General features: G+C 72.6%; 52 protein-coding genes (2 of these 52 only partly in view). 30 read left to right on the plus strand and 22 right to left on the minus strand.

The window, feature by feature from the left end:
- Positions 1–313 carry the start of an aspartate aminotransferase family protein gene (locus tag AC1Q49_RS03100; protein WP_492490910.1) on the minus strand. It extends 1055 nt beyond the left edge of the window, so only the first 313 of its 1368 coding nucleotides appear in the window; its start codon is at positions 311–313; its stop codon lies off the left edge, out of view.
- Positions 314–338: 25 nt separating this feature from the next.
- Positions 339–1826, minus strand: a complete 1488-nt coding sequence (locus AC1Q49_RS03105) for a CoA-acylating methylmalonate-semialdehyde dehydrogenase (protein WP_492490911.1) — start codon at positions 1824–1826, stop codon at positions 339–341.
- Positions 1827–1993: 167 nt separating this feature from the next.
- On the opposite strand from AC1Q49_RS03105, the gene AC1Q49_RS03110 reads away from it, so the two are divergent.
- The 8 genes from AC1Q49_RS03110 (at position 1994) to AC1Q49_RS03145 (ending at position 11297) form a co-directional block, all read left to right on the plus strand.
- Positions 1994–3664 carry a PucR family transcriptional regulator gene (locus AC1Q49_RS03110; protein WP_492490912.1) on the plus strand — a complete coding sequence of 557 codons (1671 nt, stop codon included), beginning with the start codon at positions 1994–1996 and terminating at the stop codon, positions 3662–3664.
- A 105-nt stretch (positions 3665–3769) separates the two neighbouring features.
- Positions 3770–4399: a GntR family transcriptional regulator gene (locus AC1Q49_RS03115; protein WP_492490913.1), complete on the plus strand. Its 630-nt coding sequence runs from the start codon at positions 3770–3772 to the stop codon at positions 4397–4399.
- Entirely contained in the window at positions 4396–5922 is a 1527-nt protein-coding gene (locus AC1Q49_RS03120) for an MmgE/PrpD family protein (RefSeq protein WP_492490914.1), read from the plus strand. The genes AC1Q49_RS03115 and AC1Q49_RS03120 overlap by 4 nt, the downstream gene beginning before the upstream one ends.
- Before the next feature lie 67 nt (positions 5923–5989).
- Positions 5990–6892, plus strand: a complete 903-nt coding sequence (gene prpB, locus AC1Q49_RS03125; protein ID WP_060958349.1) for a methylisocitrate lyase — start codon at positions 5990–5992, stop codon at positions 6890–6892.
- Position 6893: 1 nt separating this feature from the next.
- On the plus strand, positions 6894–8084 hold the full coding sequence (locus AC1Q49_RS03130) for a bifunctional 2-methylcitrate synthase/citrate synthase (RefSeq protein ID WP_492490915.1): 1191 nt from the start codon (positions 6894–6896) through the stop codon (positions 8082–8084).
- A gap of 6 nt (positions 8085–8090) precedes the next feature.
- Complete coding sequence (locus AC1Q49_RS03135; RefSeq protein WP_492490916.1) at positions 8091–9260, plus strand: thiolase family protein; 1170 nt, start codon at positions 8091–8093, stop codon at positions 9258–9260.
- 101 nt (positions 9261–9361) lie between these two features.
- A complete protein-coding gene (locus AC1Q49_RS03140; RefSeq protein ID WP_492490917.1) occupies positions 9362–10516 on the plus strand; it encodes an acyl-CoA dehydrogenase family protein in 1155 nt (384 codons plus the stop codon).
- 4 nt (positions 10517–10520) lie between these two features.
- A complete protein-coding gene (locus AC1Q49_RS03145; protein ID WP_492490918.1) occupies positions 10521–11297 on the plus strand; it encodes an enoyl-CoA hydratase-related protein in 777 nt (258 codons plus the stop codon).
- Here AC1Q49_RS03145 and AC1Q49_RS03150 read toward each other — a convergent pair.
- On the minus strand, positions 11284–11802 hold the full coding sequence (locus AC1Q49_RS03150) for a MarR family winged helix-turn-helix transcriptional regulator (RefSeq protein ID WP_240191177.1): 519 nt from the start codon (positions 11800–11802) through the stop codon (positions 11284–11286). The genes AC1Q49_RS03145 and AC1Q49_RS03150 overlap by 14 nt on opposite strands.
- 112 nt (positions 11803–11914) lie before the next feature.
- Here AC1Q49_RS03150 and AC1Q49_RS03155 point away from each other — a divergent pair, with 112 nt between their 5' ends.
- Genes AC1Q49_RS03155 through AC1Q49_RS03165 form a run of 3 tightly spaced genes read left to right on the plus strand, consistent with a single transcriptional unit; the run spans position 11915 to position 15131 of the window.
- Positions 11915–12691, plus strand: coding sequence for an electron transfer flavoprotein subunit beta/FixA family protein (locus AC1Q49_RS03155; RefSeq protein ID WP_492490919.1), 777 nt, complete (start codon positions 11915–11917; stop codon positions 12689–12691).
- A gap of 20 nt (positions 12692–12711) precedes the next feature.
- Complete coding sequence (locus AC1Q49_RS03160; RefSeq protein WP_061782462.1) at positions 12712–13698, plus strand: electron transfer flavoprotein subunit alpha/FixB family protein; 987 nt, start codon at positions 12712–12714, stop codon at positions 13696–13698.
- Complete coding sequence (locus AC1Q49_RS03165) at positions 13698–15131, plus strand: cytochrome b/b6 domain-containing protein (protein ID WP_492490920.1); 1434 nt, start codon at positions 13698–13700, stop codon at positions 15129–15131. The genes AC1Q49_RS03160 and AC1Q49_RS03165 overlap by 1 nt, the downstream gene beginning before the upstream one ends.
- A gap of 20 nt (positions 15132–15151) precedes the next feature.
- Here AC1Q49_RS03165 and AC1Q49_RS03170 read toward each other — a convergent pair whose 3' ends face one another.
- Positions 15152–15670: a GNAT family N-acetyltransferase gene (locus tag AC1Q49_RS03170; RefSeq protein ID WP_060959336.1), complete on the minus strand. Its 519-nt coding sequence runs from the start codon at positions 15668–15670 to the stop codon at positions 15152–15154.
- Between the two features lie 143 nt (positions 15671–15813).
- On the opposite strand from AC1Q49_RS03170, the gene AC1Q49_RS03175 reads away from it, so the two are divergent.
- The gene (locus AC1Q49_RS03175) at positions 15814–16374 is read left to right on the plus strand and encodes an acyl-CoA thioesterase (RefSeq protein WP_060959337.1); all 561 of its coding nucleotides are present in this window, start codon (positions 15814–15816) and stop codon (positions 16372–16374) included.
- A gap of 14 nt (positions 16375–16388) precedes the next feature.
- On the opposite strand, the gene AC1Q49_RS03180 is transcribed toward AC1Q49_RS03175, so the two are convergent.
- Entirely contained in the window at positions 16389–17270 is an 882-nt protein-coding gene (locus AC1Q49_RS03180; protein ID WP_061782463.1) for a LysR family transcriptional regulator, read from the minus strand.
- Positions 17271–17400: 130 nt separating this feature from the next.
- Between AC1Q49_RS03180 and AC1Q49_RS03185 the strand changes: the two genes are divergently transcribed.
- On the plus strand, positions 17401–21075 hold the full coding sequence (locus AC1Q49_RS03185) for a bifunctional proline dehydrogenase/L-glutamate gamma-semialdehyde dehydrogenase (RefSeq protein WP_492490921.1): 3675 nt from the start codon (positions 17401–17403) through the stop codon (positions 21073–21075).
- 184 nt (positions 21076–21259) lie between these two features.
- On the opposite strand, the gene AC1Q49_RS03190 is transcribed toward AC1Q49_RS03185, so the two are convergent.
- On the minus strand, positions 21260–22015 hold the full coding sequence (locus AC1Q49_RS03190) for a hypothetical protein (RefSeq protein WP_492490922.1): 756 nt from the start codon (positions 22013–22015) through the stop codon (positions 21260–21262).
- A 94-nt stretch (positions 22016–22109) separates the two neighbouring features.
- On the opposite strand from AC1Q49_RS03190, the gene ddaH reads away from it, so the two are divergent.
- Both ddaH and rocD read left to right on the plus strand, forming a co-directional pair.
- The gene (gene ddaH / locus AC1Q49_RS03195) at positions 22110–22952 is read left to right on the plus strand and encodes a dimethylargininase (protein WP_492490923.1); all 843 of its coding nucleotides are present in this window, start codon (positions 22110–22112) and stop codon (positions 22950–22952) included.
- Positions 22949–24172, plus strand: a complete 1224-nt coding sequence (rocD, locus tag AC1Q49_RS03200) for an ornithine--oxo-acid transaminase (RefSeq protein ID WP_191009501.1) — start codon at positions 22949–22951, stop codon at positions 24170–24172. The genes ddaH and rocD overlap by 4 nt, the downstream gene beginning before the upstream one ends.
- Before the next feature lie 9 nt (positions 24173–24181).
- Here rocD and AC1Q49_RS03205 read toward each other — a convergent pair whose 3' ends face one another.
- A complete protein-coding gene (locus AC1Q49_RS03205; protein WP_101305466.1) occupies positions 24182–25720 on the minus strand; it encodes a molybdopterin-dependent oxidoreductase in 1539 nt (512 codons plus the stop codon).
- A gap of 95 nt (positions 25721–25815) precedes the next feature.
- Here AC1Q49_RS03205 and AC1Q49_RS03210 point away from each other — a divergent pair, with 95 nt between their 5' ends.
- From AC1Q49_RS03210 to AC1Q49_RS03220, 3 genes are read left to right on the plus strand one after another with little or no spacing between them, the layout of a single operon-like run.
- The gene (locus tag AC1Q49_RS03210) at positions 25816–27510 is read left to right on the plus strand and encodes a circularly permuted type 2 ATP-grasp protein (RefSeq protein WP_101305467.1); all 1695 of its coding nucleotides are present in this window, start codon (positions 25816–25818) and stop codon (positions 27508–27510) included.
- Positions 27504–28436, plus strand: coding sequence for an alpha-E domain-containing protein (locus tag AC1Q49_RS03215; RefSeq protein WP_060959958.1), 933 nt, complete (start codon positions 27504–27506; stop codon positions 28434–28436). Before AC1Q49_RS03210 ends, AC1Q49_RS03215 begins: the two co-directional genes overlap by 7 nt.
- Entirely contained in the window at positions 28433–29278 is an 846-nt protein-coding gene (locus AC1Q49_RS03220; RefSeq protein WP_060959957.1) for a transglutaminase family protein, read from the plus strand. The genes AC1Q49_RS03215 and AC1Q49_RS03220 overlap by 4 nt, the downstream gene beginning before the upstream one ends.
- Positions 29279–29290: 12 nt before the next feature.
- Here AC1Q49_RS03220 and AC1Q49_RS03225 read toward each other — a convergent pair whose 3' ends face one another.
- Complete coding sequence (locus AC1Q49_RS03225; RefSeq protein WP_060959956.1) at positions 29291–30586, minus strand: ABC transporter permease; 1296 nt, start codon at positions 30584–30586, stop codon at positions 29291–29293.
- Positions 30583–31302, minus strand: coding sequence for an ABC transporter ATP-binding protein (locus AC1Q49_RS03230; protein WP_492490924.1), 720 nt, complete (start codon positions 31300–31302; stop codon positions 30583–30585). The genes AC1Q49_RS03225 and AC1Q49_RS03230 overlap by 4 nt, the downstream gene beginning before the upstream one ends.
- A gap of 131 nt (positions 31303–31433) precedes the next feature.
- Here AC1Q49_RS03230 and AC1Q49_RS03235 point away from each other — a divergent pair, with 131 nt between their 5' ends.
- The gene (locus tag AC1Q49_RS03235) at positions 31434–32618 is read left to right on the plus strand and encodes a sensor histidine kinase (RefSeq protein ID WP_492490925.1); all 1185 of its coding nucleotides are present in this window, start codon (positions 31434–31436) and stop codon (positions 32616–32618) included.
- Positions 32615–33274, plus strand: a complete 660-nt coding sequence (locus tag AC1Q49_RS03240) for a response regulator (protein WP_060959952.1) — start codon at positions 32615–32617, stop codon at positions 33272–33274. The genes AC1Q49_RS03235 and AC1Q49_RS03240 overlap by 4 nt, the downstream gene beginning before the upstream one ends.
- On the opposite strand, the gene AC1Q49_RS03245 is transcribed toward AC1Q49_RS03240, so the two are convergent.
- Both AC1Q49_RS03245 and AC1Q49_RS03250 read right to left on the minus strand, forming a co-directional pair.
- The gene (locus tag AC1Q49_RS03245; protein WP_492490926.1) at positions 33241–34908 is read right to left on the minus strand and encodes an MDR family MFS transporter; all 1668 of its coding nucleotides are present in this window, start codon (positions 34906–34908) and stop codon (positions 33241–33243) included. The two genes, AC1Q49_RS03240 and AC1Q49_RS03245, sit on opposite strands and share 34 nt — an antisense overlap.
- Positions 34909–34910: 2 nt before the next feature.
- Positions 34911–35516, minus strand: coding sequence for a TetR/AcrR family transcriptional regulator (locus tag AC1Q49_RS03250; RefSeq protein ID WP_061782471.1), 606 nt, complete (start codon positions 35514–35516; stop codon positions 34911–34913).
- Between the two features lie 179 nt (positions 35517–35695).
- Here AC1Q49_RS03250 and AC1Q49_RS03255 point away from each other — a divergent pair, with 179 nt between their 5' ends.
- Genes AC1Q49_RS03255 through AC1Q49_RS03270 form a run of 4 tightly spaced genes read left to right on the plus strand, consistent with a single transcriptional unit; the run spans position 35696 to position 38340 of the window.
- A complete protein-coding gene (locus AC1Q49_RS03255) occupies positions 35696–36592 on the plus strand; it encodes a VOC family protein (protein ID WP_101305472.1) in 897 nt (298 codons plus the stop codon).
- Positions 36592–37236, plus strand: coding sequence for a GTP cyclohydrolase II (locus AC1Q49_RS03260; protein WP_060959949.1), 645 nt, complete (start codon positions 36592–36594; stop codon positions 37234–37236). Before AC1Q49_RS03255 ends, AC1Q49_RS03260 begins: the two co-directional genes overlap by 1 nt.
- A gap of 26 nt (positions 37237–37262) precedes the next feature.
- Positions 37263–37724 (plus strand): MarR family winged helix-turn-helix transcriptional regulator, encoded by a 462-nt coding sequence (locus tag AC1Q49_RS03265; RefSeq protein ID WP_223848815.1) that lies wholly within the window; start codon positions 37263–37265, stop codon positions 37722–37724.
- 22 nt (positions 37725–37746) lie between these two features.
- Positions 37747–38340 (plus strand): TetR/AcrR family transcriptional regulator, encoded by a 594-nt coding sequence (locus tag AC1Q49_RS03270; RefSeq protein WP_060959947.1) that lies wholly within the window; start codon positions 37747–37749, stop codon positions 38338–38340.
- Between the two features lie 2 nt (positions 38341–38342).
- Here AC1Q49_RS03270 and AC1Q49_RS03275 read toward each other — a convergent pair whose 3' ends face one another.
- Genes AC1Q49_RS03275 through AC1Q49_RS03285 form a run of 3 tightly spaced genes read right to left on the minus strand, consistent with a single transcriptional unit; the run spans position 38343 to position 42479 of the window.
- Positions 38343–38822: a MaoC family dehydratase gene (locus AC1Q49_RS03275; protein WP_191009508.1), complete on the minus strand. Its 480-nt coding sequence runs from the start codon at positions 38820–38822 to the stop codon at positions 38343–38345.
- On the minus strand, positions 38819–40861 hold the full coding sequence (locus tag AC1Q49_RS03280) for an acetyl/propionyl/methylcrotonyl-CoA carboxylase subunit alpha (RefSeq protein WP_492490927.1): 2043 nt from the start codon (positions 40859–40861) through the stop codon (positions 38819–38821). Before AC1Q49_RS03280 ends, AC1Q49_RS03275 begins: the two co-directional genes overlap by 4 nt.
- Positions 40862–40865: 4 nt before the next feature.
- Positions 40866–42479, minus strand: a complete 1614-nt coding sequence (locus AC1Q49_RS03285) for a carboxyl transferase domain-containing protein (protein WP_492490928.1) — start codon at positions 42477–42479, stop codon at positions 40866–40868.
- A 75-nt stretch (positions 42480–42554) separates the two neighbouring features.
- On the opposite strand from AC1Q49_RS03285, the gene AC1Q49_RS03290 reads away from it, so the two are divergent.
- A complete protein-coding gene (locus AC1Q49_RS03290; protein WP_101305475.1) occupies positions 42555–43046 on the plus strand; it encodes a MarR family winged helix-turn-helix transcriptional regulator in 492 nt (163 codons plus the stop codon).
- Here AC1Q49_RS03290 and AC1Q49_RS03295 read toward each other — a convergent pair.
- Positions 43031–43519, minus strand: a complete 489-nt coding sequence (locus tag AC1Q49_RS03295) for a MarR family winged helix-turn-helix transcriptional regulator (protein WP_492490929.1) — start codon at positions 43517–43519, stop codon at positions 43031–43033. The two genes, AC1Q49_RS03290 and AC1Q49_RS03295, sit on opposite strands and share 16 nt — an antisense overlap.
- 188 nt (positions 43520–43707) lie before the next feature.
- On the opposite strand from AC1Q49_RS03295, the gene AC1Q49_RS03300 reads away from it, so the two are divergent.
- Together AC1Q49_RS03300 and AC1Q49_RS03305 are read left to right on the plus strand one after the other, a co-directional pair.
- The gene (locus AC1Q49_RS03300; protein ID WP_061782473.1) at positions 43708–44034 is read left to right on the plus strand and encodes a DUF7882 family protein; all 327 of its coding nucleotides are present in this window, start codon (positions 43708–43710) and stop codon (positions 44032–44034) included.
- Positions 44031–44378 (plus strand): hypothetical protein, encoded by a 348-nt coding sequence (locus tag AC1Q49_RS03305; protein ID WP_061782474.1) that lies wholly within the window; start codon positions 44031–44033, stop codon positions 44376–44378. Before AC1Q49_RS03300 ends, AC1Q49_RS03305 begins: the two co-directional genes overlap by 4 nt.
- A 19-nt stretch (positions 44379–44397) precedes the next feature.
- Here AC1Q49_RS03305 and AC1Q49_RS03310 read toward each other — a convergent pair whose 3' ends face one another.
- Both AC1Q49_RS03310 and AC1Q49_RS03315 read right to left on the minus strand, forming a co-directional pair.
- Positions 44398–44751, minus strand: a complete 354-nt coding sequence (locus AC1Q49_RS03310; RefSeq protein ID WP_191009510.1) for a protein-L-isoaspartate carboxylmethyltransferase — start codon at positions 44749–44751, stop codon at positions 44398–44400.
- A gap of 48 nt (positions 44752–44799) precedes the next feature.
- Positions 44800–45402, minus strand: coding sequence for a TetR/AcrR family transcriptional regulator (locus AC1Q49_RS03315; RefSeq protein WP_191009511.1), 603 nt, complete (start codon positions 45400–45402; stop codon positions 44800–44802).
- 72 nt (positions 45403–45474) lie between these two features.
- Between AC1Q49_RS03315 and AC1Q49_RS03320 the strand changes: the two genes are divergently transcribed.
- Positions 45475–47529 carry a beta-galactosidase gene (locus AC1Q49_RS03320; RefSeq protein ID WP_492490930.1) on the plus strand — a complete coding sequence of 685 codons (2055 nt, stop codon included), beginning with the start codon at positions 45475–45477 and terminating at the stop codon, positions 47527–47529.
- The gene (locus tag AC1Q49_RS03325) at positions 47526–48107 is read left to right on the plus strand and encodes a DUF1349 domain-containing protein (RefSeq protein WP_492490931.1); all 582 of its coding nucleotides are present in this window, start codon (positions 47526–47528) and stop codon (positions 48105–48107) included. Before AC1Q49_RS03320 ends, AC1Q49_RS03325 begins: the two co-directional genes overlap by 4 nt.
- Positions 48108–48122: 15 nt before the next feature.
- Here the strand turns inward: AC1Q49_RS03325 and AC1Q49_RS03330 are convergent, their stop codons facing one another.
- From AC1Q49_RS03330 to rhaI, 3 genes are read right to left on the minus strand one after another with little or no spacing between them, the layout of a single operon-like run.
- A complete protein-coding gene (locus tag AC1Q49_RS03330) occupies positions 48123–49535 on the minus strand; it encodes a rhamnulokinase (RefSeq protein ID WP_492490932.1) in 1413 nt (470 codons plus the stop codon).
- The gene (locus AC1Q49_RS03335) at positions 49532–51568 is read right to left on the minus strand and encodes a bifunctional aldolase/short-chain dehydrogenase (protein ID WP_492490933.1); all 2037 of its coding nucleotides are present in this window, start codon (positions 51566–51568) and stop codon (positions 49532–49534) included. Before AC1Q49_RS03335 ends, AC1Q49_RS03330 begins: the two co-directional genes overlap by 4 nt.
- A gap of 1 nt (position 51569) precedes the next feature.
- A complete protein-coding gene (gene rhaI / locus AC1Q49_RS03340) occupies positions 51570–52736 on the minus strand; it encodes an L-rhamnose isomerase (protein WP_492490934.1) in 1167 nt (388 codons plus the stop codon).
- A 119-nt stretch (positions 52737–52855) separates the two neighbouring features.
- On the opposite strand from rhaI, the gene AC1Q49_RS03345 reads away from it, so the two are divergent.
- Entirely contained in the window at positions 52856–53860 is a 1005-nt protein-coding gene (locus AC1Q49_RS03345; protein ID WP_492490935.1) for a LacI family DNA-binding transcriptional regulator, read from the plus strand.
- Positions 53861–53869: 9 nt separating this feature from the next.
- Here the strand turns inward: AC1Q49_RS03345 and AC1Q49_RS03350 are convergent, their stop codons facing one another.
- Positions 53870–55111, minus strand: coding sequence for a four-carbon acid sugar kinase family protein (locus AC1Q49_RS03350; protein WP_492490936.1), 1242 nt, complete (start codon positions 55109–55111; stop codon positions 53870–53872).
- Positions 55104–55614, minus strand: partial view of a RuBisCO large subunit C-terminal-like domain-containing protein gene (locus AC1Q49_RS03355; RefSeq protein WP_492490937.1) — the end only. It continues 752 nt past the right edge of the window; only the last 511 of its 1263 coding nucleotides appear in the window; its start codon lies off the right edge, out of view; its stop codon occupies positions 55104–55106. Before AC1Q49_RS03355 ends, AC1Q49_RS03350 begins: the two co-directional genes overlap by 8 nt.

A 55614-nucleotide genomic window follows, 5' to 3' on the forward strand; every position in this document is an offset into this window, starting at 1 on the left:
TGATCCGCCGCGCCAGCTCGCCGCGCGTGTCGTTCGCCATCGACGGTTGGATCGTCGCCAGGCGCCCGGCCTGCTCCTGGATGGCCGCGACGAGGTCGGGGTGCTGGTGGCCGAGGTTGAGGTTCACCAGCTGCGACGAGAAGTCGAGGTAGCTGCGTCCGGCGTAGTCCCAGAACGTCGCACCCGCGCCGCCCGCGACCGGCAGCGGGTCGATCAGGGCCTGCGCGCTCCAGGAGTGGAAGACGTGGCGGCGGTCGTCGCCGCGGACGGCCGCGTCGGCGGCGGGGTCGGCGGCGGGGGCGATGGTGCTCATGGTGTCTCCTTCGGATGCCGCGGGGTCAGTGGTTGCTGGGGAAGCCGAGGCTGATCTGGCTCTCGCTGGGGTCGGGCCAGCGGGTCGTCACGACCTTGCTCCGCGTGTAGAAGTGGATCGACTCGGGGCCGTAGATGTGCGAGTCGCCGAACAGCGAGTTGCGCCACCCGCCGAAGGAGAACGCGCCCACCGGCACGGGGATGGGCACGTTGACGCCGACCATCCCCACCTCGATGTCGAACTCGAACTGGCGGGCGGTGCCGCCGTCGCGCGTGAACACCGCGGTGCCGTTCGCGAAGGGGCTCCCGTTGATGAGGGCGACCGCCTCGTCGTAGGTCGCGACGCGTGCGACGGAGAGCACAGGGCCGAAGATCTCCTCGTCGTAGACCTTCATGCCGGGAGCGACCCGGTCGACGAGCGAGACGCCGATGAAGAAGCCGTCGCCCTCGAACTGCTGCGTCGTGCCGTCGACGACCACCGTCGCGCCTTCGGCGGCGGCGCCGGAGACGTACGCGGCGACCTTGTCGCGGTGCTCGCGCGTGATGAGCGGGCCCATCTCGCTCGCCGGGTCGGTGCCCGCGCCGATGGTCAGCCCGGCGATGCGCTCCGCGACCTTCTCGACCAGCGCGTCCGCCACGTCGTCGCCGACGGCGACGAGCACGGAGACGGCCATGCAGCGCTCGCCGGCCGAACCGTAGGCGGCCGACACGGCGGCGTCGGCCGCGGCATCCAGGTCGGCGTCGGGCATGACGACCATGTGGTTCTTGGCGCCGCCGAGGGCCTGCACGCGCTTGCCGTTCGCGGCGGCGCGCTCGTAGATCGAGCGTGCGATCGGCGTCGAGCCGACGAAGCTCACGGCGCGGACGGTGGGGGAGTCGAGGATCGCGTCGACGGCGACCTTGTCGCCGTGCACGACGTTGAGGACACCCGCCGGCAGGCCCGCCTCCTCGTAGAGCCGCGCGAGGAAGAGCGCGGCCGAGGGGTCCTTCTCGCTCGGCTTCAGCACCACGGTGTTGCCGCACGCGATGGCGGATGCCGTCATCCACAGCGGAACCATCACCGGGAAGTTGAACGGGGTGATCGCGCCCACGACGCCCACCGGCTGCTTCACCGAGTGCACGTCCACGCCGCGCGAGACCTGCTCGGCGTGCTCGCCCTTCAGCAGATGGACGAGTCCCGCCGCGAACTCGACGTTCTCGATGCCGCGGCTGATCTCGCCCTTCGCGTCGGAGAGCACCTTGCCGTGCTCGGCGGTGATGATGGCGGCGAGCTCGTCCGCCCGCTCGACGAGGAGGTGGCGCAGGCGGAAGAACACGTCGGCGCGCTTGATGAGGCTCGTCGCCCGCCAGGCCGGCAGCGCGGCGGCGGCCGCCGCGATCGCGGCATCCGTCTCGGCGGTCGAGGCGAACGCGACCTCCGCCTGCACGACGCCGGTCGCCGGGTCGTAGACGGGGCCGGTGCGCTCGGCCGATCCGGTCGATCGGCCGGCGACGTGGTGACGGATGAGATCCATGCGGGGCTCCTGACGGGAGGGGAGACGACGGGCGGGTACGCGGGTCGGACAGATCGACCGGCACGTGCCATGCTTATGCTGACTCAGCGATGGGGGAGGCGCAGGTGTCTGTTCGTCACGATGTAGACGTTTCCCGGACAGAACGTCCGACGACGGTTCTGCCGACCGTGGCGGAGGTGCTCGCCCTGGCGGTGTTCTCCGCCGGAGCGCCCGTCGTGGTCGTCGGCGGCGACGCCCTCGGCGCCGCCGTGCGATGGGTCCACGTCTCCGACAGCGCCGACGTCGCGCGGCTGCTCGAAGGGGGTGAGCTGCTGCTGTCGACGGGCTCCGGCTGGCCGGACGACCCCGCCCTGCTCGCCGGGTTCGTGACGCAGCTGGCCCGGGTCGGCGCGGCGGGCATCGTGCTCGAGCTCGGCTCGCACTACCGCTACGTGCCGGCGGTCCTCGCGGATGCCGCCCGCTCGGCGGGCCTCGCGCTGGTCGCCCTCCACCGCGAGGTCAAGTTCGTCACGATCACCGAGGCCGTGCACCGTCGCATCATCGCCGACCAGACGACGGCGCTGGAGGCGCGCGACGCGGTACGGACCCTGTTCACCGGGCTGGCGCTGCGCGGAGCGCCGGCCGAGTTCATCGTCGAGCAGGTCGGGCTCGCCCTCGCCGCCCCCGTCGTGCTGGAGACCGTCGCGCACGAGGTGGTGGTCGCCCATGTCGGCGGGGCGATCGAGACGCAGACCCTCCGCGGCTGGGGACGCCGGTCGCGTGCGGCCGCGGCGGCCCCCGACCACGAGGGGCGGGCGATCGTCGCCGTCGAAGCCCGCGGCATCCGGTGGGGATGGCTCGTCGCGCTGCCCGGAACACCGCACCCGGCCGGACGGGAGGCCGTCCTCGAGCAGGCGGCCACGGCGCTCGCCCTGGGCCGGCTCGCCGATCCGGGGGGAGAGGAGTGGTCCCGGCTGGGGCGCCGCCGCGTCGTCGACGCGCTCGTCGACGGCCGGTTCACGAGCCTCGGGGCGGCGGCGGCCCGCCTGGACGCGGCCGGCCTGCCCCTCGCCGGCGTCGTCGCGTTCCCGCTCGTCGCGCTGGCCCCGGCCGGTCGCGAGGATGCCGTGGGTGTCGCGACCGCGGCGGACGTCGCCGCCGCCGCGCTGGGTGCGCGTGCCGTGTGCGGTTCGAGCGCGACACTGGAGGACGGGTCGGGCCTCGTCCGCACGCCGGTGCTGCTCACCGTACCCGCCCGCGCCGCGACCGCCGCGGACAATCGCGCCGACGCCTTCGCCGCCGCACTGGAGGAGGCGTTGCGCGTCGCCACCGCCTCCGCCGGCGCCTCTGCGACGACCCTGCCGTCGCGCCCGGCGCGGCCGCGCGTCGTGCTCGGCCCCGGTGTCGCCATCCCCTCCGTCGAGGACGAGCGGGGCATGGGCCTGCTCGTCGGTGCGCTGCGCGAGACGATCGACCTCGTCGCGGCCGACGACGGCATCCGCAGCGCGCGCCGCGACCGCGAGGGCGACGGGCGCCGCACCGTCGAGCGGCCCCTGACCCGGGTCGTCGCCGCGATGCGTGACGATCATCGCCTCGTCGCGCACGCGGACCGGATGCTCGCCCCGGTGCTGGCCGAGGCACGGGGCCGCGGCGGCGACCTGCTCGACGTGCTCGCGGCCCTGCTGGCGCACCCGTCCAACCGCACGGCGGCCGCGGAGGCGGCGCACCTGTCGCGCTCGGTTTTCTACCAGCGCATCGCCCTGCTCGAAGACCTGCTCGGTATCGACTTCGACGACGGCGAGCAGATCGCGGCCCTGCACCTCGCCGTGTTGACCCATCGGCTCCACGTTCCCCACTGAACCGCGGCGCGCACGACCTTCTGTATGCACTAGTAGCAGAGCGGGGCCGATGACTTCCTCTCAGAGCTACTTTTGTATACAGTGATGTCGACGAGAGGAGTTGTCGTGCGTGCGAGCGATCGGGCCTACCGCACTCTCCTCGACGAGATCCAGTCCGGCGTCCTCCGCCCCGGCGCCGTGCTCGCCGAGGTGGAGCAGTCGGTGCGCCTCGGCGTGAGCCGCACGCCGCTGCGCGAGGCGCTCGGCCGGCTCGCCGCGGACGGGCTCGTCGTGCAGGCGTCGCCGCGCATGACCGTCGTCAGCGACCTCGACGCCGACGACATCCGCGAGCTGTTCGAGGTGCGCCGGGCGCTCGAAGAGACCGCCGCGCGCCTGGCGGTCCGCTCCGGGGCCACGCCGCCGTTCGCCGCGCTGGCGACCGAGTTCGCCGCCACGGATGCCGCCGCCGACCCCGACGCCTACTACGCCCTCATCGCGCGCTTCGACGACGCGCTCGATTTCGCCGTCGCCAATGACTACCTGACCGCGGCGCTGAAGACGGTCCGCACGCACCTCGTGCGCGTGCGCCGCCTCGCACGCGACAACCCCGAGCGGCTCGCGGCGTCCGTGGCCGAGCACCGGCTCATCGCGTCGGCCATCGGGGCCGGCGACGCGGAGCTCGCCGCGCACGCCACCCACGTCCACCTGCACAACGCGCTCGCCGCGATCCTCGCCTCGTTGGAAGGAACCCCATGACCGTCACCCACCACGTCCGTGTGCACCGCAGCGAGGAGAACCTCGCGCGCGAGGATCAGCTCGCGTTCGCGATCGCCGAGGTCGCCGCCGACCCGGTGGCCGCCCTGCCCGAGGTCGTCGAGATGATCATCAACCGCGTCATTGACAATGCCGCGGTGGCCGCGGCATCCCTCACCCGGGGCCCCGTGACCGCCGCCCGCGCGCAGGCGCTCGACCACCCCGTGTCGCGCGGCGGACACGGCGCGACCGTGTTCGGCGAGCCCGACGACGTGCGCACCAGCCCGGAGTGGGCGGCGTGGGCCAACGGCGTCGCCGTGCGCGAGCTCGACTACCACGACACCTTCCTCGCCGCGGAGTACTCCCACCCGGGCGACAACATCCCGCCGATCCTCGCCGTCGCCCAGCACGTCGGCGCCGACGGGGCGGCGCTGGTGCGCGGCATCGCGACCGGCTACGAGATCCAGATGGATCTGGTGCGCGCCATCAGCCTGCACCGGCACAAGATCGACCACGTCGCCCACCTCGGCCCGTCCGCGGCCGCCGGAATCGGCACGCTCCTCGGCCTCGAGGCCGGCACCATCGCCCAGGCCGTCGCGCAGGCCCTGCACACGACCACGGCCACCCGTCAGTCGCGCAAGGGCGAGATCTCCACGTGGAAGGCGCACGCCCCCGCGTTCGCGGGCAAGATGGCGGTCGAGGCCGTCGACCGCGCGATGCGCGGGCAGACCTCGCCGTCGCCCATCTACGAGGGCGAGGACGGCGTCATCGCCTGGATGCTGGACGGCAAGGACGCCGCGTACGACGTGCCGCTGCCCGCCCCCGGCGAGCCCAAGCGGGCGATCCTCGACTCCTACACGAAGGAGCACTCGGCCGAGTACCAGGCGCAGGCCTGGATCGACCTGGCCCGAAAGCTCCACGGCACCCATCCCGAGCTCGCCGACCCCGCGAACGTCGAGAGCATCGTGCTGCACACCAGCCACCACACGCATTACGTGATCGGCTCCGGCGCCAACGACCCGCAGAAGTACGACCCGGCGGCCTCCCGCGAGACCCTCGACCACTCGATCCCGTACATCTTCGCCGTCGCCCTGCAGGACGGCGGCTGGCACCACGTCGACTCGTACCTGCCTGAGCGGGCGGCACGCGAGGACACCGTCGCGCTGTGGCACAAGATCACGACCGCCGAGGATGCCGAGTGGACCCGCCGCTACCACTCCGACGACCCCGACGAGAAGGCCTTCGGTGGACGCGTCGAGATCCGTCTCACGGACGGTTCGACGATCGTCGACGAGATCGCGGTCGCCGACGCCCACCCGCTCGGCGCGCGCCCGTTCGCGCGCGCCGACTACATCCGCAAGTTCCGCCTGCTCGCCGAGCCGGTGCTGGAGCCCGCCGAGATCGAGCGGTTCCTCGCCCTCGCCGAGCGACTGCCCGAGCTGACCGCCGATGAGGTGCGGCAGCTCAACATCGTCGCCCGCGACGGCGTGCTGGCCTCGGTTCCGAGCCCGAAGGGGCTGTTCTGATGCTCCGTTTCGACTCGTCGCTCCGCTCCTCGCTCGACGACCGGAGTACCCAGGACGGAGCCGACTGATGCTGTACAGCCAGACCCCGGCATCCGAGAAGCGGCGCCTGCTGCGCGAACGCCTGCGCGCGGGAGAGCTCGTCCGCTTCCCCGGCGCGTTCAACCCGCTGTCGGCGCGGCTGATCGAGCAGAAGGGGTTCGAGGGCGTCTACATCTCCGGCGCCGTCCTGAGCGCCGACCTCGGGCTTCCCGACATCGGGCTCACGACCCTCACGGAGGTCGCCGGTCGCGGGCAGCAGATCGCCCGCATGACCGAGCTCCCGGCGATCATCGACGCCGACACCGGCTTCGGCGAGCCGATGAACGTCGCGCGCACCATCCAGACCCTCGAGGACGCGGGGCTCGCGGGCACGCACATCGAAGACCAGGTCAACCCGAAGCGCTGCGGCCACCTCGACGGCAAGCAGGTCGTCGACACCGGTACCGCGCTGCAGCGCATCCGCGCCGCCGTCGATGCCCGCCGCGACCCGAACTTCCTCGTCATGGCGCGCACCGACATCCGTGCGATAGAGGGCCTGGACGCCGCCGTCGACCGCGCCAAGGCGCTGGTGGATGCCGGGGCCGACGCGATCTTCCCCGAGGCGATGCGCGACCTCTCGGAGTTCGAGGCCGTGTGCGCCGCCGTCGACGTGCCGGTGCTGGCGAACATGACAGAGTTCGGCAAGAGCGACCTGTTCACGGTCGACCAGCTGCGGGATGCGGGCGTGCAGATCGTGATCTGGCCGGTCTCTCTCCTGCGGATCGCGATGGGCGCGGCCTCCCGCGCGCTGGATACCCTGAACGACGAGGGGCGTCTCACGTCCCGTCTCGGCGAGATGCAGCATCGCGCCGAGCTGTACGACCTCATCGACTACGAGGGCTACAACCACTTCGATTCGAGCATCTTCGACTTCCAGATCACGAAGGAGTGACATGAGCGACCAGCAGATCCACAAGGGACTGGCGGGCGTCGTCGCCGACACGACCGCCATCAGCAAGGTCAACCCGGAGACGAACTCCCTGCTCTACCGCGGCTATCCGGTGCACGAGCTGGCCGCGACGCAGCCGGCCGAAGCCGTCGCCTACCTGCTGTGGAACGGCGAGCTGCCGACCGCCGACCAGCTCGCCGAGCTGCGGGCCACCGAGCGCCGGTACCGCGCGCTCGCCGACGACGTCAGGGCGGTGATCGAGCTGACTCCGCTCGACGCGCACCCGATGGACGAGGTGCGCTCCGCCGTCAGCGTGCTCGGCGCCCGCGACCTCGCCGGCACCGGCTCGGTGCTCGACGCGAGCGGGTCGCCCGCCGACAACCTCGCCCGCAGCATCCGCCTGTTCGCGGCCCTGCCCGCGATCGTCGCCTACGGACAGCGCCGGCGCCGCGGCCAGGAGCCCATCGCCCCACGCGACGACCTCGACTACGCGGCCAACTTCCTCTGGATGACCTTCGGCGAGGAGTTCGACCCCGTCGTCGTCGACGCCTTCAACCGCTCGATGATCCTCTACGCGGAGCACTCCTTCAACGCGTCGACGTTCACGGCGCGGGTGATCACCTCGACCCTCAGCGACCTGTACTCGGCGGTCGTGGGGGCGATCGGAGCGCTCAAGGGGCCGCTGCACGGCGGCGCGAACGAGGCCGTCCTGCACATCTTCGACGAGATCGGCGACGCCGACAACGTCGGGCCGTGGCTCGATCGCGCCCTCGCCGAGAAGCGCAAGATCATGGGCTTCGGCCACCGCGTGTACAAGCACGGCGACTCGCGCGTCCCGACGATGAAGGCCGCCCTCGACACGCTCATCGTCCACTACGACCGTCCCGACGTCGAAGCGCTCTACGCGACGCTCGAGCGCGAGTTCGTCGAGCGCAAGGGCATCTACCCCAACCTCGACTACCCGTCGGGCCCCGCGTACAACCTGATGGGCTTCGACACGCTCACCTTCACGCCGCTGTTCGTCGCGGCGCGGGTCGTCGGGTGGACCGCCCACATCAGGGAGCAGGCGGCATCCAACGCGCTCATCCGCCCCCTGTCGGCCTACAGCGGTGTCGACGAGCGGCACGTCGACGGGTTCGTCGACGAGGCCGGCACCTCGTCGATCGCGCTGCGGGCCGCCGAAGCCGAGGGCTGAGCGGACATGCGCACCGCCGTCATCGTCGACGTCGTGCGCACCCCGTCCGGGCGCGGTAAGCCGGGCGGGGCGCTCAGCGGCATCCATCCCGTCGACCTCGCGGCCGAGGTGCTGCGCGCGACGCTGGCGCGCAACGGGCTCGCCTCGACGCAGGTCGACGACGTGCTGCTCGGCTGCGTCAGTCAGGTCGGCGAGCAGACGATGAACGTCGCCCGGCAGGCGGTGCTCGCCGCCGGCTTCGACGAGCGGGTGCCGGCGACGACGATCGACCGGCAGTGCGGATCGAGCCAGCAGGCCGCGCACTTCGCCGCCCAGGGCGTCATCTCCGGCCAGTACGACGTGGTCATCGCGGGAGGCGTCGAGTCGATGAGCCGGGTGCCGCTGGGTGTCGCGGCCTCCGTCGCGGGCTCGCCCTTCTCGCCGGGGCTGCACGCGCGCTACCCCGACGGGCTCGTGAACCAGGGCGTCTCCGCGGAGCTCATCGCCGCGCGCTGGGGGTTCTCGCGCGAAGAGCTCGACGCGTTCGCGGCGGAGTCCCACGAGCGGGCGGCCGAGGCGCAGGCGCAGGGCCGGTTCGCCTCGCAGATGCTCGCGGTCGCCGGGGTCACGGCCGATGAGACGGTGAGACCGGGAACGACCGTCGCCGCCCTGGCCGGGCTGGCGCCCGCCTTCCGGACGGATGCCGCGGCGCAGCGCTTCCCCGAGATCGACTGGCGGATCACCCCCGGCAACTCCTCGCCGTTGACCGACGGCGCCTCCGCGGCGCTGATCATGAGCGAGGAGAAGGCGCTCGAGCTCGGGCTCACACCCCGGGCCCGCTTCCACGCCTTCGCGGTCGTCGGCGACGATCCCCTCCTGATGCTGACGGGGCCGATCCCCGCGACGCGGCGCATCCTCGAGCGGAGCGGGCTGACGATCGACGACCTCGACGCCTACGAGGTGAACGAGGCGTTCGCGTCGGTGCCCCTCGCCTGGGCGGCAGAGCTCGGGGCGGATGCCGCGAAGCTCAACCCGTGGGGAGGGGCGATCGCGCTCGGTCACGCGCTCGGATCCAGCGGCACGCGCCTGCTCGGAACGCTGCTCGCGCACCTCGAGGCCACGGGCGGTCGCTACGGCCTGCAGACGATGTGCGAGGGCGGCGGCATGGCCAACGCGACGATCATCGAACGGCTGTAGGGGGCGGCGTCCCCATTTACTAGGACGTCCATGTAAAATGATCGCTGTGCCCTACCCGGCACGATTCTGGCTGTCGATCTGTTTCACAAGGACGTGACGCGATGAGCATGACTTTCACCCCCTCGCTCTCCGCCGATGAGCGCGGAGCGATCCTCGACGCGGTGCGCGAGTTCGCGCGCACCCGGCTCGAGCCGCACGCTCTGGAGTGGGACCGCGACAAGCACTTCCCCCGCGACGTGCTCGCCGACGCCGGTGAGCTGGGGCTCGGCGGACTGTACGTGCGCGAAGACGTCGGCGGCACCGGGCTCGCGCGCGAGGACGCCGCGCTGATCTTCGAGCACCTGGCGATGGGCGACCCGACGATCGCGGCCTACATCAGCATCCACAACATGGTCGCGTGGATGATCGACACCCACGGCACCGAGGCGCAGCGCCACGAGTGGCTGCCGCGGCTGACGACCCTGCGCGACCTCGGCGCCTACTGCCTCACCGAGCCCGGTGCCGGCTCGGATGCCGCGGCCATCACCACCAGTGCGATCGCCGACGGCGACGCCTACGTGCTCACCGGCGTGAAGCAGTTCATCTCCGGCGCCGGCGACGCGGCGGTCTACGTCGTCATGGCCCGCACCGGCGAGCCCGGGGCGCGCGGGATCAGCGCCTTCCTGGTTCCGGCGGACGCCGTGGGGCTGAATTTCGGCCCCAACGAGCGCAAGATGGGGTGGAACGCGCAGCCCACCCGCCAGGTGATCCTCGACGAGGTGCGGGTCCCGGCATCCGCTCTGCTGGGAAGCGAGGGCGGCGGGTTCCGCATCGCGATGAGCGGTCTCAACGGCGGCCGCGTCAACATCGCGGCCTGCTCCGTCGGCGGTGCCCAGTGGGCGCTCGATCGTGCCGTGCGCTACGTGCACGAGCGCTTCACGTTCGGCGAGGCGCTGGCCGAACGCCAGAGCGTGGTGTTCGCGCTCGCCGACATGGCGACCCAGCTGCAGGCGGCCCGCGCGCTCGTCCGCGACGCCGCCCGCGCGATCGACACCCACGCCGACGACGTCGCGGTGCAGTGCGCGATGGCCAAGCGCTTCGCGACCGATGCCGGCTTCGAGGTCGCCAACCGTGCGCTGCAGCTGCACGGCGGCTACGGCTACCTGCAGGAGTACGGCATCGAGAAGGTGGTGCGCGATCTGCGGGTGCATCAGATCCTGGAGGGCACGAACGAGATCATGCGCGTGATCATCGGCCGCGACGTTCTGGGAGCATGAGCACATGAGCGACTACTCCACCCTCCTCGTCTCCATCCGCGGCCGCGTCGGGTGGATCACCCTGAACCGCCCCGAGGCGCTCAACGCGCTCAACTCCACGCTGCTGGGCGAGCTGGCCGACGCGGCCGTCGCGTTCGACGCCGACGAGCAGATCGGCTGCATCGTCGTGACCGGGTCGGAGCGCGCGTTCGCCGCCGGCGCCGACATCAAGGAGATGGAGGACAAGTCGCCGGTCGAGATGTCGCTGCGCAGCCCCTTCACCGGTCTCGAGGCCTTCTCGCGCGTGCGCACGCCGGTCATCGCCGCCGTCGCGGGGTACGCGCTCGGCGGGGGGTGCGAGCTGGCGATGGCGTGCGACATCATCCTCGCCGCCGACACCGCGCGTTTCGGCCAGCCCGAGATCACGCTCGGGGTCATCCCCGGCCTCGGCGGCACCCAGCGCCTGCCGCGCGCGATCGGCTACTACAAGGCGGCCGAGCTCGTCCTCACGGGCCGCATGATGGATGCCGCGGAGGCCGAGCGCTCCGGCCTCGTCTCGCGCGTCGTCCCCGCCGCCGACCTGCTCGCCGAGGCGGAGGCCATGGCCGAGCAGATCGCGGCGAAGTCGCTGCCGGTGCTCTACGCCGCCAAGGAGTCGCTGCGGGCGTCGCTGGAGACGACCGGTGCGGAGGGGCTGCGGTTTGAGAAGCAGGTGTTCACGTCGCTGTTCGGCCTCGACGACCAGAAGGAGGGCATGGCCGCCTTCCGCGAGAAGCGCGCGCCGAGGTTCACGAATCGCTGACCACGTCGCCGGCGCCGGCGCGCAACCGCGCCACGATCGCGATGAGCCCCTCCACGTCGCCGTCGTCGAGGCCCGGCGCCGCGAACACGCGGGCGTTGAGCGCCGCCGTGGCACGCGCCGCCAGCTCGCGTCCCGCCGGGGTCAGTGCGACGAGCGTCGCGCGCCGATCGCCCGGGTGGGGCTCGCGCGTGACCAGTCCGGCTGCTTCGAGCCGATCGACGGTGTTCGTCACGCTCGTGGGATGCACCTGCAGGCGGCTCGCCGCCGAGGACAGCGGCATCCGCCCCGCGCGGGTGAAGCTCAGCAGGGTCAGCAGCTCGTACCGCGCGAAGGTGAGGGCGAACGGCTTCAGCGCCTCATCGACACGGGCCAGGAGCAGCTGGTGGGCGCGCATGATGCTCGTGACGGCGGTCATGCCGGCCGCGGCATCCGCCCAGCCGTGCTCCACCCACTGCCGGCGCGCCTCGGCGATGGGGTCGCGGCGCGGCGACGGGTCACGGTTCACGGGTCCTCCTCGGGGCGGGTGTGTGCTCTCACGCTAGCGCGTGAGCCTCAGTGTCAACGGATGCGATACTGAGTCGCACCTTCTAGAATGAGTGCGTCGTGAAGGAGAACCGATGAAGATCGTGGTGCTGGTCAAAGAAGTCCCCGACACCTATGGCGACCGGAGGCTCGATCTCGAGACCGGTCTCGCCGACCGCGGCGCCTCTGACCGCGTGCTCGACGAGATCGGAGAGCGGGCGCTCGAGGTGGCGCTGAGCTACGCCGACGCGCACCCCGGCACCGAGGTCACGGTCGTCTCGATGGCCTCCGAGAATGCCGCCGCGACCGTGCGCAAGGGTCTCGCCATGGGGGCGGCGTCCGCGGTGCAGGTCGTCGACCCCGCGCTCTCCGGCGCCGACCTGGGCGTCACCGCCGCCGTGCTGGCCGCCGCCGTCCGACGGGCGGGGTTCGACCTCGTCATCACCGGCAACCTCTCCACCGACGGCACGGGCGGGGTGCTTCCCGCCATGATCGCCGAGCATCTGCAGGTGCCCCAGGCCACCGCCCTCTCGTCGGTCGAGATCGGCGAGAGCGAGGTCGCCGGAACGCGGGCGACCGACTTCGGCACGGCACGCGTGACGGCGCCGCTGCCCGCCGTGATCTCGATCACGGAGGCGCTGCCCGACGCCCGATTCCCGAACTTCAAGGGCATCATGGCGGCGAAGAAGAAGCCGTTCGAGACGGTCTCGCTCGCCGACCTCGACGTCGATGTCGACCCGGCCACCGCGCCGCAGTCGATCATGACCGCCGTCGGACAGAAGCCGCCGCGCGGCGCGGGTGTGAAGATCGTCGATGAGGGGGATGCCGCCGACAAGCTCGCCGCGTTCCTCGTCGAGAACAGACTGGCCTGAGGAACAAGGTGGGAAACGACATGGTGGACTTCGCCGCGGATTCGATCCTCGTCCTGCTGGACGTCACCCCGGCCGGTGAGCTCGCGAGCTCGGCCGCGGGGCTCCTCGGGGCCGCCGCCGGTATCGGTGCGCCCGTCGCGCTGGTCGTCGCCGACGAGTCGCGCCACGCGGCGCTCGTCGAGGCCGCCGGCGCGCTCGGCGCGCCCCTCGTGCTGACCGCCCCGCTCGGCGGTGCGGACAGCGCCCTCACCGTCCCGCTCGTCGACGCGCTCGCCGCGGCATCCGCGCTCGTGCAGCCGGACGCGGTGCTGGTGTCGAACTCGATCGAGGGCCGCGACGTCGCCGGCCGCTTCGCGGCACGCACCCGCTCGGCGCTCGCGGTGGACGCGGTGGGCGTCGCCCGCGACGAGGAGGGCGTGCTGGCGCAGCACTCCGTTTACGGCGGGTCGTACAACGTCACGAGCGCGCCGACGTTCGGGACCCTCGTGGTGACGGTCCGGCAGGGAGCCGTCGACGCGCGCGCCGCGTCGACGGCGGCGCAGGCCGTGCCGCTGGAGGTCGCCGCCTCGGGCGCGCCCGCCGCGCGGATCACCGGCTTCGAGGCGGAGGTCGCCGCGTCGTCGCGGCCCGAGCTGCGCGGCGCCGCGAAGGTCGTCTCGGGCGGGCGCGGACTCGGCTCGGCCGAGAAGTTCGCGCTGGTCGAGCAGCTCGCCGACACCCTCGGCGCCGCGGTGGGTGCCTCGCGGGCGGCCGTGGATGCCGGCTACGTCCCTTACTCGCACCAGGTCGGCCAGACCGGCGTCTCCGTCTCGCCGCAGCTGTACGTCGCGCTCGGCATCTCCGGCGCGATCCAGCACAAGGCGGGCATGCAGACCGCCAAGACGATCGTCGCGATCAATAAAGACGGCGACGCCCCCATCTTCGACATCGCCGACTTCGGCATCGTGGGGGACGTGTTCACGGTCGTCCCGCAGCTCATCGCGGCCCTCGAAGCCAGGAAGGCCTGATGGCGACGGGAGGATCGCCGGTGCGCCGGGGGCTTCCCCGCGTCGCCGGAGGCGAGCCGTGGCCGCCCCTCGACACCGGGAGCGCTGAGGCGGCGGTGGTGGAGACGGTGACGGAGGCGGCCCCCGCTGCGGCCGTCGCGCCCTCTCCGGCCGCGTCCTCGGCGGTGCGGCGCGGACTCCCGCGCACGCCCGGGGGAGAGCCCTGGCCCGAGGTAGCGGAGATTCCTGCCGTCGCGGAGGTCGCCGCCGTCGCGGAGGTCGCCGAGCCCGTGCGCGAGCAGGGCGTCGGGGTGCGCCGCGGGCTGCCGCGCGTGGCCGGGGGAGAGGCCTGGCCGCCGGCAGACACCACGGTGCCGATGGCGGAAGCACCGGCAGAGGTCGTCGCGCCGACCGCTGCACCCGCGGTCCCGGCGGTGCCCGAAGGCCCCCGCGCGCCGCTGACGGTGCCGCGCAGCGCGTGGGCGGGACGCGCGGTGTCCCACCGCCCCATCCCGAAGACCGAGCCGCGACGGGTCGGACCGTTCACCCGCACGCAGTGGGCCGGAGCCGTCGTCGTCGGGGGCCTCGCACTGCTGTTCGCGGCGGGCATGGCCGTGCTCGCGGTGAGGTTCCTGCTGAGCCTGGACGGCATGCGGGACTTCCTCGCGACCTACCCGGGGGAGTACCACCTTCCCGACGGCGCCCCCGTCGGCATCCCCGCCTGGCTGGGCTGGCAGCACTTCTTCAACGTGTTCCTGATGGTGCTGATCATCCGCTCGGGCCTCACCATCCGTCGCGAGAAGCGTCCGACCGTGTTCTGGGCGCCCAAGAACAACCCCAAGGGCAAGACCAGCCTGACGATCTGGTTCCATCAGGCGCTCGACATCCTGTGGCTGGTCAACGGCGCCGTCTTCATCGTCCTGCTGTTCGTCACCGGGCAGTGGATGCGGATCGTGCCGACGAGCTGGGAGGTGTTCCCCAACGCGCTCAGCGCCGCGCTGCAGTACGTGTCGCTGGATTGGCCCACCGAGAACGGCTGGGTCAACTACAACTCGCTGCAGCAGCTCGCGTACTTCTCGACCGTCTTCATCGCGGCCCCGCTCGCGGCGATCACGGGCTACCGCATGAGCGGGATGTGGCCGAAGAAGAACCTCACGCTCAGCGCCGCCTACCCCATCGAGTGGGCGCGGAAGGTGCACTTCCCGGTGATGCTGTTCTTCGTGGTGTTCATCGTGATCCACGTCGTGCTGGTGCTGGCGACGGGGGCGCTGCGCAACCTCAACCACATGTACGCCGCGCAGGGCTCCGTGGATCCGACGGCCTACGCCGACAACTGGACCGGCTTCTGGCTGTTCGTCGTCTCGCTCGTCGTGATCGCCGGAGCCTGGGTGGCGGCGCGGCCGCTCGTGCTGGCGCCCATCGCGCGTCTGTTCGGGACGGTCAGCGGACGCTGACCGTCCCCCGGCGGACGCCGTCAGCGGACGAAACGGACCTCGGTGAGCGTCTCGCCGAGGAAGGGCTCGGTGTGGCTCGCGCCGTCGAGGGCGAAGCCGTTGCGCACGTAGAAGCGGTGCGCGCGAGGGTTGTCCTCGGCGACCCAGAGGTACAGCTCCTCGCCGGGCTCGACGGCGGCATCGAACAGCTGCTGGCCGATGCCGGTGCCGTGGAACTGGTCGAGCAGGTAGATGAAGTACAGCTCGCGGGTGCGCGGGGCGTCGCGGTCGCGCGCGGGGCCCGATCCCACGAAGCCGACGATGTCGCCGTCGACGAGGGCGGCGAACATCTTGAACTCGGGGCCCTGCTGCGCCCAGTGGGTCCACAGCTCGGCGAGGCGCTTCGGCGAGACGTTCTCGAGTGCGGCCTTGCTGATCAGATGGTCGTAGGTCTCGTGCCAGCAGCTGGCGTGGACGCGTCCGAGGGCCTCGGCATCGACGTCGCGAACGGGACGGACGACGGTGTCGGTCTGCGCTGAAAAGTCGGTGGTGGCTGCCATGGCCAGACTCTACGGCGGCCCTCGGAATTCGCGAAATCGGCGCAGCCCGGCCCACAGCACGGCCCGGGACGCGTCGAGCGGACTGTGGGATGCCCACAACGGATTTCCGCGGACCCCTGTCGAACCCGCTAGCATCGCGCTTCGTGAACGTGTGGTGGCGGACCCTGCTGACGATCTGGCGTGCGAAGGTGCTGCTGCACCGCCGGGGGCCGATGCCGCCGCGCAGCGTGGGACGACTGCGGCTGCGCACCCTGCCGACCGACATCGATCTGCTCGGTCACATGAACAACGGCCGCTACGCCTCCCTCTTCGACCTCGGGCGCTTCGATCTGCTCATCCGCACCGGCATCTGGGACGCCATGAACGCCCAGGGCTGGTATGCGGTGGTCGCGAGCGAGACGGTGACCTTCCGCAAGTCGCTGCAGCTGTGGCAGCGGTTCACGGTGGAGTCGCGGCTCTACGGTCACGACGACAAGGCGGTCTATCAGATGCACCGGGCCGTCGTCGACGGCGAGGTCTACGCCGAGATGATCGTGCGCGCGCGGTTCCTGCGCCGCAGCGGCGGCGTGGTCAACACCGACGAGCTGTTCGAGGCGCTGCAGCGGCCGGACGACCTCCCGCCGCTGCCGCAGTGGGTCGCCGACTGGGCACGCGACAGCGCACTGCCCTCGACCAAGGCCCCCGCCCCCAGCGAGTGGGACTGATCCTCGCACCGGCCTCAGCGTGAGCGTGCGGCGAACGCGTCGCTGAGCGCGTCGCGCACGGCCCGGATGCCGGGCCGGTTGCGGCTGGCGCGGCGCGCCGCCGTGAAGATCTCGCGGACGGGATCGCCCGGCAGGGGAGTCAACCGTACGCGGGGCACGCCGCCGCCCCACAGCAGGTCGGGCAGCAGCCCGACGGCGTGACCGGCCGCGATGAGCTCGACGTGCCCGCCGAGATCGGCGAGCTCGAAGCGCACGTCGGGCTCGAAACCCGCAGCGCGGCACTGCTGCAGGGCCCACTCCCGCGCCGCGGTCCCGCGGGGCTCCATCACCCACGGGCGGTCGCCCAGCGCGGCGAGCGGGCGCGGCTCGCCCGAGGTCGCGAGCCGGATCGGGTCGGAGCCGAGCACGTCGCGGTCGAGCTCGGAACGATGCGGCCGGGTCAGCCCGGGGTACTGCTCGGCGATCGCCAGGTCGAACCCCCGGGCGCCGAGCTCGAAGAGGCCCTCCTCGGGCGGCAGCTCGGCGAGCTCGACGCGCAGCCCGGGAGCCCGCGCCGCGAGCAGGGTCAGGGCGGAGGGGACGATCGTGCGCGCCGCCGTCTGCAGCACCGCGACCCGCACGGGGGCGACGCCGGCCTGCAGCTCCTCGAGCTCGCCGCGGATCTCCTCGTCCGCGGCGAGGGCGCGCGCCGCGAAGGCGGCCAGCGTCTCGCCGTGCGCGGTGAGACGGACGCGGCGACCGTCGGGGGTGAGAAGAGCCACACCGGCGTCGCGTTCCAGCTGCGCGAGCTGCTGCGAGATGGTGGACGGGCTGTACGAGAGGGCCTGTGCGACGGCGGCGATGGTCCCCCGCTGCGCCAGCTCGTGGAGCAGGCGCAGGCGCCGCAGCTCGAACATGTCCGCTCCTCGCACCCGCCGGGAAAAACATCGGTCTCGTCGAACGATATCCGTCGAGGATCATCGCTTTTGCCGAATCATATGCGTGCCGCACGCTGGACGCATGGACACAGTGCACTCTGGAAGCGTGATGGACGACGACACTGCGCCCCCTTCGGCATCCGAGCTCGCCGAGCGCGCCGTCGCGCTCGCGCGCCGCTGGGTGGACGAGTCCGCCGCGGCGGACGTCGACCCGGCCGCCGCGCGTCTCGCCGGGGTGCTGAAGGACCCGCACGGCCTGCCGTTCACGATCGGCTTCGTCGACGGCGTGATGCGGCCCGAGTCGCTGGGCGCCGCGGCCGCGAACCTGCAGCGCGTCGCCCCGCTCGTGCCCGGCTTCCTGCCCTGGTACCTCCGCGCCGCCGTCCGCACCGGCGGCGCGCTCGCACCGCTGCTGCCCGCGCCGACCGTGCCCCTGGCCCGCCGTGCCCTGCGCGAGATGGTCGGCCACCTCATCGTCGACGCCCGGCCCGACAAGCTGGGCCCTGCCCTCGCCGCGATCCGCGCCTCGGGCGCCCGTCTCAACCTCAACCTGCTGGGCGAGGCCGTGCTGGGCGAGGACGAGGCGCGCACGCGGCTCGACGGCATCCACGACCTCATCCGCCGCGACGACGTCGACTATGTCTCGGTGAAGGTGTCGGCCATCGCCAGCCACATCTCGATGTGGGCGTTCGACGAGGTCGTCGAGAAGGTGGTCGAGCGGCTGCTGCCGCTCTATCTGACGGCCGCGGCCGCACCGGGTCCGGACGCGACGCAGACCTTCATCAACCTCGACATGGAGGAGTACCGCGACCTCGACCTGACGATCGCGGTGTTCACCCGTCTGCTCGCCGACCCGCGGCTGCAGCGGCTCGAGGCGGGCATCGTGCTGCAGGCCTACCTCCCCGACGCGCTGCCCGCGCTGCGGCGGCTGACCGCGTGGGCGCAGGAGCGCGTGGATGCCGGCGGCGCGCGCATCAAGGTGCGCCTCGTCAAGGGTGCCAACCTCGCGATGGAGCGGGTGGATGCCGCGATGCACGGCTGGCCGCTCGCGACGCACGCCAGCAAGCTCGACGCCGACGCCGGGTACATCCGCTGCCTCGACGAGGCGCTGCGAGCGGAGAACACGCGCGCCGTCCGGCTGGGCGTCGCGGGACACAACCTCTTCGACATCGCCTTCGCGTGGCTGCTCGCCGGTGAGCGCGGGGTGCGCGCCGACATCGAGTTCGAGATGCTGCTCGGCATGGCGCAGGGGCAGGTCGCGGCGGTCTCGGCCGAGGTGGGCCACGTGCTCCTCTACGTGCCCGTCGTCCGCCCCGACGAGTTCGACGTCGCCATCAGCTACCTGGTCCGCCGCCTGGAGGAGAACGCGTCGAGCGACAACTTCCTCTCCGCGGCCTTCGACCTCGCCGACGATCCCGCGATGTTCGCCCGCGAGCGCGACCGTTTCCTCGCGTCGCTCGATCGCGCCGTCGATGCGGCCCTGCCGGCCGGCCCGCTCCGCACGCAGGACCGCGGAGCGCAGGCCGCGGCATCCGAGGCGCCCCTCGCCGTCACCCGGCCGGCGCCGGCCGATGCCGACGCCGACGCCGACCTCACGCAGGTCGTCCTCGGCATCGCGAGCGGCCGGGACGACGGCGGTGCCTTCGTCGACACCGCGGTGTTCGACCTCCGCGAGAGCGCCGCCGCGGAGGGGGCTCCCGGCTTCGCGAACGCCCCCGACACCGACCCCGCGCTGCCCGCGAACCGCGCGTGGGCGGCCGACATCCTGTCGCGGGTGGAGGGCTCGACCGCGGGGGAGGCCGCGATCGCCGCGGCCCGCGTCGACGATCCGGCCGCGCTCGACGAGGTCGTCGCCCGGGCCCGTCGCGCCGGCGCGCGGTGGGCCGCGGTGCCGGCCGACGATCGCGCCGCGGTGCTGCAGACCGCCGCACGCGGCCTCGAGGCGCGTCGCGGCCGGCTCATCGAGGTCGCCGCCGCCGAGACCGGGAAGGTGTTCGCGGAGGCGGATGTCGAGGTCAGCGAAGCCGTCGACTTCGCGAACTACTACGCCGCGACGGCGCGCGAGCTCGACCGGGTCGCGGGAGCCGTCTTCGTCCCGGCGGCGCTGACGGTGGTCGCGCCGCCGTGGAACTTCCCCGTCGCGATCCCCTCGGGCGGGGTGATCGCGGCGCTCGCGGCGGGGTCGGGCGTCGTCTTCAAGCCCGCTCCGCAGGCCCGGCGGTGCGCCGCGGTCGTCGCCGAGGCGCTGTGGGAGGCCCTGGAGGGCGCCGGCATCGAGCGCGACGTCCTCGCGCTCGTCGACCTCGACGAGGGGGAGCTCGGTGAGCGTCTGATCGCGCATCCCGACGTCGACCGCGTCATCCTCACGGGATCGTGGGAGACGGCGCGGCTGTTCCGGTCGTGGCGGCCCGACCTGCCGCTGCTGGCCGAGACGAGCGGGAAGAACGCGATGATCGTCATGCCGTCGGCGGACCTCGACCTCGCCGCCGCCGACCTCGTGAAGAGCGCGTTCGGTCACGCCGGACAGAAGTGCTCCGCGGCATCCCTCGCGATCCTGGTCGGTCCGGTCGCCCGGTCCGAGCGCTTCGCCCGCCAGCTGGTCGACGCCGTGCGCTCGCTCCGGGTGGGACCCCCGTCCGACCCGCTCAGCGAGGTGGGACCGGTGATCGAGGTGCCGCGCGGCAAGCTCGAGTGGGCGCTGACCACCCTGGAGGAGGGGGAGAGCTGGCTCGTCGCACCGGAGCCGGTGGACGCGGCCGACCCCGTCCACGCGGGACGGCTGTGGCGGCCCGGCATCCGCGTGGGCGTGCGCCCGGGGTCGCGGACGCATCTCGAGGAGTTCTTCGGCCCGGTCCTCGGGATCATGCACGCGGCATCCCTCGCGGAGGCGATCGAGCTGCAGAACGCCGTCGCCTACGGGCTGACCGCGGGCCTCTACACGCAGGATCCCGCCGATCTCGAGCTGTGGCTCGACGAGGTCGAGGCGGGGAACCTCTACGTCAACCGCGGCATCACGGGGGCGATCGTGCAGCGCCAGCCCTTCGGCGGGTGGAAGCGCTCGTCGGTGGGAGCGGGCACGAAGGCGGGCGGGCCGAACTACCTGATCGGGTTCGGCTCCTGGCGTCCCTCGGCCGGCGGGCCCCCGTCGTCGACGCTGCACCTGCGGGGTCTGGACGCGCGCATCACCGCGCTCATCGAGGCCGCCCAGCCGTCACTGGACTACGAGGCGTTCGAGTGGCTCCGCCGCGGCGCCCTCTCCGACGCCGTCGCTTGGGATCGTGAGTTCGGGCGCGTCAAGGACGTCTCGCACCTGGTGATCGAGCGCAACCTCTTCCGCTATCGCCCCGTGCCGGTCGCGATCCGCGCGACCAAGGATGCCGCGTGGCACGCGCTCCTCCGAGTCGTCGTCGCGGGGGTGCGCGCCGGCGGCGAGATCACGATCAGCGCTCCGGTCGGGCTTCCCGCGGGGGTGCGCCGCGCGCTCGGAGACGTCGACGTCGCGGTCTACGTCGAGACCGACGACGAGTGGATCGCCCGCCTCGCGGCGACGCGCGAGGAGGACGGATGGCCGCGCGTGCGGTTCGTCGGGCCGGTGGGCTCGGTCGCGGCCGCGCACGGCGTCCTCGTCGCAGCGACCGACGGCGACCCCGACCTCGCCGTGTACGACGGCGAGGTGACGACCGCGGGGCGGGTCGAGCTGCTCCCGTTCCTGCACGAACAGGCGATCTCGATCACGGCGCACCGTTTCGGTAACCCCGACCGGTGGAGCGAGGACGTGATCTAGGTGCCGACGGGACGTCCCGCCCGAAAGAGAAACAACTTATCTTTCTGGCGATGGAAGGTCGTGCGAGCGACGATATCTATGGCGCAACTGGGGAGCGCCGGACGGCGACCTCGTCCTTCGAGGATGCATCGGTCGTGCCGTCATCCGACACGCCGGGGGGAGTGTCGCTCTGGGGCCGGGGGGATCACTCGACCCCAGAGCTCCCGGAGTGCGCGCCGGGGCGCCGGGCATCCTCGATCGGCGTCATGAACCCGGAGATGAGGGCCCGGACGCCGAGCGCGAACAGCGTCCACGTGCCTTCGGGGATGTCCTCCGCCGCACCGACCTCGAACGTCGGATGCGGGATGCCTTCGACGGCCCGCAGCGCGAAGCCCTCCGACATCGCCGCCATCACCGCCGTGAAGTCCTCGACCGTCAGAGGAGAGCGCATCCGCAGCCCGTACGCCTCCATGAGGTAGACGTAGAACTCCGCGAACGCGGCGATCGAGCCGTCGTGACGCTCGCGGCTCGCCTCCTTCAGCTCGGGCCAGGTCTCCGCCGTGGCCCGCAGCGCCAGCGTCACGAGGAACTGCTGCGCGTCGAGCGCATGGTCGGGGCGGTCGGCGTCGATGGAGATGCTCTGCACGTGCGCCGCGGCGGCGGCACGGATGACATCGTCGCCGTCGGCGCCCTCCGCCACGAGCTTCTCTACCGCCTCACGCGCGTACGCGGTCGGGCTCGTGCGCAGCCGCAGCCGCACCATGGACACGGCGAGGTCGCGCTGGTAGTCGTTCTGATCGGCCCAGAGACGGTAGGCGGCGCCGGTGGTCAGCCCGGCGCGGCGCAGCACCTCCTGCAGGCGGATGTGCTGCACGCCGGCGGAGACGCCGCGCTCGAGCAGCATCTGCATCCCGACGCGCAGCAGCAGCGCGCGCGTCTCGTCCCCCGTTCGCCGGGCCATGAGAAGAAATCTACTCACCTGCATGCGCTCCGCAACGGGGGCGCCGAACGGCCGTCTGGCACAATGGACACCTGGCGTGGAACGAGGAGCGAGAATGCCCGACCGGATCGCGCAGCACCGCCGGTACCTGATGTGCCGGCCCGAGCACTTCACGGTGAGCTACCGCATCAACCCGTGGATGGAGCCCGCCCTGCCCACCGACACGGCGAAGGCCGTCGCGCAGTGGCAGACGCTCTACGACGCGTATCGGGCGCAGGGGCACGAGGTGGAGCTGATCGACCCGCTGCCGGGGCTTCCCGACATGGTCTACACCGCCAACGGCGGGTTCGTCATCGACGGACGGGCCCTCGGGGTGCGCTTCCGCGTGGCCGAGCGCCGCGGCGAGGAGCGCCCCTTCATGGACTGGTTCGCGGCGCACGGCCTCGAGGTCGTGGAGCCCGCCGAGGTGCAGGAAGGGGAGGGCGACTTCCTGCTCGTCGGGCAGACGATCCTCGCCGGCACCGGGTTCCGTTCCACCGGCGACAGCCACCGCGAGGTCGCGGAGGTCTTCGGGCGCGAGGTCGTGTCGCTGCGCCTCGTCGACCCGCGGTTCTACCACCTCGACACCGCGATCTGCGTGCTCGACCCCGTCGAGGGCCCCGGCGGGGTGGATGCCGCGAACATCGCCTACCTGCCCTCCGCGTTCGACGAGCCGTCAGTGCGCGTGCTGGAGGACCGCTACCCGGACGCCATCCGCGTCGACGACGCCGACGGGGCGGTGTTCGGTCTCAACGCGGCATCCGACGGGCGTCACGTCTTCGTCTCGCCGCGCGCGACCGGTTTCGCCGCCCACCTGGCCGAGCGGGGATACGTGCCGGTCCCCATCGATCTGTCGGAGCTCCTGCTCGGCGGCGGAGGCATCAAATGCTGCACGCTCGAACTGCGAGGAAAGCGATGAGCACCACCACCGAGCCCGACGACGTCACCGCGACCCTGATCGCCGCCGAGGAGGCGCACGTCGCCCACAACTACCATCCGCTGCCCGTCGTCATCGCCCGGGGCGAAGGCGCCTGGGTGACCGATGTGGAGGGCAAACGCTACCTGGATCTGCTGTCGGCGTACTCCGCGGTCAACTTCGGGCACCGCCACCCCGCCCTCGTCGCCGCCGCGAGCGCACAGCTGGGGCGGGTGACGCTCACCAGCCGCGCGTTCCACAACGACCGGCTCGGACCGTTCGCGGAGGCGCTCGCTGCGCTCTGCGGCAAAGACCTCGTGCTCCCGATGAACACCGGCGCCGAGGCGGTCGAGACGGGGATCAAGGTCGCCCGCGCGTGGGCGTACCGCGTGAAGGGCGTCGCCGCCGGGGCCGCGACCGTCATCGTGGCGGACGGCAACTTCCACGGCCGCACGACGACGATCGTCGGCTTCAGCGACGACGAGCAGGCGCGCGCCGACTTCGGGCCGTTCACCCCCGGGTTCGTCCGGGTGCCGTACGGGGATGCCGCGGCCATCGCCGCCGCGATCGACGAGACGACGGCGGCCGTGCTGGTGGAGCCGATCCAGGGCGAGGCGGGAGTGGTCATCCCTCCCGACGGGTACCTGCGGGCGATCCGCGAGATGTGCGACCGCGAGAACGTGCTGTTCATCGCCGACGAGATCCAGTCGGGCCTCGCCCGCGTCGGCACGACGTTCGCGTGCGACCGCGAAGACGTGGTGCCCGACGTGTACCTGCTCGGCAAGGCGCTCGGCGGCGGCATCGTCCCGGTGTCGGCCGTCGTCGCCGACCGCGACGTCCTCGGGGTCATCCGTCCCGGCGAGCACGGCTCGACCTTCGGCGGCAACCCCCTGGCCGCCGCCGTCGGCCTGCAGGTGGTCGAGATGCTCGCGTCCGGCGAGTTCCAGACCCGGGCGCTCGCCCTCGGCGCGCACCTCGAGGAGGCGTTGCAGCCGTTGATCGGCAGCGGCGTCACGGCCACGCGCGTCGCGGGACTCTGGGCCGGCGTCGACATCGACCCGGCGCACGGGACCGGACGCGAGGTGGCGGAGAAGCTGCGCGGTCGCGGCGTGCTCGTGAAGGACACCCACGGCCAGACCATCCGCATCGCGCCCCCGCTCGTCGTGCGCGGCACCGAGCTCGACTGGGCGGTCGAGCAGCTGCGGCTGGTGCTCGCCGGCTGAGGGTCGCCGTCAGGCGACGGTGATCTCGACGCGGGGCCAGCCGGTCGCGCCGTCGGGCGCCGGCGGGGCGGCCGTCTGCGTCTGCGGTTCGCCGTCGAGGCCGATCGCGCGCGCCGTGATGGTGTGCTGTCCGGGGCTCGCCTGCCACGGCAGCGACCACTGCACCCAGGTGTCCGCGGAGATCGCGGTCGCGAGGGTCGCCTCCTGCCAGTCGCCGTCGTCGATGCGCACCTGCACGCCGCGCACCCCGACGTGCTGCTGCCAGGCCACGCCCGCGATGACGCTCTCTCCCGCCGCGACGGTGCCGCCGCGGCGCGGCACGTCGATGCGGCTCGCGAGCTTGATCGGTCCCCGCTCCGACCAGCCGCGCGGCGTCCAGTACCCCTGGGCGTCGGAGAACCGCGTGACCTCCAGGTCGGTGACCCACTTCGTCGCGGAGACGTAGCCGTACAGGCCCGGCACGACCATCCGCACGGGGAAGCCGTGCGCGATCGGCAGCGGCTCGCCGTTCATCCCGACCGCGAGGATCGCGTTGCGCTCGTCGGTCAGCGCCTCCAGCGGGGTGCCCGCGGTGAACCCGTCCGCCGATGTCGAGAGCACCATGTCGGCATCCGCCTGCACACCGGCGCGGGCGAGGAGGTGACGGATCGGGTAGCCGAGCCACAGCGCGGTGCCGATCAGGTCGCCGCCGACCTCGTTCGACACGCACGTGAGCGTCGTGACGCTCTCCTCGAGGGGGAGTGCGAGCAGCTCGTCCCAGCTCAGCTCGATCTCCTCGTCGACCTTGCCGTGGATGCGCAGCCGCCACGTCGCCGGATCGATCTGCGGCAGCGCGAGCGCCGTGTCGATGCGGTAGAAGCCGGCGTTCGGGGTGATGACGGGTGCCAATCCCGGGATGCCGAGGTCGGCCCCCGCCGGCACGGTCGCCGCGGCGGCGGCCCGCGGCAGGGTGATCGCGGCGCGGACGGCGGTGGCGGCGCGCGCACCGGTCTGCAGCGCCCATCCGCCGACCGCGGCCAGCGCGCCGGTCGCTGCCGCGCCGGCCGTCCACAGGAGGAAGGTACGGCGCGAGGCGCCCGAGCCCACGGCATCCGTGTCCGATGCGGTCGCGGGCGGGGCCGCGGCGATCGCGCGCGTCACGAGCGCGCTCAGAGCGAGGAGGGTCGCCCCGGCGCCGACCGCCGGCGGCACGACGGCGAGGGCCGCGGCATCCGCCCGGGTGACGGCCGCTCCGGCGCCGAGGAGACCGAGCACGACCACGAGCGTCTGCGCGGCTCCGCGGGAGCGCACGGCGAGCAGGCCCGCGGCGGCGCCGAGCAGCAGGAGCACGATCGCGACCGCGGTGACCAGGGCCGCCTTGTCGCCGGTGCCGAACAGGGCGATCGCGAGGTCTTTGCCCCACGGCGGCGCGAGGTCGATGAGCGCTCCGCCGACGGCGGCGATCGGGCTGGCGCCGACGATCGCGCCGGTGAGCTCGGCGAGGCCCGCTCCGAAGGCCGCCGCGGCGGCGCCGGCGAGCGCGGCTCGACCTCGTGATCGCGTGCGCATGCGCTGATCCTAAGTCGCGGGGGCGCGATGAGGGTGCGGATGCCGCGGCATCCATCGTCACACTCAGGAAACACGGCCCGGACTAGGCTCATGGCATGGGTGACCTGTTCGACGGATACGGCTCGACGCTGGCTCCACGCAAGACCGTCTCGGGCGTGCCCGCCTTCGACGAGATGTTCACCGCGCCGGCGTCCTCCGGCGCCCCGACGACCTCACGCGCGGCGTACCGCGAGCTGCATCAGGCGCTCGCGAGACTCACGCAGGAAGAGCTGCGCGGACGCACCGAGTCGCTCGCCAGCTCGTACCTGGCGCAGGGCGTCACCTTCGACTTCGCGGGCGAGGAACGGCCCTTCCCGCTGGATGCCGTGCCGCGCGTGATCGAGTACGACGAGTGGTCGCACATCGAGAAGGGCGTCCAGCAGCGGGTGCGCGCCCTCGAGGCGTTCCTCGACGACGCGTACGGCCACCAGCACTGCGTGCGCGACGGGGTGCTCCCGGCGGCGCTGATCGCCTCGAGCCAGTACTACTACCGCCAGGCCGCCGGCATCCACTCCGCGAACGGGGTGCGCATCCAGGTCGCCGGCATCGACCTCATCCGCGACGAGCACGGCGAGATGCGCGTGCTCGAGGACAACGTGCGGGTGCCCTCGGGCGTCAGCTACGTCATCTCCAACCGGCGGGTCATGGCCCAGACGCTGCCCGAGCTGTTCGTCTCCATGCGGGTGCGCCCGGTCGGCGACTACCCCAACAAGCTGCTGCAGGCCCTGCGCGCGTCGGCCCCGCCCGGCATCGAGGACCCCAATGTCGTCGTGCTCACCCCCGGCGTCTACAACTCCGCCTACTTCGAGCACACGCTGCTCGCGCGCCTCATGGGCGTCGAGCTCGTCGAGGGTCGCGACCTGCAGTGCGTCGGCGGCAAGGTGTTCATGCGCACGACGAGGGGACCGCGCCGCGTCGACGTGATCTACCGCCGCGTCGACGACGACTTCCTCGACCCGCTGCAGTTCCGCGCCGACTCGATGCTGGGAGCTCCCGGCCTCATGCTGGCCGCGCGCCTGGGCAACGTCACGATCGCCAACGCGGTCGGCAACGGCGTCGCCGACGACAAGCTGCTGTACACGTACGTGCCCGACCTCATCCGCTACTACCTGGCGGAGGAGCCGATCCTCAAGAACGTCGACACGTGGCGGCTGGAGGAGCCCGAGGCGCTGGAGGAGGTGCTCGACCGGCTCGACGAGCTCGTCGTGAAGCCCGTCGACGGCTCCGGCGGCAAGGGACTGGTCGTCGGGCCCGACGCGTCGCCGGCCGAGCTGGAGAAGCTCCGCAAGAAGCTGATCCGCGATCCGCGCGGCTGGATCGCGCAGCCCGTCGTGATGCTCTCCACCATCCCCACGCTCGTCGAGGACGGCATGCGGCCCCGTCACGCCGACCTCCGCCCGTTCGCCGTCAACAACGGCGACGAGGTCTGGGTGCTCCCGGGTGGGCTCACCCGGGTCGCGCTGCCGGAGGGCCAGCTCGTGGTCAACTCGTCGCAGGGCGGCGGCTCGAAGGACACGTGGGTGGTCGGCGGGGAGGCGCCCCGCCGCGGCGACTACGCCGTGCAGACCTCCGGGGGTCTCGCCGGGCTGGTGGCGGACCAGGCGTCGGTGACCGAGGCGATCCCGATCATCTACGACGCGCAGGGGCAGCAGTCCCATTCGCCGCAGGATCGCCCCCGCACCACGCGCGAGCAGCAGGAGCAGCAGCAACAGCAGGTCTCCCGTCCCGTCGGGGGTGAGCACGGATGCTGAGTCGCATCGCGGAGAGCCTGTTCTGGATCGGACGGTACATCGAGCGCAGCGACGGGACCGCCCGCATCCTCGACGTGCACCTGCAGCTGCTGCTGGAGGATCCCTGGATCGACGAGGACACGGCCTGCCGTTCGCTCATGGGCGTCATGGGCTCCGTGCCGCCGCCGGCGGGAACCGAGGTCACCCGCTCCGACGTGCTCACGAGCCTCGCCGTCGACCGCGCCAACCCGTCGAGCATCGCCTACGCCGTGCAGGCGGCGCGCGAGAACGCGCGCCGCGCCCGCGAGATCGTGTCGACGGAGCTGTGGGAGACGCTCAACACCACCAACTCGCGGATGCCGCGGCGCCTGCACAACGAGAAGGTGCACGAGTTCTTCCAGTGGGTGCGCGAGCGCTCCGCGCTCGCCGTCGGGATCACCGACTCGTCCACGAGCCGCGACGAGGCCTGGCAGTTCCTCACGCTCGGCCGCTCGATCGAGCGCACCGACATGACGGCGCGGCTGCTCGCCACGCGTGCGCTGACCGAGGCCTCGGGGCCGTCCTGGACGACGATCCTGCGCTCGTGCGGCGCGTACGAGGCGTACCTCCGCACGTATCGCGGGATGCCGAGCGCGTCGAACGCGGCGGAGTTCCTGCTCCTGGACCGCCTGTTCCCGCGCTCGATCATCTACTCGATCGCGCAGGCCGAGGCGTGCATGCGCGCGATCGACCCCGTCGCCGACCGCGTCGGCCACTCGAACACGGTGCTGCGCGCGCTCGGCCGCATCCGCAACGACCTGGAGTACCGTCCCATCGGCGAGATCCTCAGCGAGCTGCCCGACCACATGGAGCGGGTCCAGAAGGTCACCCGAGAGGCGTCGGAGGCCATCCGCGGGCGGTTCTTCCCGACACACGCCGAGCCGAGCTGGATCGGAGAGACCTCATGATGCGCCTGCGGATCGAGCACACCACCGGCTTCGCGTACCAGGGGGAGGTGGGCGCCTCCTACAACGAGGCGCGGATGCTGCCGATCTCCACCGACAGCCAGTTCGTGCTGAGCTCCCAGCTCGACATCGACCCGTCGACGAGCGTCAACTACTACCTCGACTACTTCGGGACGCGCGTCGCCGCGTTCGACGTGCTCGCGGGCCACCGCGACCTCGAGATCACGGCGCGCTCGCTCGTGGAGGTCCGCCCGCGTCCGCTGGAGTTCCCCGAACTGAGTTGGGAGCGCCTGGCCGCCGAGAGCGCCCGCTCCATCGGCACGGTCGAGATGCTCGGCCAGTCCGTGCGCACCGCGCCGCACCCCGACGTGGTGGAGCTGGCCCGCTCGATCGCGGGCCGGCACGCCGAGCCGGCCCGCGCGGCGGTGGAGATCGCCACGGCGATCGGCGACGCGATGGAGTACATGCACGGCATCACCGGCGTGCACTCGACGGGAGCCGAGGCCTGGGCCGAGCGCAAGGGCGTCTGCCAGGACATCACCCACATCACGCTGGGCGCCCTGCGCGCGGTCGGCATCCCCGCCCGGTACGTCTCCGGCTACCTGCACCCCGACCCGGACGCCGAGGTCGGAGCGCCCACGACGGGCGAGTCGCACGCGTGGGTCGAATGGTTCTCCGGCGGCTGGCAGGGCTTCGACCCGACCAACAACGTGGAGATCGGCGACCGCCACGTGCTCGTCGGCCGCGGCCGCGACTACAACGACGTCCCGCCGCTGCGGGGCGTCTACGCCGGCCCGTTCAAGAGCAACCTTCACGTCAAGGTCACCGTCACCCGGGAGGCGTAGCGCCCCGCGCCGTCACTCGTAGCGCAGCGACTCGACCGGGTCGGCCCGCGCGGCCCGCGCGGCCGGCAGCGTGCCGGCCAGGAACGCGATGCCCATCACGATCAGCGTCGTGACCAGGATGGAGACCGGGTCGAAGGCGATCAGCTCGAGGCCCGGCAGGTCGGAGAACAGGCTCGTGGCGAGCTGCGCGCTCACCGCCGTGCCGACGACGATCGCGACCAGCGCGCCGATCGCGCTGCCGAGGAAGCCGATGACCACCGCCTCGAGGCTGAACAGCGTGAAGACGCGGCCGCTGCCCATGCCCATCGCCTTCATGAGCCCGATCTCCCGGGTGCGCTCCTGCACCGACATCAGCAGGGTGTTGACGATGCCGAAGCTCGCCGCCAGCAGCGCGATGACCGCGAACGCGTTCAGCACGAGCACGATGCCGTTGATGACGGCGGTGAAGGTGCCGAGCTGATCGGCGACGGTCGTGGCGGTGTACCCCTGCGCCGACAGCGCGGCCTTGACGTCGTCGAGCTGCGCCGGCGTCGCGTCGGCGGACACCCAGGCGTCGGCGCTCGCGAAGCGGTCCAGCTGGTCCTGGGGCACGCCGTCGTTCTGCAGCGCGAACATCGCATCGGTGAGGGCGGTGTTCGGCGTGACGGAGGTGCCGGCGGCGAAGGCCGCCTCGGTGACCCCGGTGATCCGGGCGGTGACGGTGTGCTGTGCGCGCAGGGGGTCGGTGACGGCGATCGTGGCCGTCTTGCCCACAGCATCCTCCGCGTCGGCGAAGCCGAGCGGCTCCACGAGGGCGAGGGGGATGGCGACCTGCGGCGTGCCGTCGGCGTCGTCGGGTGCGGCTCCGGCGGCCAGCTGCAGGGTCTGACCGGCGACGAGCGTCCCGACGCTCGCGACGTAGCGGGGACCGTCCGCGTACTGGATGTAGTCCGCCGTCACGGTGCGCACCGGCTCCACCTTCAGGATGCCGTCGGTGGCGGTGATCGCGGCGATGTCGTCGGGTGTGAGCGCCGTCACCGACGCCGTGCCGCCGCCGGGGGCTCCGGGCTGGCTCGACGCGACGGCGTCGGGGTCGTACTCCTGCGGGCCGCCGCCGGTCGCGGCGACGGTCTTGGTCACCGTCAGCACGTCGGAGGCCCCGAAGGAGGCGACCGTGCTGTCGATGAACCGGTTGATGCCCGTGCCCAGCCCGTTCGTGATGGTGAGGGTGAAGGCGCCGACGAAGATCGCGAGGATGGTGAGGATCGTGCGCGTCTTCGAGCGGAACGTGTTGCCGACGGCGGTGGTCAGCAGATCGGCGGTCTTCATGTGGCGCTCCTCTCGTCGGGGACGAGCACGCCGTCGCGGATCTGGACGCGGCGGTCGCAGCGCGCCGCGAGCTCCTCGTCGTGGGTGACGACGATCAGCGTGATGCCGTGCTCGCGGTTGAGGCGGAAGAGGATGTCCTCGACCACCGCTCCCGTCGCCGAGTCGAGGTTGCCGGTGGGCTCGTCGGCGAAGATCACGTCGGGATCGTTCACGAGCGCACGCGCGATGACGGCGCGCTGCTTCTGCCCGCCCGACAGCGCGGTCGCCTTGTTGCGCGCCTTGTCGGCCATGTCGAGCTCGGCGAGGGCGGCCATGCCGCGGCGGCGGCGCTCCGCGCGGCTCACCCCCGCGATCTTCAGCGGCAGCACGACGTTGTCGAACACCGAGGCGCTGGAGGTCAGGAAGAACTGCTGGAAGACGAACCCGAACGTCTTGTTGCGGGTGCGGTTCAGGCGGCGGCCGCGGAGGGTGTCGGCATCCACGCCGTCGAGCAGCACCCGCCCGCTGGTGGGGGCGTCCATGAGCGCGAGCAGGTGCATGAGCGTGGACTTGCCCGAACCGCTCTTGCCGACGATCGCGATGCTCTCTCCCCGCCGGATGTCGAGGCTGACGCCGCGGAGAGCGTCGAAACGGGCGGAGCCGCGGCCGTAGGACTTGTGCAGGTCGTGGACGGAGAGCAGGGGCGGGGGCGCGGACGGCGCCGGATCGGATGTCATGACGACCAGCCTTCCCGTCGGCCGGCGCGGCGGCATCCCGTCGCTGCGGCAGATGCGTACCCCAGGCGGGGGATGCCGGGATCCCTCGCCGGGGCGATCCGTTGCGGTGCCCGGGGCGTCAGACTGGAGTCGTGAGCTCACCGGACGACACCTTCCCGCCGCCGCACCCCGTGGGCCCGGCGTGGGCGGCGGACGTCGTCCTGGTCGTGCTCGTCGTCCTCCCCGCCCTGCTCCCCCTGCCGATGGCCGAGCTGCGGCCGTCGACTCCGCTCGTCCTCGTCCTCGTCCTCCTGCCCGCCCCGGCGCTGCTGCTGCGGCGGCGCTGGCCGGTGGTGACGCTCGCGCTCTGCGCGGCCGCCTACGTCGCCGCGCTGGTGTGCGGCACGAACTCTCCCGGGGCGGCGCTCGCGGCGCTGGTGGCGATGTTCATCGTCGCCCGCGACACCTCCCGTCGCACCGCCGTCGCAGCGGCCGCGATCGTGGTCGCCGTCGTGGTGGGCGTGGGCATCGGGGTCACCGTCGCGACGAGAGCCGACACGCGGTTCCTGCAGATCGGGCTCGCCCTGGCGCTCGCGGCCGCGGTCGGGGACGGGGTCCGCTCGCGCCGCGCGTACCTCACGGCCGTCGTCGACCGCGCCCGCCGCGCGGAGCAGACCCGCGACGCCGAGGCCCGTCGGCGCGTCACGGAGGAGCGGCTGCGCATCGCGCGCGATCTGCACGACGCGGTCGCCCACCAGATCTCCGTGATCAGCCTCAATGCGGGGGTGGCCTCGGCGGCGCTCGACTCCCGCCCGGAGCGGGCGCGGGAGGCGCTCTCGACGATCCGCACGGCGTCCCGCGACGTGCTCAGCCAGATCGGCGGCATGCTCAGCGTGCTGCGCGCGGATGAGACGACCGCGCTGCGGGAGCAGCCGGGGCTGGCCCGGCTGCCGGAGCTCGTGGAGTCGGTGCGGGTCGCCGGTCTCGACGTGGTGCTGCGCGACGAACGCGGCGGCCTCGCCGACACCCCGCTTCCGCTGGCGGTCGACATCGTCGCGTACCGGGTGATCCAGGAGGGGCTCACCAATGCGCTCAAGCACGGGGCCGGTGCGCGGGCGCACGTCCTCCTGCGGCTCGAGGACGACGCGCTCGAGGTCGTGGTCACGAACCCCGTCGACCGCAGCCTGCCGGTCGAGTCGGGCCCGGCATCCGGGTTCGGCCTGCTGGGGCTGAAGGAGCGCGTGGGGTCCGTGCGGGGCCGGCTCGAGTCGGGGCGCGCGCCGGGCGGCTTCCGGCTCGCGGCGCGGCTGCCGATCGATGCGGTGGTCGCCTCGTGATCGCCGTGGTCGTGGTCGACGATCAGGCGCTCATCCGCACCGCCGTGCGCGACCTCCTCGACGGCGAGCCGGACATCACGGTGGTCGCGGAGGCGACGGACGGCGAGAGCGCCGTCGAGGAGGTGCGCCGCCGACGGCCGGATGTGGTGGTCATGGACATCCGGATGCCGCGCATGGACGGCATCGAGGCGACCACCCTGATCTGCCGCGACCCCGCCCTCGCCGACACGCGCGTGCTCATCCTCACCACGTTCGAGGAGGACGAGTACGTCGTCGCGGCGCTGCGCGCGGGAGCGAGCGGCTTCGTGGGCAAAGGCGCCGAGCCGGAGGAGATCGGCCGCGCCGTCCGCGCGGTCCACGCCGGCGACGAGCTGCTCTCGCCGGCCGCCACCCGCGCGCTCATCGGCAGGTTCGTGCGCTCGACGGCCCCGGTCGCGGCGCCCCGCTCGCTCGCGCCGCTGACCGACCGCGAGCGGGAGATCCTCGTGCTCGTGGCCCGCGGCCGCTCCAACGACGCGATCGCGGCCGAGCTGTTCATCTCGCCGCACACCGCCAAGACCCACCTCAAGCGCGTGATGACCAAGCTGGGCGCGCACGACCGCGCCCAGCTGGTCATCGCCGCCTACGAGAGCGGACTGGTCGCGCCCGGGTCCTGATCGTCACCGGTCGCCGGGGCGCCGGTGCCGGCGGCGGCGCGCTGCTTCCGCTCCCGCTCCTCGGCCTCGGCGCCGCCGATCGCCTCGCCGCGCGCGACGAGGCCGGCGACGTCGGAGAGGGGGATCTGCTTCAGCGTGAGCGCCAGCACGAAGGCGAGGGCGATGAAGGGGACGAGGTACCAGAACACCGGCGCGAGCGCGTCCGCGTAGGCGTTCACGATCCCGTCGCGCACCTCCGGGGGAAGGGTCGCGAGCGTCTGCGGGTCGAGGTTCGCGGTGGCCGCCGCCGACTCCGACGCGCTGGCCCCCGCGGAGGAGAAGACGTCCCGGAGGTTATCGGTGAGCCGCGTCGTGAAGAGGGTGCCGAACACCGCGGTGCCGAGGGCGGCGCCCACCTCGCGGAAGTAGTTGTTGGTGCTGGTGGCGGTGCCGACCTCGGCGGCGGGCACCGCGTTCTGCACGACCAGGACCACGACCTGGATGATCAGGCCCAGGCCCGCGCCGAAGAAGAACAGGAAGACGCAGATGAGCCAGATCGGCGTCGCCGCGGTGAGCGTCGTCATCGCGATCATCGACGCGCCCGTCACCAGCGTGCCCACGATCGGGAAGATCCGGTAGCGCCCCGAACGGCTGATGAGGATGCCGGAGGCGATGGAGGTGCCCATCAGTCCCGCCATCATGGGCACCATCAGCAGCCCCGACTCGGCCGCCGAGGTGCCGGAGGACATCTGCAGGAACGTGGGCACGAACCCGATCGCCGCGAACATCCCGATGCCGAGCGTCAGTCCGATCGCCGTCGCGTTGAGGAACACCGGGTTGCGGAACAGGTGGAGCGGGATGATGGGGTCCTCGGCGCGGGACTCGACGAGGACGAAGCCGCCCGCCGCGATGAGCAGCCCCAGGCCCCAGGCCCAGGTGGCGGGCGAGGACCAGCCGAAGTCGGTGTCGCCGCCGAAGTCGGTGAAGAAGATGAGGCAGGTCGTCGCGATCGACAGCAGCACGATGCCGAGGACGTCGATCCGGCGGGTCGCGCGCTTGTCGGGCAGCGTCAGCGCGAACAGGGCGATGACGAACGCCGCGATGCCGACGGGGATGTTGATGTAGAACGCCCACTGCCAGGTCAGGTGGTCCACGAAGAACCCGCCCAGCAGGGGGCCGGCGATCGCGGAGAGGCCGAAGACGGCGCCGAGCGGGCCGAGGTACTTGCCGCGCTCCGAGGCGGGGACGATGTCGGCGATGATCGCCTGCGACAGGATCATCAGGCCGCCGCCGCCCAGCCCCTGCACGGCGCGGAAGAACACGAACATCCAGAAGTCGCTCGCCAGCGCGCAGCCGACCGAGGCCAGGGTGAACAGCGCGATCGCGATGAGGAACAGGCGGCGCCGGCCGAGCACGTCGCCGAACTTGCCGTAGACGGGCATGACGATCGTGGTCGCGAGCAGGTAGGCGGTGGTGATCCACACCTGGTGCTCGACTCCGCCCAGCTGGCCGACGATCGTGGGCATGGCCGTCGAGACGATCGTCTGGTCCAGACTCGACAGGAGCATCCCGGCGATGAGCGCGCCGAAGATGATCCAGACGCGCCGCGGGGTGAGCAGCAGGGGGGAGGCGGACGGCGAGGCGGCGGCGGACATGGTCATTCCTTCGGCGAGGTCGGGGAGAGGGCGGCGCGGCCCGCGTCGGCGCGGCGGCGCAGGAGGGTGAGGAAGTCGGGGTGCTCCTCGTCGAAGAACGCCGCGATCGCGGACCGCAGGAGCGGATTGATCATCCGCACGAGCATGTCGACGACGAGCGGGTCGGTCGGTGCGTCGGGGCGGCTGCGCACCAGCGCGATGTCGTTGACCTCGGCATCCGCCATGATCGACATCAGCTGGGCATGCAGGCGCGGCTCGTCCGCGAGCAGGCGCCCGACCTCCTCGGCCTCCGTCCGGGTGTGGCCCATCAGCGCCCAGCGGGCGGCGTGCAGGTGCAGGTAGTCGTCGAGCAGGTCGCCGTCGCCGTGCACGAACCGCTCGTCGAGCTCCTCGAGATGCGCGCGCAGCGTGAGCCCGAGCACGGCGTTCTCCTTCGATGCGAAGTAGTTGAAGAACGTCCGGCGTGAGACCCCGACGTCGGCGCACAGCTGGTCGATCGTGAACCCGTTGAGTCCGTGCGCGGCGGTCAGCCGTCGTGCGGCGGTGCGCAGCGCGGCCGCCGTCTCGGCGATGCGTCTCCCGCGGGATCCGTTTGCACTCTCGGTCACAGAGTGCATGTTTGCACTCTTGGGGCGACAGTGCAAATTTCACGGATTCTCGGCGCGGGGAATGCGGATCGCACTTTGTTGTTGCATCAACCATCGCCGCTCGGAGTCGCCGACGGCCCACCGAAAGGACCGCTCGTGCTCATCGTCTCCTTGTCCGTCGTCGGTGGCGGGGCGCCGGCATGAGGGCCGCGACCCTGGACTGGCGGCCCGCGCCGGTGCACACCGCGGGTGCCGCCGCCGACGCCACGCGGATGGACACCGTCGAGCTGCTCGTGGGCGACCTCGACGCGCAGACCGCGTTCTACCGCGACGCCGTCTCGCTCGAGATCCTCGACCAGTCCGGCGCGCAGGCGACCCTCGGCCGTGACGGCATCCCGATCGTCGCGCTCACGCACGCCCCCGAACTCCCGCCGTTCGACCGCCACGGTGCGGGCCTGTACCACACGGCGATCGCGTTCCCCGATCGCGCGGCGCTGTCGGCGGCCGTGATGTCGATGGCGCGCCGCGCCGGCGACACCTTCGAGGGCGCGACCGACCACACCTTCAGCAACGCGTTCTACTTCCACGACCCCGAGGGCAACGGCATCGAGCTGTACTGGGATCTGCCCACCGAGGTCTGGCAGGACAAGCCCGCCGGATGGATGCCGCGCAACACCGCGATCGACCCCAACGCCTTCCTCCGCGAGCACTTCGACCCGGCCCGCACGACCGCCGACGAGGCCACCGTCGGCCACGTCCACCTGCAGGTCGGCGACATCCCCACCGCCCGGCGCTTCTACGTCGACACGCTCGGCTTCGACGTGTCGATCGACGTGGGCTCCGCGCTGTTCCTCTCCGCGGGCGGCTACCACCACCACATCGGACTGAACACGTGGCACAGCGCGGGCGCCGGCCCGCGGGCCGTGTCGCTCGGACTCGGCGACGTGCGACTGCGGATGCCGGAGCGCGACGACGTGCTCGCCCTCGCCGATCGTGCGCGGCACGCGGGCATCGCGGTGCAGGACGACGGCGCCGGGGTGCGCCTGCGCGATCCGTGGGGGACGCTGCTGACCGTGCTCCCCGAGGGGAGCGCCTGATGGCGCTCACGGCCGGCGGGCTGCCGGCGGCGACCGTCCGCACCGCGGTGACGGTGCCGCTGCGCTTCTCCGACGGGTACGAGACGACGGCGCGCGTGCACACCTTCCACGCCCTGGTGGACGGCGCCGAGCACCTGCTGCTGAGCTTCGAGGGACGAAGGCCCCGCGCGCGGGAGAGCGCACCGCTGGTCCGTCTGCACAGCGAGTGCCTCACGGGCGACGTCTTCGGATCCGAGCGGTGCGACTGCGGACCGCAGCTGCGCGAGGCCGTCGAGCGGCTCTCCGAAGACGGCGGAGCGCTCCTCTACCTCCGGCAGGAGGGACGCGGCATCGGGCTGTACGCGAAGCTCGACGCCTACGCGCTGCAGGACGAAGGGCTCGACACCTACGAGGCCAACACGGCGCTCGGGCACGGCGAGGACGAGCGCGACTACAGCGCCGCCGCGCAGATGCTGCACGCCGTCGGCATCCACCGGCTGCGTCTGCTCACGAACAACCCCGACAAGGTCGCGCAACTGCGCGCGCTCGGCGTCGAGGTGGCGGATGCCGTGGCCACCGGCGTGCACCTGACGGACGCGAACGCACGCTACCTGCGTGCCAAGCGGGACCACACCGGTCACACGATCGACGTCCCCGCGGCCTGAGGATCATGGTGTATCCCGTTCCGCGCATGACCACCGCCGAAGCAGAGGCCTGGCTCGGGCTCATCCGCGTGTGCGACCTGCTGCCCAGCGCGCTCGACTCGCAGCTGCAGCGCGACTCCGCCCTGACGCACTACGAGTTCGGGGTGATGACCTTCCTCCGGCGCATGCCGGAGGCCACGGCCACCATGAGCGAGGTCGCCGAGGCGACCAACGCCACGCTGTCGCGGCTGTCCCACGTGTGCTCGCGTCTGCAGACGCGGGGTCTCGTGCTCAAGAGCGGGTGCCCCACCGACCGTCGGGTGAGCCGGGTGACCCTGACCGGCGCGGGGCGCCGGGAGCTCATCCGGGCCACCCCCGGCCACATCGCGACCGCCCGCTCGCTCGTGGTCGACGCGCTCTCCGCGGACGACCTCGCCCACCTGGCGCGGATCACGGCCGTCCTCGGCGAGCGTCTCGACCCGGACCACCGGTTCGGGGCGCACCAGTGAGCCGCGTCGGTACGCTGGCACCGTGACCACCTGGCGCAGCTCGCAGAAGGCCGACCGGCGGGCGCGACTGCTCGTGGAGGCGGCGGCGCTGTTCGCCCGTCGCGGCTTCGCCGCCGTCACCACCGTCGAGATCGGCGAGGCGGTGGGGATGAGCGGCCCGGCGCTGTACAAGCACTTCCCGAGCAAGGACGCGATCCTCGCCGAGCTCCTGGTCGACGCCAGCGAGCGGCTGCTGCAGGGCGGCCGTGAGATCGTCGCGGGCACAGGTCCGTCCGACGCCGTCGCCGCGGGAGCCGTGCTCGACGAGCTCATCGCCTTCCACATCGGCTTCGCGACGGCGGCGCCCGACATCATCCGCATCCAGGATCGCGAGCTCGCCGGTCTCGACTCCGACACCAACCACCGGGTGCGGCGGCTGCAGCGCGCGTACGTCGCCGAGTGGGACGTCGTGCTCGCCACCGCCGCGCCGGCCCTGAGCGCACCCGAGCGCGAGACCCGCCTGCTCGGCGTCTTCGGCCTGCTCAACTCGACGCCGCACAGTGCGGGGGCGAGCGGGGACGACGCGGCACGGATCCTCGCCGGGATGGCGCGGCGTGCGCTGCGGGACGAGGCCTGAGCTCATCCCTCCTCGGTCGGTGCGCACCGCATGAGCACACTGCGGGTCGCGGTCGCCACGACCTCGCCGCGCTGGTTGCGCATCGTGTGGGCGAGCTCGACGACGCCCTGACCGGGACGTGAGGCGGACCGCCGCGTGCCGACGACGAGCGTCTCGGCGTACAGCGTGTCACCGTGACGAACGGGAGCCGGGAAGCGCACCTCCCCGAATCCCAGGTTCGCCACGATCGTGCCCTGGGTCAGCTGCGCGACCGAGAGGCCGACCATCGTCGAGAGCGTGAACATGCTGTTGACGAGCCGCTCGCCGAACTCCGTGCCGGCCGCCCACGCGGCATCCAGGTGCAGCGACTGCGTGTTCATGGTGAGCGTCGTGAACAGCACGTTGTCGGTCTCCGTCACGGTGCGCCCCGGGGCGTGCACGTAGAGCGCCCCCTCGACGAACTCCTCGAAGTACAGTCCCCGCTGCCGGATGACCTCGCTCACGTCGTCCCCTCCTCGTCCTCGTCCTCGTCCTCGTCCTCGTGCCCATCCTCGTCCGCGGGCTCGATCGCGGCGACCACGCCGCCGCGCACCACCTGGTCGCCGACCGCGACGCGCAGGCGGAGGATGCCGTCGACGCCGGCCCGCAGCACGTGCTCCATCTTCATCGCCTCCACGGCGACGACCGGCTCTCCCGCGCGCACCCGCGCGCCGTCGTGCGCGGCCACCATCACGACGGTCCCCGGCAGGGGGGAGGCGATCGTCGGCGACGCGTCCGCGCGGTCGTCCGCGCCGCCGTCGATCGTGCGCTCGGAGACGAGGACGGCTCCGGCGTCGCTGCGCAGCCACAGCCCCGCGGGGGCGGCGGCGACCGGGAAGGTGCGACCGCGACCGTCGATGACGACCGTGGCCGACCCGCCGTCGGCGCCATGCGGCCGCACGGATGCCGCGACCGGCGCCGCATCGCCGACGGCGACGCGCAGCGGCGTGGACCACACCCGCACGCGGGCCTCGGCGTCGGCGGACACGAGGTCGTACACGCTCGGGGCCGCCGCCGCGCCGAGACGCCAGCCGTCGGCGCGGCTCCAGGGGCCGCTCACGGTCGCGTCGGGGTCCCGGGTCGCCGACGCCGCGTGCATCACGAGCGCCGCCTCCGCGAAGGTGCGCTCCGTGACGTCGGGGAAGGGCAGCTCGTCGAAGACGCGGGCGATCAGGCCGGTGTCGAGCGCGCCGGCGACCACCTCGGGGCGCTCCAGCAGCAGGCGGAGGAACGTGAGGTTCGTCTCGAAGCCGAAGATCGCCGTCCCGTCGATCGCGCGCACGAGGCGCCGGCGCGCCTCCTCCCGGTCGGGGCCCCACGCGATGAGCTTCGCCAGCATCGGGTCGTAGTCGGTCGAGACGACGAGGCCGTCCTCGAGCGCCGTGTCGACCCGCACCCCGGCCCCCGACGGGTGGACGACGCGCGTGACCGGACCGCCGGTGGGCAGGAACCCGGCGCGCGGGTCCTCCGCGTAGACGCGCACCTCGATCGCGTGCCCGTCCAGGCGCACGTCCTCTTGGGCGAACGGCAGCGGCTCCCCGGCGGCGATCCGCAGCTGCAGCTCGACGAGGTCGCGGCCCGTGACCATCTCGGTGACGGGATGCTCCACCTGCAGACGGGTGTTCATCTCCATGAAGAAGAACGTGTCGGGCCGGTCGCCCGGCACGATGAACTCGACCGTGCCCGCCCCGACGTAGCCGACGCTCCTCGCCGTCTCGCACGCGGCCGCGCCGATGCGCGCGCGGGTCGCGGCGTCGAGCAGAGGGGAGGGCGCCTCCTCGACGACCTTCTGGTGGCGCCGTTGCAGCGAGCACTCGCGCTCGCCGAGGTGCACCACCGTGCCGTGCGCATCGGCGAGGATCTGCACCTCGATGTGGCGCGGTGCGGTGACGTAGCGCTCCAGGAACAGCGTGTCGTCGCCGAAGGATGCCGCGGCCTCCCGGCGGGCGGCGGCGACCGCGGCCGGAAGCCCCGCGGCCTCCGTGACGACGTGCATGCCCTTGCCGCCGCCGCCCGCGGACGGCTTGATCAGCACCGGGAAGCCGACCTCCGCCGCCCCCGCGATCAGCTCCGCGTCGGTGAGGCCCGCGCGGGCGATGCCGGGGACGGTGGGCACGCCGCGCGCGGCGACGGTGCGTTTGGCGGAGATCTTGTCGCCCATGACCTCGATCGCCTCGGGCGACGGGCCGATGAAGACGAGGCCCGCGTCGGCGCAGGCCCGTGCGAAGGCGGCGTTCTCGGCGAGGAAGCCGAACCCCGGATGGATCGCCTCGGCACCGGTGGCGAGCGCGGCATCCACCACGCGTTCGATCGACAGGTAGCTCTGCGCGGCGGCGGCGGGCCCCAGCCGCACCGCCTCGTCGGCCAGGCGCACGTGGAGCGCGTCGGCGTCGGCGTCGCTGTAGACGGCGACCGAGCGGATGCCGAGCGTGCGCAGTGTCCGGATGATGCGGACGGCGATCTCGCCGCGGTTGGCGATGAGGACGGTGCGGAGGGCGCTCATGCGATCACATCCGGAAGATGCCGTAGCCGGCGTCGGGCATCGGGGCGCGGGCGACGACGTCGAGGGCGAGCCCCAGCACGTCGCGGGTCTGCGCGGGCTCGATCACCCCGTCGTCCCAGAGGCGCGCGGTGGAGTAGTAGGGGCTGCCCTGGTGCTCGTACTGCGCACGGATCGGCGCCTCGAACGCCTCCTTCTCGGCGGTGGTCCAGGGGGTGCCGGCGGCGTCGAGCTGCTCGCCGCGCACCGTGGACAGGACGGACGCCGCCTGCGGCCCGCCCATGACCGACACCCGCGCGCCGGGCCAGAGCCAGAGGAACCGGGGCGAGTAGGCGCGCCCGCACATCGAGTAGGTGCCGGCGCCGAACGAGCCGCCCACGACGACCGTGAGCTTGGGCACCCGCGCGCACGCGACGGCGTTGACCATCTTCGCGCCGTGCTTCGCGATGCCGCCGTGCTCGTACTCGCGGCCGACCATGAAGCCCGTGATGTTCTGCAGGAACAGCAGCGGGATGCCGCGCTGGTCGCACAGCTCGACGAAGTGCGCGCCCTTGAGCGCCGACTCGCCGAAGAGCACGCCGTTGTTCGCGACGATGCCGACGGGGTGGCCGTGGAGGTGCGCGAAGCCGGTGACGAGCGTCTCGCCGTACTCGCGCTTGAACTCGCTGAAGCGACTGCCGTCGACGAGGCGGACGATGATCTCGCGGGCGTCGTAGGGCGTGGTCAGCTCGACCGGGACGACGTCGTACAGCGAGTCCGGGTCGTGCAGCGGCGGGTCCGCGGGCCCGAGCCGATACGGCAGCGGTGCCGGCTCGGGCACCGTCGCGACGATCTCGCGGACGATGCGCAGCGCCTCCGCGTCGTCGGCGGCCAGGTGGTCGGTGACGCCGGAGATGCGCGAGTGCGTGACGCCGCCGCCGAGCTCTTCGGCGCTGACCACCTCGCCGGTCGCGGCCTTCACGAGCGGCGGGCCGCCGAGGAAGATCGTCCCCTGATCGCGGACGATCACGGTCTGATCGCTCATCGCCGGGACGTACGCGCCGCCGGCGGTCGAGGAGCCCAGGACGGCCGCGATCTGCGCGATGCCGTCCCGCGACATCCGGGCCTGATTGTAGAAGATGCGTCCGAAGTGGTCGCGGTCGGGGAACACCTCGTCCTGGAGGGGGAGGAAGGCGCCGCCCGAGTCGACGAGGCAGATGCACGGCAGGCGGTTCTCCGCGGCGACCTCCTGCGCGCGCAGGTGCTTCTTCACGGTCATCGGGTAGTACGTGCCGCCCTTGACGGTCGCGTCGTTGGCGACGACCATGACGTGCCGACCGTGCACGAGCCCGATCCCCGCGACGACCCCGGCCGCGGGCGCCTCGCCGTCGTAGAGGCCGTCGGCGGCGAGAGGGGCGAGCTCGAGGAAGGGGCTGCCGCGGTCGAGCAGCAGATCGATCCGGTCGCGCGCCAGCAGCTTGCCGCGCGCGGTGTGCCGGCGCCGCGACGGTTCGGGGCCGCCGAGGGCCGCGGCCTCCCGCTTCGCCCTCAGCTCCGCGACGAGGGCGCGATACCCGTCCGTGGTCGTCGTCGACACGGCATCCTCATTTCGGTTATCAATCAGTAACCCGATCAGGAACATAGCGCCTGCGCCGCCGAATGTCCACCGTCGGCGCCGTTCTGGGACGGCGCGGCGCGCGTGGGGCACAATGATGCGATGAGCACGACGCCCGATCAGCCCGCGTCCTACTGGTACGTGGACGACGATGCGCGGTCGACGTCGGTCATGGAGGCCATGCGCTCCTACCGGGCGGCCGAGGTCGCGATGCGTCGACGGACGCAGCAGTCGATGGACATGGGCGAGAACGAGCTGCTCGTCCTGCGCTTCCTCGCCCGGGCGCGACTGCGGGGCGAGCCGGTGACCCCGGTGACGCTGAGCAGATATCTCGGCATCACCTCGGCATCCACGACGGCGCTGCTGGATCGCCTGGAGAGGTCGGGGCACATCACGCGCACGCCGAACCCGGGGGACCGGCGCAGTGTGCTGATCGCGTCGAGCGAGAAGTCAGACCTCGAGGTGCGTCACACCCTGTCGGCGATGCACGAGCGCATGATGGCGGTCGTGCGCGAGATGGACGAGGACCAGCGCGACACCGTCATCCGGTTCCTGGATGCGATGCGCGTGGCCGTGGATCACATCGACGCGTAGTCGCGCGAGACGACCGATCCGGCGATCTCGTCGGCGGCGCCGGTCGCGGCGTCCAGGAAGCTCAGCACGGCGGCCCGCCCCGACGGGTCGAGCCTGCGGATGGCCGCGGCCACGCGGTTCTCGAAGGCGTCGACGAGGTCGGCGACCTCCGCCGCGGCCCGTTCGGTCGGCGCGATGAGGATGCTGCGACGGTCGGTGGGGTGGTTCACGCGCTGCACGCTGCCGAGGCGCTCCAGGCGGTCCAGCAAGGCGGTCGTGGATGCCGAGCTGATGCCGAGGTGGCGGGAGATCTCGCTCGGTTTGACGTCCAGGCCGTCGCGGTCGCAGGCGAGGACGTACTGAAGGATGCGCAGTTCGTTCTCGCCCAGTGCGGCGTTGGCCCGGACGCGCTGATGCATCTGCGCGCCCGCGGCCCGGAAGCGCGCGAGCGCATCCAGGACATCGGTCGTGCCGGATGTGTGTGTGGTCGTCACCGCACTCACCTCCACTCAGAGTCGGCGCCCGTAAAGGGTTCGGTGACACCAATATAGCTCATGATATATCTCGCTTGACTAACTACTTATTCACGGAATAACCTACTTCACGACAGATCCACCGCTGCGGCGAGGCCGAGCCCGACGCGCACCGAATGAGCCGACGCAGACCGAATGAGGGAGTCACGATGGGACGCTTGTACTACGGCAACACCAGCGACGCGATCGAGGTCGACGACACCGACCTGGCTCACCTGAGGATGGTGGCGATGACGAAGCTGCGTCGTTCCGAGGGCTTCAGCCTCACCTTCTCGTCGCCGACGCGTGGCCGCAGCGCCCTCTGGGTGCACTGCGCCATCCCGCTGCGCTTCGAGTTCGATGCGGCGGAGCCGATCCGCCTCGAGCCGGCCCGCGTCAACGAGCTGGCCCAGGCCGCCGCCTCCGCGGCGGGCATCGTCGTCGAGCTGGCCGCCGAGGCCGTGCCCTCGCGTGCCGAACTGGCGGCCGTCGCATGAGCGTGCTCGCCCTCGCGTCGGCGCCCACCGGCCGCGTGACCTGGGCGGCCGTCAGCGACGGCTTCTACGTCGCCTCCCGCGTCGGCGACTACGTCGGATGCGTCGAGTGCACGCCCGACGGTCACTTCGTGGGGTTCGACTTCCGCTCCACCCCCGTCGGGCGCTACGCGTCGCTCGGGGAGGCGCAGCGCGCCGTCGGCGGCGCCCACGAGGCGCGCCCCCTGCTCCCGTCACCCGAGCCGTCGCCCCGCGCGCAGGCGCTGTGGCAGACCGCCGCCGCGATCAGCGGGGTGGTGGCGCTGGGCGCCCTCGCGACCGCGGTGCTCACGACACCGCTGGTGTGAGCGCGCGGGACGGCCGGCGCTAGGAGGCGCTCGCGGTCTCGGCGATGGCCTTCTCGGTGCGCTCCTGCAGGAAGCCGCACAGCTCGGCGACGGCGGCGAGATCGGCGGACAGGCGTGCGACGCCCGCGGCATCCAGGTCGAAGCTGTCGGCCCGCGCCTCGAACGTGACCACCCATCGCGGGCCCTCGTCGTGGACGACGGGCTGGATGTAGGTGACGGTGGAGGCGTTGCTCAGGGCGACGACGACGAGGCCCGAATCGGGGCCGGGGGTGTAGTCCTTCTCGAGGACGGAGATCGACGACTCGGCCGCCGGGTGGCCCGCGAGGTACTCGCGCACCCATGCTTCGACCGTCGCTTGATTGCGGTAGGGCATGGGACCTCGATCCTGGGTGTCGACGCGCCTGGCGGCACGCCTGTCCCATTATGCCGTGCGCGGGCGCAGGAGCGAGGTCAGCAGGAGCTCCATCGCGGCGACGGGATCGGCGTCGTCGGCGAGCCAGCGGATCTGGATCCCCTCCCATCCCGTGACGATGAGGCCCGCCAGGGCCGTGTCGTCGTCGTGGATCGGCGCGATCCGCCCGCGGGCGCGGTCGTGGGCGATCAGCCCGGCGTAGTCCGTGATGACGGACGCGTAGCGGCGCTGGAGCCACTCGTGCGCCTCGTGCCCCGGGTAGGTCGCCTCGGCGGAGACGATCGAGAACATGCGCACGAGCTCGCGGCGGCCGAGGTTGCGCCGGACGACGCCGAGCACGGCCGGGAGCAGGCCGTCGCGCCGTGCACGCTCGGGGAAGTCGGCGTCGGCGGCGTCCTCCTGCTCGAGCACCGCGGCCAGCAGTGAGACCTTGGTGGGGAAGTGGTGCATCACCGTGGTGAGGCTGAGGCCGAGCTCGGCGGCGATCTGCCGCAGTGACCCGCCGCGGTAGCCGTGCGCGCTGAAGATGGCGGTCGCCGACGCGATGATCTCGGACCGCCGCTCCGCCGACTTCGCGTACGGCCCGCGGCGAGCGGGCGACGAGGTGGCCATGGCATCAGAGCGTACCGCGCGGCTCTCGGAAAAAACCGTGCATGTGCACGATATTCGTTATAGGATGCCGACATGGCAACGCACGCGCGGGAGTATCGCTGGGTTCGAGACGGAGCAGCGGGGGCAGGACGCATGCGCTACGGCGCGGACTACAACCCCGAGCAGTGGTCGCGCGACGTCTGGGCGGAGGACATGCGCCTCATGCGCGAGGCCGGCGTGAACATCGTCTCTCTCGCGATCTTCTCGTGGGCGCTGCTGGAGCCGCGTCCCGGCGAGTTCGACTTCGGCTGGCTCGACGAGGTCATCGACCTGCTCCACGAGAACGGGATCGACGTCGACCTCGCCACCGCCACGGCATCCCCGCCCGCGTGGCTCTCGCAGCGTTACCCCGAGATCCTGCCCCAGGCCGAGGACGGCACCGTGCTGTGGCCCGGCGCCCGGCAGCACTGGCGGCCGACCTCGCCCGTCTTCCGCACGCACGCGCTGCGACTCGTGCGGGCCCTCGCCGAGCGCTATCGCGACCATCCCGCGATCGTCGCGTGGCACATCTCCAACGAGCTCGGCTGCCACAACCTCTACGACTACTCCGACGACGCCGCGGCCGCCTTCCGCACCTGGCTGCGCGACCGGTACGGCACCCTCGACGCCCTCAACGAGGCGTGGGGCACCGCCTTCTGGTCGCAGCACTACACGGAGTGGGAGCAGATCCTGCCGCCGCGCACGGCGCCCACCCACCGCAACCCCGGCCAGCGCCTCGACTTCGAGCGCTTCTCCTCGGACGCCGTGCGCGACCACCTGCGGGCGGAGGCCGCCGTGCTGGCCGAGCTCACCCCCGACATCCCCTTCACGACCAACTTCATGGTCGCCCAGAACGTCCGCGACATCGACTACCCGACGTGGGCGGGCGACGTCGACTTCATCTCGAACGACCACTACCTGCGCCCGGGTGAGCTGGGCCGCGACGACGTCTCCTTCTGGGCCAACCTCACGGGCAACATCGCCGAGGGACGCCCCTGGTTCCTCATGGAGCACGCCCCCAGCGCCGTCAACTGGCGCGAGGTGAACCCGCCGAAGCGCCCGGGGGAGCTGATGCGCGACGCCCTCACCCACGTCGGGCACGGCGCGGATGCCGTCTGCTTCTTCCAGTGGCGCCAGTCGCGCGCCGGAGGCGAGCGCTTCCACTCGGGGATGGTGCCGCACGCCGGCGAGCACAGCCGCGTGTTCCGCGACGTCGCCACCCTCGGCGCGCGACTGGGGGAGCTCGGCGCCGTCACGGGCTCGCACCGCGAGCGCGCGCGCGTCGCGCTGGTCTTCGACTACGAGTCCTGGTGGGTCAGCGGCCGCGACTCCCACCCCTCCGACGCGCTGCGCTACGACGACGAGACCCTCGCCTGGTACCGGGCGCTGCTCGATCTCGGCGTCCGCGCCGACGTCGTCCCCGTCGCGGCGTCCCTCGACGGCTACGACGTCGTCGTCGCCCCGATGCTGCACGTCGTGCCCGACGCCCTGCGGACACGGCTCGAGCACGTGGTGCGAAGCGGGCGCCACCTCGTGACCACCGCCTTCTCCGGCATCGTCGACGAGCACGACCGGGTGTGGCTCGGCGGCTACCCCGGGGCGCTGCGGGAGGTGCTCGGCGTCACCGTCGAGGAGTTCGTCCCGCTTCTGGCCGACGAGACGGCGCGACTGGCCTCCGGGGCCGTCGCGACGCACTGGAGCGAGCGGATCAGCCACGTCGCCGACGATGTCGAGGTGCTCGACACCTACGCCGCGGGCGATCTGGCCGGGATGCCGGCGGTCACGCGTCGCCGCGTCGGCGCCGGGTCGGCCACATACGTCTCCGCCGACACCGGCCGTGACGGGGCGCGCGCGGTGCTGGAGCGCCTCGCGGGCGACATCGGCGCGCTGGCCGGTGACCCCCTCGCCGCCGACGGCCGTCTCGAGGTCATCGTCCGCGTCGACGCCGCGCGTCGCCATGTCTTCGTCATCAACCGCACCGACGACGAGGTCGTCGTGGACGATCCCGAGCTCGGCGCGCTGCGCGTGGCGCCCCGCGGTGTCGAGACGCGCAGCATCCCGGCGCAGGAGCCCGCGCTCGCCGGCGCGCACGGAAGGATGGACGCATGAGCGAACGCATCGACTGGAGCGCCGGCTCCTGGACCACACCGCCCGCGGCGGCGGCGGTGCGCGAGGACGGGCTGGCCGTCGTCGCGGTCGAGGGCAGCGACGCCTGGCGCCGCACGGCCTACGGCTTCATCCACGACACCGAGCACGCGCTGCTGGCCCCGTTCGAGGTCGGCACCGCGATGGAGGTCGTCTTCATCGCCGACTTCACGGCGCAGTTCGATCAGGCGGGCCTGTTCGTGCGCGCCGACGACGAGCGGTGGATGAAGGCCGGCGTCGAGAACGCGGACGGGGTGCTCGGCGTGGGCGCGGTCGTCACCGACGTCATGTCCGACTGGTCGGTCGGCGCGGTGCCGGAGTGGGCCGGCCGCCGACTCCGCGTGCGGGTCAGCCGCGGACCCGACGCGCTGACGGTGCGCGCCGGCATCGACACCGAGCCGCTGCGTCTCGTGCGCGTCGCGCCGTTCGCGGGCGAGCTCGCCGCCCAGGCCGGCCCGTTCGTGTGTGCGCCGATGCGCGCCGGGCTCGAGGTCGTGTTCGCCGAGTGGACGCGCACCGACGCCGACGCGTCGCTGCACTGACGACGCGCCCCGCGATCACGTCTGCGGCAGGTAGCGACGCGGTGCGTGCGTCTGCGCGACCAGGTCGCGCAGCGCGTCGAGCGAGCCGCTGACGACGCCCGCGGCGCGTGCCTGCACCAGCACGTTGCCCAGCGCGGTCGCCTCGACGGGGCCCGCGAGCACCGGCATCCCGGAGCGGTCTGCGGTGCGCTGGCAGAGCAGCTCGTTGCGGGCCCCACCGCCCACGAGGTGGATCGTGCGCACGGCGACACCCCCCAGCCGGCTCGTCGTGACGACGGCGTCGGCGAAGGCCTGGGCGAGCGACTCCACGATCGCCCGCACATAGGCGGCGCGGGAGCGCGGCGGCGCGACGTCGTGCTCGGCGCACCAGGCGTCGATGCGGGCCGTCATGTCGCCGGGCGGCAGGAAGCGCGGATCGTCGACGTCGAACACGGGCACGGCGGATGCCGGGACGAGCGCGGCCGCCGCGAGCAGCTCCGACAGCTCGGCGCCGGCACCGTCGGCGGACCAGCCGCGCACCGCCTCCGTCAGGATCCACAGGCCCATCACGTTGTGCAGCAGACGCACCCGCCCGTCGACCCCGCCCTCGTTGGTGACGTGCGCGGCCGCGACGGCGTCGTCCAGCACCGGATGCTCCACCTCGACGCCGACCAGGCCCCACGTTCCGCAGGAGATGTAGGCGGCCGCGTCCGCCCGCATCGGCACGGCCACCACGGCGGAGGCCGTGTCGTGCGAGCCGACCGCCGTGACCGGGGCCGTCCCGCCCAGCGCCGCCGCGACGTGCGGCAGGAGCGCGCCGACCCGCTCGCCGGGCGCGATCAGCTCGGGAAGCAGCGACCGCGGCACGCCGAGCCGCGCGGCGAGCTCGTCGTCCCAGCGGCGGGTGCGCGCGTTCAGCAGCCCCGTCGTGGACGCGTTGGTGAGCTCGGCCCGGGCCCGGCCGGTGAGCCAGTACGCGATCAGGTCGGGGACGAGCAGCGCCGTGTCGGCGATCGCGAGCACCTCGGGCGGCTCGGCGGCGAGCTGGTAGAGCGTCGTGAAGGGCAGGAACTGCAGGCCGTTGCGGGCGAACAGCTCGGGGTACGGCACGCGCGCGTGCGCGCTCCCGACACCGCGCTCCGTGCGCGCGTCGCGATAGTGGAACGGGAGGCCGAGCAGGCGCCCGTCCCGCAGCAGCCCGTAGTCGACGGCCCAGGAGTCGACGCCGATGCTCGCGATCGCGGGCTCGGCGCGGAACGCGTCGCGCAGGCCCCGCAGCGCCGCGGCGTACAGGCCGGGGATGTCGCCGTGCAGGCCGTCGCCCAGGCGCAGCGGGGCATTCTCGAAGCGCGCGATCGTCGTGGTCTCCAGCGTGCCCCGGCCGACGTGCCCGAGGATGACGCGGCCGCTCGTCGCGCCCAGGTCGACGGCCGCGACCGCCGCGGTCATCGCAGGAACGCGGCGGCGACGCCGGAGTCGACCGGGATGTGCAGTCCCGTGGTGCGGCTGAGGTCGGGCCCGGTCAGCACCGCGACGGCGTCGGCGACGTTCTCGGGGACGACCTCGCGACCGAGGATCGTGCGGGCGGCGTAGAACTGCCCGAGCTCCTCCTCCTTCACGCCGTAGGTCGCGGCGCGGTTCGCGCCCCACCCCGAGGCGAAGATCCCCGAGCCGCGCACCACGCCGTCGGGGTTGATGCCGTTGACCCGCACGCCGTGCGCGCCCAGCTCGACGGCGAGCAGGCGCACCTGATGGGCCTGATCGGCCTTCGTCGCCGAGTACGCGACGTTGTTGGGGCCGGCGAAGACGCTGTTCTTCGACGAGATGTAGACGATGTCGCCGCCGAGGCCCTGGGCGATGAGCACGGATGCTGCGGCCTGCGACACCAGGAACGAGCCCTTCGCCATGACGTCGTGCTGGAGGTCCCAATCGGCCTCCGTCGTCTCCAGCAGCGGCTTCGACAGCGACAGTCCCGCGTTGTTGACGACGAGGTCCAGGCCCCCGAACGCGAGCACGGCGTCGGCCACGGCGGCCCGCACGGCCTCGCCGTCGGCCACGTTCACGGCGACCCCGACGGCGACGTCGGCGCCCCCGAGCTCGGCGGCGGCCGCCCGGGCCTTCTCGAGGTCGAGGTCGGCCACCACGATGCAGGCGCCGGCCGCCGCGAGGCGGGCCGCGGTGGCCTTGCCGATGCCGCTCGCGGCGCCGGTCACGAGCGCGATGCGGCCCTGGTGGCTCTTCGGCGCGGGGCGGCGCTGCAGCTTCGCCTCCTCGAGCGCCCAGTACTCGATGCGGAACTTCTCCGCATCCGAGATCGGCGTGTACGTCGACACCGCCTCCGCTCCGCGCATGACGTTGATCGCGTTGACGTAGAACTCGCCCGCCACGCGCGCGGTCTGCTTGTCGGCGCCGTAGGAGAACATGCCGACGCCCGGCACGAGCACGATCAGGGGATCGGCGCCGCGCATCGCCGGGCTGTCGGCCGTCGCGTGCCTCTCGTAGTAGTCGCGGTAGTCGGCGCGGTACTGGGCGTGCAGCTCCCGCAGCCGGGCCAGCTGCTGGTCGACCGACGCCGTCGCAGGCAGGTCGAGCAGCAGCGGCTTCACCTTGGTGCGCAGGAAGTGGTCGGGGCAGCTCGTGCCGAGCGCCGCCAGGGCGGGCGCCTTCTGCGAGGCCAGGAAGTCGAGCACGACCGGGGAGTCGGTGAAGTGTCCGAGCAGGGGGCGATCGGTGGAGACGAGCCCGCGGATCGTGGGTGCCAGCGCCGCCGCCCGGACGCGCCGCTCGGCGGCGGGGAGCGCGTCGAATCCCGCGCGGACGGCCCCGAACGGCGCGGGGTCGCCGTGCTCGGCCAGGTAGGCGGCCGCGGTGTCGATGATCCACGACGAGTTGCGCTCGGCATCGTCGGAGGTGTCGCCCCACGCCGTGATGCCGTGCCCGCCGAGGATCGTGCCGATCGCCTGCGGGTTCTCTGCGGCGATCGCCGCGATGTCGAGTCCGAGCTGGAAGCCGGGGCGCCGCCAGGGCACCCAGACGACGCGGTCGCCGAAGATCGTCCGCGTCAGCTCGGGCCCGTCGGCCGCCGTCGCGATCGCGATGCCCGAGTCGGGGTGCAGATGGTCGACGTGTGCGGCATCCACGAGGGCGTGCATCGCGGTGTCGATCGACGGCGCCGCGCCGCCCTTGCCGTGGAGGCAGTAGTCGAAGGCGGCCACCATCTCGTCTTCGCGGTCGACTCCGGGATAGATGTCGACCAGCGCGCGCAGACGGTCCCGCCGCAGCACGGCCAGGCCCTCGGGCGCGAGGGTCCCCAGGTCGCCGCCCGAGCCCTTGACCCACAGCAGCTCGACCGGCGCGCCGGTGACGGGGTCGATGTCCTCGCCCTTGGCCGACGTGTTCCCGCCGGCGTAGTTGGTGTTCTTCGGGTCGGAGCCCAGGCGGTTGCTGCGCGCGATGAGCGCGGCGGCGGTGGGGTTCGTCATCTCAGGCACCCCATCCCGCCTGGACGCCGCCGACGCGCTCGTCGGCGATGGTGCGGGCGTAGCCGGAGGCGAGGTAGGCGGCCATCGGATCCGCGGGCAGCCCGCGGCTCTCCCGCCAGGTCGCCAGCTGCGGCCGGACGTCGGTCTGGAAGGCGTCCATGAGGATCGCGTTGGCCGCCAGCACGTCGTTCTCCTCCTGGGCGGCGGCCAGCGCGTCACGATCGAGCAGCAGCGCCCGCGCGGTCATCTCCTGCACGTTGAGCACGGAGCGGATCTGGCCGGGGATCTTGTCCTCGATGTTGTGGCACTGATCGAGCATGAAGGCGACGTCCGGGTTGTTCAGCCCGCCGCCGCGGACGACCTCCACGAGGATCCGGAACAGCTGGAAGGGATCGGCGGCGCCGACGATGAGGTCATCGTCCGCGTAGAAGCGGCTGTTGAAGTCGAAGGAGCCCAGGCGCCCCAGTCGCAGCAGCTGCATGACGATGAACTCGATGTTCGTCCCGGGCGCGTGGTGGCCGGTGTCCAGGCACACCATCGCCTTCTCGCCGAGCGCGGCCACCTGCACGTAGGACGTCCCCCAGTCGGGGACGTCGGTGTGGTAGAACGCCGGCTCGAAGAACTTGTACTCCAGCACGAGCCGCTGCGTGTCGCCGAGCCGCGCGTAGATCCGGGAGAGCGAGTCGTGCAGGCGGTCCTGACGCGCGCGCATGTCGTTCTGGCCGGGGTAGTTGGAGCCCTCGGCGAGCCAGATCTTCAGGTCGCGCGAGCCGGTCGCATCCATGATGTCGATGCAGGCGAGGTGGTGGTCGATCGCCTTGCGTCGGATGCGGTCGTCGTGGTGGGTGAGCGCGCCGAACTTGTAGTCCTCGTCCTGGAACGTGTTCGAGTTGACGGTGCCCAGCGCCACGCCGAGGTCTTCGGCGTGGCGGCGCAGCGCCGCGTAGTCGTCGACCGCGTCCCACGGGATGTGCAGCGCCACGGTCGGGGCGAGCGCCGTGTGGCGGTGCACCTGGGCGGCGTCGGCGATCTTCTCGAACGGGTCGCGGGGCGCGCCGGGAGTGGGGAAGACCCGGAAGCGGGTGCCGGAGTTGCCGAACGCCCACGAGGGCAGTTCGATCCCCTGGGCCTGGAGCGTGGACAGGTTCTCGGCTGACAGCGTCGTCATACTCTCGCGCTTTCGGTGTCGGATCCGCGCCTCCGCGGATCTCTGCTGTGAATCGTTTCAAAGAGTAGTGTGGTTGAAACGATTCGTCAAGCGGCGACGACGACCTCGGAGGAGCGTGGATGAGCGCCAGTGTCAAAGACGTCGCCGCGGCGGCGGCGGTGTCGGTGGGCACGGTGTCGAACGTGCTGAACCGGCCCGAGAAAGTCGCCCCCGAGACCGTCGCGCGCGTGCACCGGGCCATCGAGAGCCTCGGGTTCGTCCGCAACGACGCCGCCCGGCAGCTGCGCGCCGGGCGCAGCCGCTCCATCGGCCTGGTCGTGCTCGACACCGCCAACCCGTTCTTCGCCGAGGTCGCGCGCGGCGCGGAGGAGCGCGCCGCGCGCGACGGACTGGCGGTGCTGCTCGGCTACAGCGACCAGAACGCGCAGCGCGAGAGCGCCTACCTCGACCTCTTCCGCGAGCAGCGCGTGCACGGCGTGCTGCTCACGCCGCGCGACCTGGACCCCGCGCCGCTGCGACGGCTGGCGCTGGCCGGCATCCCCCTCGTCTTGGTCGACGGCGACATCCCGGGCGAGCAGATCCCCTCCGTCGCGGTCGATGACGTGCAGGGCGGGTACGCGGCGGTCGAGCATCTCCTCGCCCGCGGACGGCGCCGCATCGCCTTCGTGGCGGGACCGCTGACGATCCGTCAGGTGTCCGATCGTCTCGCCGGCGCGCGCCGCGCGCTCGAGACGGCGCCGGATGCCGCGCTCGAGGTCATCGAGACGACGGCGCTGACGGTGCTCGCCGGCCGCGCGGTGGGCGAGCAGCTGGCGCTGCGCGCGCCCGCCGACCGACCCGACGCCGTCTTCTGCGCCAACGACCTCCTCGCCGTCGGCGTGCTCCAGGGGGCCGCCATCCTGGGCGACATCCGTGTGCCGCAGGATCTGGCCATCATCGGCTACGACGACATCGACTTCGCGCAGGCGGCCGTCGTCCCCCTCAGCTCCATCCGCCAGCCGGCGCGGGAGATCGGTGCGACCGCCGTCGACCTGCTGCGCGAGGCCGCCGCGGCTCCCGGATCGCCCGCCCGCCACGTCCGCTTCAGTCCCGAGCTCGTGGTGCGCGCGTCGACGCAGGCGTGACGCGCGCGGTCAGGGCGCCCCGCCCGTCCGCACCCTCTCGAACAGGTCGTCATCTCCGACCTGGCCGCCCTTGAGCAGCAGTTCGACCCCGTCGAGCGGGCCGTCGGCGTGCGCGCGCAGGAGCGCGACGTTGCCCCAGGGGTTGGCGGCGATCGACAGCGCCCGGATGCCGAGGAGGCGCACGACGCGACTCGACGAGTCGCCTCCGCAGACGATCACCCGGCGCGTCTCGCCGGCCGCCACCGCGGTGCGCACGACACGCGCCGCGCGCCGGGTGAGCCCGTCCAGCGCGCCGTCGTCGTCCGGCCCGAGATCCGACGCGAGCACGACGCTGCGCCCGGCGCGCAGGGCGTCGCGGGCGGGTGCGGCCTCGCGGTCGTCCCGCGGAAGCGGCGCGACGAGCCACCCGGCATCCGCGGCCGCCGCCGTCTGCCGTCGCGTCCGCGGCGACCGACTGCCCGAGACGACCAGGACCGGTCCGCTCGCGGCGGCCACGGCGGCCGGTGCCGGCCGGCGCGGTGCGGCATCGGCGATCGCCGCGCTCAGACCGCCCGAGCCGACGACGAACGCGGTCGGGGCGAGCCGGCCGATCGCCTCGCCGATGAGGCGCAGGTGGTGCGCGTCGAGCGCGTCGAGCACGACGGCGTCGGCGCCGCACGCCTCGATGCGGCGGGCGAGGTCCGCGGCATCCGTATAGCTGGTCAGGGGGATGCCGGTGAGGGCGAGCGCGGTCTGCGCGCCGAGGTGGCGCGCGATGTCGGACTCCGACATCGGGGTCGACGGATGCCGGGACATCGTCGGCTGCCGGTCGAGGCGGTACACGACGCCGTCATCGGCCGCGAAGTGGTGGCCGAACACGGTGTAGCGGCCGAAGTCGGGCTGGGCGAACAGGAGCGGCACGGGGCGGGCGCCGGTGAGGTCGCGCCCGATCTCGAGGACGCGGCCGAGGCTGCCGACCTCGGGCGAGGAGTCCACGGTGGAGCAGGCCTTGTACTGCAGCACCGCGGGCCGCAGCGCGGCCAGCGCCGCCAGCGCGGGCCGCACCTCGGCCTCCAGCGCCGCGGGGCCGAGGGAGCGGGCGATGCCCGCGATGCCGACGACGTCCCCGTCGTCCGCCGCGTCGGCCAGGGCCGACGGGGACGGGAGCGAGGTGAACAGGCGTCCGCGCCACCCGCGGCGGGTGAACTGCAGCAGCGCGTCGACGCTGCCGGTGACGTCGTCGCCGTAGAACCCGACCGCCGGCTCACTCACGGACGGGTCCGAACGTCTCGGCCGCACGGCGCAGGGCCGGTGAGGCCGCGAGGGCCTGCGCGACGCTCTCGCCGCGTTCGGCGGACGACCACGCCTCGCGCATGGCGGTCACGCCCGCCGCCGCACCGTCCGGGTGGCCGTGGATGCCGCCGCCGGCCATCACCAGCAGATCGGCGGTGCCGGTCGCGGCGTAGGTGGCGTGCGCGAGGCCGCCCCACTGGCCGGAGGAGAGCACCGGCACGGTCGAGGTCAGGCCCGGCAGGGGCGTGCGGACGGCGGCCACGGAGGCGAGCACGTCGTCGTCGGACTCGTAGAACTTGTTGGAGATGCCGTTCGTGTGGAGGTGGTCGACGCCGCACAGCCGCGCGAGCTTCTGCCACGCCGTGAACGAGATCCCCAGCCGGTCCGAGCGGCTCAGCGCGCCGAACCCGGCCCGGTGCCCGTGGATCGGCACGCCCGAGATGCGGCGCAGGTGGGCGATGCCGGCCAGGCCGACGTGCGCG

Source organism: Microbacterium sp. MPR-TSA4, assembly GCF_058792815.1.

What these genes read in the sequence shown, in the direction of transcription:
- AC1Q49_RS03105 (WP_492490911.1), bottom strand. Translation starts at nt 1,826, where the DNA reads ATGGATCTCATCCGTCACCACGTCGCCGGCCGATCGACCGGATCGGCC.
- AC1Q49_RS03120 (WP_492490914.1), top strand. Translation starts at nt 4,396, where the DNA reads ATGACCGTCACCCACCACGTCCGTGTGCACCGCAGCGAGGAGAACCTC.
- prpB (WP_060958349.1), top strand. Translation starts at nt 5,990, where the DNA reads ATGCTGTACAGCCAGACCCCGGCATCCGAGAAGCGGCGCCTGCTGCGC.
- AC1Q49_RS03130 (WP_492490915.1), top strand. Translation starts at nt 6,894, where the DNA reads ATGAGCGACCAGCAGATCCACAAGGGACTGGCGGGCGTCGTCGCCGAC.
- AC1Q49_RS03135 (WP_492490916.1), top strand. Translation starts at nt 8,091, where the DNA reads ATGCGCACCGCCGTCATCGTCGACGTCGTGCGCACCCCGTCCGGGCGC.
- AC1Q49_RS03140 (WP_492490917.1), top strand. Translation starts at nt 9,362, where the DNA reads ATGAGCATGACTTTCACCCCCTCGCTCTCCGCCGATGAGCGCGGAGCG.
- AC1Q49_RS03145 (WP_492490918.1), top strand. Translation starts at nt 10,521, where the DNA reads ATGAGCGACTACTCCACCCTCCTCGTCTCCATCCGCGGCCGCGTCGGG.
- AC1Q49_RS03155 (WP_492490919.1), top strand. Translation starts at nt 11,915, where the DNA reads ATGAAGATCGTGGTGCTGGTCAAAGAAGTCCCCGACACCTATGGCGAC.
- AC1Q49_RS03160 (WP_061782462.1), top strand. Translation starts at nt 12,712, where the DNA reads ATGGTGGACTTCGCCGCGGATTCGATCCTCGTCCTGCTGGACGTCACC.
- AC1Q49_RS03165 (WP_492490920.1), top strand. Translation starts at nt 13,698, where the DNA reads ATGGCGACGGGAGGATCGCCGGTGCGCCGGGGGCTTCCCCGCGTCGCC.
- AC1Q49_RS03170 (WP_060959336.1), bottom strand. Translation starts at nt 15,670, where the DNA reads ATGGCAGCCACCACCGACTTTTCAGCGCAGACCGACACCGTCGTCCGT.
- AC1Q49_RS03180 (WP_061782463.1), bottom strand. Translation starts at nt 17,270, where the DNA reads ATGTTCGAGCTGCGGCGCCTGCGCCTGCTCCACGAGCTGGCGCAGCGG.
- AC1Q49_RS03185 (WP_492490921.1), top strand. Translation starts at nt 17,401, where the DNA reads ATGGACGACGACACTGCGCCCCCTTCGGCATCCGAGCTCGCCGAGCGC.
- AC1Q49_RS03190 (WP_492490922.1), bottom strand. Translation starts at nt 22,015, where the DNA reads ATGGCCCGGCGAACGGGGGACGAGACGCGCGCGCTGCTGCTGCGCGTC.
- ddaH (WP_492490923.1), top strand. Translation starts at nt 22,110, where the DNA reads ATGCCCGACCGGATCGCGCAGCACCGCCGGTACCTGATGTGCCGGCCC.
- rocD (WP_191009501.1), top strand. Translation starts at nt 22,949, where the DNA reads ATGAGCACCACCACCGAGCCCGACGACGTCACCGCGACCCTGATCGCC.
- AC1Q49_RS03205 (WP_101305466.1), bottom strand. Translation starts at nt 25,720, where the DNA reads ATGCGCACGCGATCACGAGGTCGAGCCGCGCTCGCCGGCGCCGCCGCG.
- AC1Q49_RS03210 (WP_101305467.1), top strand. Translation starts at nt 25,816, where the DNA reads ATGGGTGACCTGTTCGACGGATACGGCTCGACGCTGGCTCCACGCAAG.
- AC1Q49_RS03215 (WP_060959958.1), top strand. Translation starts at nt 27,504, where the DNA reads ATGCTGAGTCGCATCGCGGAGAGCCTGTTCTGGATCGGACGGTACATC.
- AC1Q49_RS03220 (WP_060959957.1), top strand. Translation starts at nt 28,433, where the DNA reads ATGATGCGCCTGCGGATCGAGCACACCACCGGCTTCGCGTACCAGGGG.
- AC1Q49_RS03225 (WP_060959956.1), bottom strand. Translation starts at nt 30,586, where the DNA reads ATGAAGACCGCCGATCTGCTGACCACCGCCGTCGGCAACACGTTCCGC.
- AC1Q49_RS03230 (WP_492490924.1), bottom strand. Translation starts at nt 31,302, where the DNA reads ATGACATCCGATCCGGCGCCGTCCGCGCCCCCGCCCCTGCTCTCCGTC.
- AC1Q49_RS03245 (WP_492490926.1), bottom strand. Translation starts at nt 34,908, where the DNA reads ATGTCCGCCGCCGCCTCGCCGTCCGCCTCCCCCCTGCTGCTCACCCCG.
- AC1Q49_RS03255 (WP_101305472.1), top strand. Translation starts at nt 35,696, where the DNA reads ATGAGGGCCGCGACCCTGGACTGGCGGCCCGCGCCGGTGCACACCGCG.
- AC1Q49_RS03260 (WP_060959949.1), top strand. Translation starts at nt 36,592, where the DNA reads ATGGCGCTCACGGCCGGCGGGCTGCCGGCGGCGACCGTCCGCACCGCG.
- AC1Q49_RS03265 (WP_223848815.1), top strand. Translation starts at nt 37,263, where the DNA reads ATGACCACCGCCGAAGCAGAGGCCTGGCTCGGGCTCATCCGCGTGTGC.
- AC1Q49_RS03280 (WP_492490927.1), bottom strand. Translation starts at nt 40,861, where the DNA reads ATGAGCGCCCTCCGCACCGTCCTCATCGCCAACCGCGGCGAGATCGCC.
- AC1Q49_RS03285 (WP_492490928.1), bottom strand. Translation starts at nt 42,479, where the DNA reads ATGTTCCTGATCGGGTTACTGATTGATAACCGAAATGAGGATGCCGTG.
- AC1Q49_RS03290 (WP_101305475.1), top strand. Translation starts at nt 42,555, where the DNA reads ATGAGCACGACGCCCGATCAGCCCGCGTCCTACTGGTACGTGGACGAC.
- AC1Q49_RS03300 (WP_061782473.1), top strand. Translation starts at nt 43,708, where the DNA reads ATGGGACGCTTGTACTACGGCAACACCAGCGACGCGATCGAGGTCGAC.
- AC1Q49_RS03305 (WP_061782474.1), top strand. Translation starts at nt 44,031, where the DNA reads ATGAGCGTGCTCGCCCTCGCGTCGGCGCCCACCGGCCGCGTGACCTGG.
- AC1Q49_RS03310 (WP_191009510.1), bottom strand. Translation starts at nt 44,751, where the DNA reads ATGCCCTACCGCAATCAAGCGACGGTCGAAGCATGGGTGCGCGAGTAC.
- AC1Q49_RS03315 (WP_191009511.1), bottom strand. Translation starts at nt 45,402, where the DNA reads ATGGCCACCTCGTCGCCCGCTCGCCGCGGGCCGTACGCGAAGTCGGCG.
- AC1Q49_RS03320 (WP_492490930.1), top strand. Translation starts at nt 45,475, where the DNA reads ATGGCAACGCACGCGCGGGAGTATCGCTGGGTTCGAGACGGAGCAGCG.
- AC1Q49_RS03325 (WP_492490931.1), top strand. Translation starts at nt 47,526, where the DNA reads ATGAGCGAACGCATCGACTGGAGCGCCGGCTCCTGGACCACACCGCCC.
- AC1Q49_RS03330 (WP_492490932.1), bottom strand. Translation starts at nt 49,535, where the DNA reads ATGACCGCGGCGGTCGCGGCCGTCGACCTGGGCGCGACGAGCGGCCGC.
- AC1Q49_RS03335 (WP_492490933.1), bottom strand. Translation starts at nt 51,568, where the DNA reads ATGACGAACCCCACCGCCGCCGCGCTCATCGCGCGCAGCAACCGCCTG.
- rhaI (WP_492490934.1), bottom strand. Translation starts at nt 52,736, where the DNA reads ATGACGACGCTGTCAGCCGAGAACCTGTCCACGCTCCAGGCCCAGGGG.
- AC1Q49_RS03345 (WP_492490935.1), top strand. Translation starts at nt 52,856, where the DNA reads ATGAGCGCCAGTGTCAAAGACGTCGCCGCGGCGGCGGCGGTGTCGGTG.